This is a genomic window from Gluconobacter sp. Gdi (assembly GCF_014132155.1).
Classification (GTDB): domain Bacteria; phylum Pseudomonadota; class Alphaproteobacteria; order Acetobacterales; family Acetobacteraceae; genus Gluconobacter.
Map to the genome: position 1 here is coordinate 1 of NZ_BLJQ01000012.1, position 45,169 is coordinate 45,169.

The 45,169-nt window shown below is 60.8% G+C and carries 38 protein-coding genes, 1 tRNA gene and 2 pseudogenes; 32 read left to right on the plus strand and 9 right to left on the minus strand.

All coding sequences use genetic code 11. The features are described from left to right. Window positions 1-21 precede the first annotated feature (21 nt). Window positions 22-98: transfer RNA gene (locus tag JN414_RS13960), tRNA-Met, on the plus strand. Here JN414_RS13960 and JN414_RS13965 read toward each other — a convergent pair. Beyond that, window positions 55-1,779, minus strand: coding sequence for a recombinase family protein (locus tag JN414_RS13965; protein WP_202208484.1), 1,725 nt, complete (start codon window positions 1,777-1,779; stop codon window positions 55-57). The two genes, JN414_RS13960 and JN414_RS13965, sit on opposite strands and share 44 nt — an antisense overlap. Window positions 1,780-1,791: 12 nt before the next feature. Continuing rightward, the gene (locus JN414_RS13970) at window positions 1,792-1,968 is read right to left on the minus strand and encodes a hypothetical protein (RefSeq protein ID WP_166930416.1); all 177 of its coding nucleotides are present in this window, start codon (window positions 1,966-1,968) and stop codon (window positions 1,792-1,794) included. A gap of 470 nt (window positions 1,969-2,438) precedes the next feature. Here JN414_RS13970 and JN414_RS13975 point away from each other — a divergent pair, with 470 nt between their 5' ends. The 4 genes from JN414_RS13975 to JN414_RS13990 all read left to right on the plus strand — a co-directional run bounded on the left by JN414_RS13975 (window position 2,439) and on the right by JN414_RS13990 (window position 6,969). Further along, window positions 2,439-3,551: an iron-containing redox enzyme family protein gene (locus JN414_RS13975; protein ID WP_194265296.1), complete on the plus strand. Its 1,113-nt coding sequence runs from the start codon at window positions 2,439-2,441 to the stop codon at window positions 3,549-3,551. A 126-nt stretch (window positions 3,552-3,677) separates the two neighbouring features. Further along, window positions 3,678-4,334, plus strand: a complete 657-nt coding sequence (locus JN414_RS13980; protein ID WP_202208481.1) for a TetR/AcrR family transcriptional regulator — start codon at window positions 3,678-3,680, stop codon at window positions 4,332-4,334. Window positions 4,335-4,498: 164 nt separating this feature from the next. Beyond that, the gene (locus JN414_RS13985) at window positions 4,499-6,520 is read left to right on the plus strand and encodes a conjugal transfer protein TraG (RefSeq protein ID WP_194265294.1); all 2,022 of its coding nucleotides are present in this window, start codon (window positions 4,499-4,501) and stop codon (window positions 6,518-6,520) included. Continuing rightward, window positions 6,517-6,969 (plus strand): CopG family transcriptional regulator, encoded by a 453-nt coding sequence (locus JN414_RS13990; protein WP_194265293.1) that lies wholly within the window; start codon window positions 6,517-6,519, stop codon window positions 6,967-6,969. Before JN414_RS13985 ends, JN414_RS13990 begins: the two co-directional genes overlap by 4 nt. Before the next feature lie 27 nt (window positions 6,970-6,996). Here the strand turns inward: JN414_RS13990 and JN414_RS13995 are convergent, their stop codons facing one another. Further along, window positions 6,997-7,671, minus strand: a complete 675-nt coding sequence (locus tag JN414_RS13995; protein ID WP_194265292.1) for a MucR family transcriptional regulator — start codon at window positions 7,669-7,671, stop codon at window positions 6,997-6,999. 606 nt (window positions 7,672-8,277) lie between these two features. Between JN414_RS13995 and trbB the strand changes: the two genes are divergently transcribed. The 12 genes from trbB to JN414_RS14055 all read left to right on the plus strand — a co-directional run bounded on the left by trbB (window position 8,278) and on the right by JN414_RS14055 (window position 19,664). Beyond that, a complete protein-coding gene (trbB, locus tag JN414_RS14000) occupies window positions 8,278-9,300 on the plus strand; it encodes a P-type conjugative transfer ATPase TrbB (RefSeq protein ID WP_228120621.1) in 1,023 nt (340 codons plus the stop codon). Continuing rightward, window positions 9,300-9,653: a TrbC/VirB2 family protein gene (locus JN414_RS14005; RefSeq protein WP_194265291.1), complete on the plus strand. Its 354-nt coding sequence runs from the start codon at window positions 9,300-9,302 to the stop codon at window positions 9,651-9,653. The genes trbB and JN414_RS14005 overlap by 1 nt, the downstream gene beginning before the upstream one ends. Further along, entirely contained in the window at window positions 9,653-9,928 is a 276-nt protein-coding gene (locus JN414_RS14010) for a VirB3 family type IV secretion system protein (RefSeq protein WP_194265290.1), read from the plus strand. Before JN414_RS14005 ends, JN414_RS14010 begins: the two co-directional genes overlap by 1 nt. Window positions 9,929-9,941: 13 nt before the next feature. Further along, complete coding sequence (trbE, locus tag JN414_RS14015) at window positions 9,942-12,386, plus strand: conjugal transfer protein TrbE (protein WP_194265289.1); 2,445 nt, start codon at window positions 9,942-9,944, stop codon at window positions 12,384-12,386. Then, window positions 12,383-13,153 (plus strand): P-type conjugative transfer protein TrbJ, encoded by a 771-nt coding sequence (trbJ, locus tag JN414_RS14020; RefSeq protein WP_194265288.1) that lies wholly within the window; start codon window positions 12,383-12,385, stop codon window positions 13,151-13,153. Before trbE ends, trbJ begins: the two co-directional genes overlap by 4 nt. Before the next feature lie 3 nt (window positions 13,154-13,156). Beyond that, complete coding sequence (trbL, locus tag JN414_RS14025) at window positions 13,157-14,563, plus strand: P-type conjugative transfer protein TrbL (protein ID WP_194265287.1); 1,407 nt, start codon at window positions 13,157-13,159, stop codon at window positions 14,561-14,563. Beyond that, entirely contained in the window at window positions 14,563-15,246 is a 684-nt protein-coding gene (gene trbF / locus JN414_RS14030) for a conjugal transfer protein TrbF (RefSeq protein WP_089179469.1), read from the plus strand. Before trbL ends, trbF begins: the two co-directional genes overlap by 1 nt. Further along, window positions 15,243-16,250: a P-type conjugative transfer protein TrbG gene (trbG, locus tag JN414_RS14035; RefSeq protein WP_194265286.1), complete on the plus strand. Its 1,008-nt coding sequence runs from the start codon at window positions 15,243-15,245 to the stop codon at window positions 16,248-16,250. The genes trbF and trbG overlap by 4 nt, the downstream gene beginning before the upstream one ends. Beyond that, on the plus strand, window positions 16,247-17,482 hold the full coding sequence (locus tag JN414_RS14040; RefSeq protein ID WP_089179467.1) for a TrbI/VirB10 family protein: 1,236 nt from the start codon (window positions 16,247-16,249) through the stop codon (window positions 17,480-17,482). The genes trbG and JN414_RS14040 overlap by 4 nt, the downstream gene beginning before the upstream one ends. Next, on the plus strand, window positions 17,475-17,714 hold the full coding sequence (locus tag JN414_RS14045) for a DUF2274 domain-containing protein (RefSeq protein ID WP_035378714.1): 240 nt from the start codon (window positions 17,475-17,477) through the stop codon (window positions 17,712-17,714). Before JN414_RS14040 ends, JN414_RS14045 begins: the two co-directional genes overlap by 8 nt. A gap of 97 nt (window positions 17,715-17,811) precedes the next feature. Beyond that, complete coding sequence (locus JN414_RS14050; RefSeq protein ID WP_035378712.1) at window positions 17,812-18,702, plus strand: pyridoxamine 5'-phosphate oxidase family protein; 891 nt, start codon at window positions 17,812-17,814, stop codon at window positions 18,700-18,702. After that, complete coding sequence (locus JN414_RS14055) at window positions 18,699-19,664, plus strand: DMT family transporter (protein ID WP_035378710.1); 966 nt, start codon at window positions 18,699-18,701, stop codon at window positions 19,662-19,664. The genes JN414_RS14050 and JN414_RS14055 overlap by 4 nt, the downstream gene beginning before the upstream one ends. Window positions 19,665-19,793: 129 nt before the next feature. Here the strand turns inward: JN414_RS14055 and JN414_RS14060 are convergent. Both JN414_RS14060 and JN414_RS14065 read right to left on the minus strand, forming a co-directional pair. Next, window positions 19,794-20,451, minus strand: a pseudogene (locus JN414_RS14060) (SOS response-associated peptidase). Window positions 20,452-20,463: 12 nt separating this feature from the next. Beyond that, entirely contained in the window at window positions 20,464-22,566 is a 2,103-nt protein-coding gene (locus tag JN414_RS14065; protein ID WP_202208482.1) for an ATP-dependent helicase, read from the minus strand. A gap of 156 nt (window positions 22,567-22,722) precedes the next feature. Here JN414_RS14065 and JN414_RS14070 point away from each other — a divergent pair, with 156 nt between their 5' ends. From JN414_RS14070 to JN414_RS14115, 10 genes are all read left to right on the plus strand, one after another. Further along, window positions 22,723-23,538 carry an ImuA family protein gene (locus JN414_RS14070; RefSeq protein ID WP_228120624.1) on the plus strand — a complete coding sequence of 272 codons (816 nt, stop codon included), beginning with the start codon at window positions 22,723-22,725 and terminating at the stop codon, window positions 23,536-23,538. 7 nt (window positions 23,539-23,545) lie between these two features. After that, complete coding sequence (locus JN414_RS14075) at window positions 23,546-24,988, plus strand: DNA polymerase Y family protein (protein ID WP_255494198.1); 1,443 nt, start codon at window positions 23,546-23,548, stop codon at window positions 24,986-24,988. Continuing rightward, window positions 24,985-28,152, plus strand: coding sequence for an error-prone DNA polymerase (locus JN414_RS14080; protein ID WP_086898285.1), 3,168 nt, complete (start codon window positions 24,985-24,987; stop codon window positions 28,150-28,152). Before JN414_RS14075 ends, JN414_RS14080 begins: the two co-directional genes overlap by 4 nt. Before the next feature lie 367 nt (window positions 28,153-28,519). Continuing rightward, window positions 28,520-29,119 carry a glutathione S-transferase family protein gene (locus tag JN414_RS14085; RefSeq protein WP_035378701.1) on the plus strand — a complete coding sequence of 200 codons (600 nt, stop codon included), beginning with the start codon at window positions 28,520-28,522 and terminating at the stop codon, window positions 29,117-29,119. Between the two features lie 160 nt (window positions 29,120-29,279). Then, window positions 29,280-31,370 carry a ParB/RepB/Spo0J family partition protein gene (locus JN414_RS14090; RefSeq protein WP_194265284.1) on the plus strand — a complete coding sequence of 697 codons (2,091 nt, stop codon included), beginning with the start codon at window positions 29,280-29,282 and terminating at the stop codon, window positions 31,368-31,370. Between the two features lie 91 nt (window positions 31,371-31,461). Continuing rightward, the gene (locus JN414_RS14095) at window positions 31,462-31,962 is read left to right on the plus strand and encodes a DUF6878 family protein (protein ID WP_035378699.1); all 501 of its coding nucleotides are present in this window, start codon (window positions 31,462-31,464) and stop codon (window positions 31,960-31,962) included. Continuing rightward, window positions 31,952-32,314, plus strand: coding sequence for a DUF6915 family protein (locus JN414_RS14100; RefSeq protein WP_194265283.1), 363 nt, complete (start codon window positions 31,952-31,954; stop codon window positions 32,312-32,314). Before JN414_RS14095 ends, JN414_RS14100 begins: the two co-directional genes overlap by 11 nt. Window positions 32,315-32,463: 149 nt before the next feature. Beyond that, window positions 32,464-33,651, plus strand: a complete 1,188-nt coding sequence (locus tag JN414_RS14105) for a DUF932 domain-containing protein (RefSeq protein ID WP_035378694.1) — start codon at window positions 32,464-32,466, stop codon at window positions 33,649-33,651. An 80-nt stretch (window positions 33,652-33,731) separates the two neighbouring features. Then, window positions 33,732-34,142 carry a hypothetical protein gene (locus JN414_RS14110; protein ID WP_035378692.1) on the plus strand — a complete coding sequence of 137 codons (411 nt, stop codon included), beginning with the start codon at window positions 33,732-33,734 and terminating at the stop codon, window positions 34,140-34,142. Further along, a complete protein-coding gene (locus JN414_RS14115) occupies window positions 34,135-34,779 on the plus strand; it encodes a hypothetical protein (RefSeq protein ID WP_035378691.1) in 645 nt (214 codons plus the stop codon). Before JN414_RS14110 ends, JN414_RS14115 begins: the two co-directional genes overlap by 8 nt. 16 nt (window positions 34,780-34,795) lie before the next feature. Here JN414_RS14115 and JN414_RS14120 read toward each other — a convergent pair whose 3' ends face one another. From JN414_RS14120 to JN414_RS14135, 4 genes are all read right to left on the minus strand, one after another. After that, entirely contained in the window at window positions 34,796-35,584 is a 789-nt protein-coding gene (locus JN414_RS14120) for a hypothetical protein (protein WP_035378688.1), read from the minus strand. After that, window positions 35,553-36,536 carry a nucleotidyl transferase AbiEii/AbiGii toxin family protein gene (locus tag JN414_RS14125; protein WP_052051222.1) on the minus strand — a complete coding sequence of 328 codons (984 nt, stop codon included), beginning with the start codon at window positions 36,534-36,536 and terminating at the stop codon, window positions 35,553-35,555. Before JN414_RS14125 ends, JN414_RS14120 begins: the two co-directional genes overlap by 32 nt. Next, window positions 36,517-36,948: a hypothetical protein gene (locus JN414_RS14130; protein ID WP_035378686.1), complete on the minus strand. Its 432-nt coding sequence runs from the start codon at window positions 36,946-36,948 to the stop codon at window positions 36,517-36,519. The genes JN414_RS14125 and JN414_RS14130 overlap by 20 nt, the downstream gene beginning before the upstream one ends. A gap of 114 nt (window positions 36,949-37,062) precedes the next feature. Next, a complete protein-coding gene (locus JN414_RS14135; RefSeq protein WP_035378684.1) occupies window positions 37,063-37,338 on the minus strand; it encodes an HU family DNA-binding protein in 276 nt (91 codons plus the stop codon). Window positions 37,339-37,536: 198 nt separating this feature from the next. Here JN414_RS14135 and JN414_RS14140 point away from each other — a divergent pair, with 198 nt between their 5' ends. From JN414_RS14140 to JN414_RS14160, 5 genes and pseudogenes are all read left to right on the plus strand, one after another. Beyond that, a complete protein-coding gene (locus JN414_RS14140; RefSeq protein ID WP_194265282.1) occupies window positions 37,537-41,835 on the plus strand; it encodes a bifunctional class I SAM-dependent methyltransferase/DEAD/DEAH box helicase in 4,299 nt (1,432 codons plus the stop codon). Continuing rightward, window positions 41,835-42,896: a toprim domain-containing protein gene (locus JN414_RS14145; protein ID WP_035378747.1), complete on the plus strand. Its 1,062-nt coding sequence runs from the start codon at window positions 41,835-41,837 to the stop codon at window positions 42,894-42,896. Before JN414_RS14140 ends, JN414_RS14145 begins: the two co-directional genes overlap by 1 nt. Before the next feature lie 325 nt (window positions 42,897-43,221). Beyond that, window positions 43,222-44,157: a DUF2493 domain-containing protein gene (locus JN414_RS14150; protein ID WP_194265281.1), complete on the plus strand. Its 936-nt coding sequence runs from the start codon at window positions 43,222-43,224 to the stop codon at window positions 44,155-44,157. Next, window positions 44,154-44,600: a hypothetical protein gene (locus JN414_RS14155; RefSeq protein ID WP_035378678.1), complete on the plus strand. Its 447-nt coding sequence runs from the start codon at window positions 44,154-44,156 to the stop codon at window positions 44,598-44,600. The genes JN414_RS14150 and JN414_RS14155 overlap by 4 nt, the downstream gene beginning before the upstream one ends. 174 nt (window positions 44,601-44,774) lie before the next feature. Next, window positions 44,775-45,169, plus strand: a pseudogene (locus tag JN414_RS14160) (hypothetical protein); the annotation flags it as partial.

Sequence of the window (45,169 nt, forward strand, 5' to 3'; positions counted from 1 at the left end):
CACCAACATCACATACACCACCGCGGGGTGGAGCAGCCCGGTAGCTCGTCAGGCTCATAACCTGAAGGCCGCAGGTTCAAATCCTGCCCCCGCAACCAATGTAGCCTGCTCTTTACCGGCAGAGCGCAGTTTTCTTCGGTTGCAGGTCCCCGCAACCAATGTATCCTGTTCAATGAACGACTGAAGAACGTCGTGGTCCGGATGGACTGCGGCGCTTTTTTTGTTGGACGAGAAGTTCAGAATTGCAGCGAGGTCTCCTTCGAGGAAGATGGCAAGCTCGCCGTCCAGCGGAATCAGCTTGATCCGTGAGACCAGACCGCGCAGCCTCTCGATGGCCTCAAGGCTCGCATCCTCCTTCTGAAGGTTTTCGTAAAGGGCTTCGATGCGTTCCCTGTAGATCACAGCCATGTTTGGATGCAGCAAAGGAGGTGGCTGGGGTGCATCGGCGAGCAGAGCCGTCAGTTCTTCCTTGCGGGCCTCCAGCCGTCCGATCTTGTCCTTCAGCTTGACGCCGGGTACGCCGTCGAGAATGGCCTGGATCGCCTTGTCCAGTTCGCGATCAACGCGGGGTAGTTCCGCGCGCATCGCAGCGAGATCTGCGCCGCGCTCCATTCTCACGCGGTTAACCTCCCCAGTAAACTCATCACAGAACTCCTTGAACAGCGCGGGGTCCATGAGGCGCGTCCGTAGCCCGTTAAGTACAGACTTCTCGAGCATGTCCCGCCGGATGGTCATGCGATTGTCGCAAGTGCCTTTGTTGCGCGCAGTCGAGCAGCCAAGCAGGTTTTTCGAGATCATTGAAAAACCACCGCCACAGCAGCCGCAGCGTGTCATCGCAGTGAAGAGGTGACGAGGACGCTTGAGACTGTTCAGAGGATGGACGCCGTCACCACGTGTCTTTTGCGACCACGTTGTCGTTGCCTGACGGGCCTTGGTCGCTTCCCATAGGTCAGGCTCGACAATTCGAAGTTCAGGAACCTCCTGCAGAATCCATTCACTTTCTGGATTCAGGCGCGAGACGCGCTTGCCAGTTTCCGGATCCTTCAGATAGCGAAGGCGGTTCCAGATCAGTCGGCCAATATAAAGCTCGTTGTTGAGGATGCCGGTGCCGCGGTCACGGTTGCCGTGGATGGTGGATGGTCCCCAGGCACCTCCCAATGGTCCGACAATCCCTTCCGCATTCAGATCGAGCGCAATGGCCCTAGGCGCCTTGCCGTCTGCATATTCACGAAAGATGCGCCGCACGATCGCGGCTTCGCTGATGTTGATCGACCGCTCTCCGCGGACAGCTTCGCCGGCAGCGTCAAATTTTCGGACGACGTCATACCCATAGCACAGACCGCCGCCCGATTTACCGGCTTCAACGCGTCCCCGTATGCCGCGCCGCGTTTTGTCTGCCAGATCCTGCAGAAAGAGGGCATTCATGGTGCCCTTGAGCCCGACATGGAGTTGGGTGACGTCGCCTTCTGAAAGCGTGATGATCCGCACCCCGGCAAACTTCATTCGTTTAAACAGCCCGGCGATATCTTCCTGATCGCGCGAAAGACGGTCCATGGCTTCGGCGAGAATGATCGAAAACTTCCCGCGCTGTGCGTCCTGCATCAGTTCCTGAATACCAGGACGAAGCAGGGAGGCACCAGAGACGGCTCTGTCGCTGTAGCTGTCGACTACGTTCCAGTCCTGACGGGCAGCATATTCCCGACACAGCCTCAGTTGATCCTCAATGGAGGCATCGCGCTGGTTGTCAGAAGAATAGCGGGCGTAGAGCGCGACCTTCATGAAGACCTCCTGTTAGTCCTCCGATCGTGTACGGATCGGTCCGTTTTCATGTTCAATGTAATCCCGCGCCGCCTGCCGGGCGAGGGCTCGTATCAGCGCCCGCAGACCCTCACCGTTACCGTCTCCATGACCGGTAGGGTCGAGAATGACACGGGGCGATGTCGACACTGTAGCGTCTTTTGCGCGCATCGTCCTGCCTTTTCTTGAAGCTCAGATGTGTGCCATCGTGCCTCTCATCGGCACGCAGGAAAATAGAAAACCGCAATAAAACAATGTGGTAAGGAGTATCGTGGCGGGTCGGGGCGTGCCCCTGTCGGTCGTGGCGTGGCGTTTTACGCTCGAAACATTCACGTTCTTGTGAGATTTCCCGCTGACTGGATCAGGAACAGAACAGTCAGTGCGATTCGAAGTGCCGCGGCTTTACGCTGCCTCCGACCACGGGGGGCTGTAAAACTACCTAAAAACAACATACTGCGCGGATCGTACTTTCACAAAAGCATTATACCTGCGGCTAGGCCTTCGGTTCTGCCTCTGCAATTATGACGAATACGCGTCAGTACGGTCTTTTTTCTTGACTCAAAACGGACCGTTTCGTCACTGTGCAACATACAGGTCGCGAGCTGTTTCCAGATTGTACACACATTGCAAGGAACTGCTTTATGCTGACACATGCTGGCGGCGCTGCTTTTGCGCGACCGGAGATCAACATCGCTGACGATACACCGCAGGCACTGCGCCGTCTGGTGAATGATGCACTTTCCAACGACAACGCGGATACGTTCCTTGCCTCTCGCGGAGCCTCGGGTCAGTTGGAGGCGCTCGCGCATCGGTGCTGTGATATGGCGTTTGCACAGAGCGACCTTGCCGCACGGAAGACCGTTCATCGCGTGCTGCATGACCTGTATGGTTTGCATCTCTCCCGGCCCCACCCGGGCCTTACTGATAACCAGTACAGTATCGAACTGTTGCGAGCTCGCCGTGCGATCGAAGTTTCGTGGATGGAGTGGGAATTGAGCCAGGCCAGCCCAATCCCGGCCGATGTCGAGCCGGAAGCAATTGGCGACGCCATCAAGTCCCTCTGGAAGAGCCATTCCGGGTATAACCATGCGGTATTCGATTTCATGAAGACCGACGCGTCACGACCGCAGATCATCAAGTATTTTACGACCGATTACGCGCTGAATATGCGTTTTTATGACCTGATCGTGCTGTCTCTTGTCGGTATCGACGAAGATGTCCGGATGGAAGTCGCGCATAATTTCTGGGATGAGATGGGGCAGGGTAACCCAGCCCGCACGCATGTGCGTCTCTACCGCGACCTGCTCGACTATCTCAAGATTGAAGATAATCCGACCCAGTTTGTCGATGCGTTGGGTTGGGAGGGCCTCTCGGGGTATAATCTGCTGCTTTATTTCGCCTTCAACCGGCGGGAATATTTCCGCTCGATCGGTGCGCTCGCAATTACGGAACTCTCGGATCCCGAGCAATACGCCAAATTGCTCTCGGGTTGCCGTCGCGTCGGTATTGGCAACGATCAACCGTCGATTCTGGATTATTACAGCGAGCATGTCGAGGTCGATGCCCTGCATGGCGATGGCTGGATTGACAATGTCATTGTGCCTGTTCTTCGGCGGTATCCCGGTGAAGCGCGATCTGTGCTCGAGGGTGCGGCGATGCGCCTGAACTCCAGTGAAGCGTACTGGGACTGGCAACTGGCCGAAATGAAAGCCGTCAAACCAGTTCCGACCGCGGCCCTGGAGGCAGTCAACTGATCAGATAACGTCCCGTGTATGAACGACCGGTACATTTGATATCGCTTTATTAACTTGTGGAAAGGGAATTGCTGTGGCCTGATCTGTGCCTTGAACTTGTTGACGCACAAAACGTTCGGATTATGAATGAGACGGATTGATGCGAATTCCTGTGAGGTCATGGACGTGCCACAGCAAAAACTCCGCAGAAAGCGGAATGGTCCCGATAGTCGGGCTACTCTCTTGACGACAGCGGGCTCCCTCTTTGCCCGTTCGGGTTTCCACCAGGTCAGTGTCGATGACATCGCCGACACCGCGCAGGTCGCGAAGACGGCAATCTACTACCACTTTGGCAACAAAGAGGGGCTAGTGACCGACTACCTTGAAGGACATATTGAAACGTTGGAGGCCTCGCTGATCGAGGCTGTCAGCGCGCATGCGGAGCCGAGAGCCCGCCTGCGCGCCGTATTCGACTGGCATACATCCTGGTTTCGTCAGCCCGATTTTGCGGGATGTGTGTTCTCTCGCGCGACTGAGGAATACAAGGGAAAGCAGGATACTATCGCCGAGATTTCCCGACTACAGAAACGCAGCCTGCGGCACGCCATCCGGGCGCTTGTGGAGGCGAACGGCGTTCTGGAAGAGCGATCTGAACAACTTGCCCACTTTATGATCTACCTGCTTGATGGCGCGGTAGTCTCAGCCAATGTTCTGGACGAGAAGGATGCTGCGGATCAGGCGTGGGTCGCTGCGGAACGTCTGCTGGACGATGAAACCCACAGGCACCCACCCACAAAAAACTGACTCTTGCCGGGTCTGCCTGAAGCCAGAAGGCGTTTGGAAGTGCTACTTACGCCCGCGCCAGTTTGTTTACGCCTCCGCACGCCCGTGCCGTCAGTTGACTGGGAAAAGTCTTGAACTGAAGGGCGTGTCGCCATGCAGAATTCCTCCCAACTCGGGAGGAATTCATGTCTGGTTCTCGTATCCTGTGGGGGCAACTCGGCCTCTGTTTCCTGATTGTCATTATGGCCTGGTCGGCCGCAACGCAGTGGGTCGCGTGGCGGCTCGCATTCCAGCCAGAACTCGGTCCTCCGTGGACTGTGGTGGCCGGACGGTGGCCGCTCTATCCGCCATTTCTGTTTCCGTGGTGGTGGTACGAGTTCGACGCCTATGCACCACACATTTTCGTAGAAGGCGGATGGATCGCCGGATCTGGCGGAGTGCTCGCCTTCCTGACAGCAGTGGTCCTGTCCGTCAGGCGCGCGCGGGAGCATAAACGCACAGCCACCTATGGATCGGCCCGCTGGGCCGAACGCGACGATATCGAGCAGGCCGGACTTCTCGGCCAGGATGGCGTGGTGCTGGGGCGTTGGGAGCGCGACTACATCCGGCATGATGGCCCGGAGCATGTGCTCTGCTTCGCGCCGACGCGCTCGGGCAAGGGCGTAGGGCTGGTGATCCCGACGTTGCTGACCTGGCCCGGTTCAGCCATTGTCCATGATATCAAGGGCGAAAACTGGTCCATTACGGCCGGGTTCCGGGGCCGCTTCGGTAGGCTGATTCTGTTTGATCCCACCAATCTCGCGTCATGCGCCTACAATCCGCTGCTGGAAATCCGTCTCGGCGAGTGGGAAGTGCGCGATGCCCAGAACGTCGCCGACGTGCTGGTCGATCCCGAAGGCTCGCTGGAACGACGCAATCACTGGGAAAAAACCTCACATTCCCTGTTGGTGGGAGCCATTCTTCATGTCCTCTATGCGGAACCGGACAAAAGCTTGCGTGGTGTCGCCAGCCTGCTGTCCGATCCGAAACGCTCGATCGCGGCCACCCTCGTTGTGATGATGGGCACGCGCCATCTTGGCGAGCGTGGCGTCCATCCGGTGGTGGCGTCGGCTGCGCGTGAATTGCTCAACAAATCCCCCAACGAGCGCTCCGGTGTGCTGAGTACGGCCATGTCGTTCCTTGGTCTGTATCGTGACCCTGTCGTGGCCGAGGTGACGAGCCGCAGCACCTGGCGGATTGGCGATCTCGTCAATCCGGCCCGGCCGACGACGTTATACTTCGTTGTCCCGCCCTCGGACATCAGTCGCACCAAGCCGTTGATCCGGCTGATGCTTAACCAGATCGGGCGCAGGCTGACCGAGGATCTGTCCGGAGCAGAAGGGCGGCAGCGTCTTTTGCTGATGCTCGACGAGTTTCCCGCGCTCGGGCGGCTCGATTTCTTCGAAAGCGCGCTTGCTTTCATGGCTGGCTACCGGATCAAAGCGTTTCTGATCGCCCAGTCGCTCAACCAGATTGAAAAAGCCTACGGGCAGAACAACTCGATCATTGACAACTGCCATGTTCGCGTCAGCTTCGCGACCAACGATGAGCGGACAGCCAAACGTGTTTCCGATGCGCTTGGCACCGCAACCGAAATCCGCTCGCAGAAGAACTATGCCGGTCATCGGCTGTCGCCATGGCTCGGGCACCTCATGGTGTCCCGTCAGGAGAGTGCCCGACCACTGCTCACCGTCGGCGAGGTTCAGGAACTGCCAGCAACCGACGAACTGGTCCTGCTCTCGGGGATGTCGCCCGTTCGGGCAAAAAAGGCGCAATATTTTCGCGACAGCCGGTTTCGGGAACGGCTCTTGCCCGCGCCGGAGACGGGGACACGAGGATTACCGGTCGCACCCGACGACTGGACCTCGCGTCCGCAGCCATCAAAGCCTGAGGTCAAGCCCGACACACCAGAGGATGCGGTCAAGGAGGCGGGTGAGGAAGAAGATCCTGTCGGCACCGAGGCGCGCCGTCAGCCGGAAATGGACGTTTCCGAGGAGCCCGACCTGCCACCGCAGGGCGACGAGGACCCCGCGCGTGATGCGCCTATGCGCGAGCGTGAACGCGATCCGATGGAAGAGGAAGACCTTCATGCCGTGCTGACGGCGGATTTGGCCCGCAAAGCCCGTCAGGCGGCTCTTGATCCCGGCAATGATCTGGGGCTGTCATGAGCGGCGCGCGCCAGAAGAAGAAGCGGCTTTCGGTCTATCTCGAGCCGCATCTGTGGAAGGGGCTGCGGACGCAGGCCGCCCGACGGTCGATGTCGGACTCCCTGCTGGCCGAAGCCGCGATTGCGGCGTGGCTCGACCCGGAAGGCGCTGGTGGCGATCCCAAAGCGTCGCTGGAAGCCGCCGTGCAGCGGCTCGATCGTCGTCAGGCGCGGATCGAGCGCGACCTGTCGATCTCGGTCGAGACGCTCGCGCTGTTCATCCGGCTCTGGTTCACCAGTATGCCGGGTCTTTCGGACAGCATGGCCGCAGCGGCCCGTGCCCAGGGGGCGGAGCGCTACGACCGTTTCGTCGAGATGCTGGGGCGACGGCTGGCCAGCGACAGGCGGTTCCGGACAGACATTGAGCGTGAGGCGAATGAAAGCAGCGACGCCGCTGTTAAAAAGGACTGACAAATCAACCTAACGCGTCACCCCGGATCATCGAGAGAACGCGTTGGCCAGTCGATGTTCATCGGCTTTTCCGGCTGACCGTTCCTTTAGGCCACCCTTGGCCTTGTTTCGTGTAGGTGATGGTGTTCCCGGGGCCGACCGCGCAGACGCATCGGTGCCGTCCGTTTTGTCGTCACTCTGGGAAGCACGCTTTCCAAGGCCGATCTTTTGTGCCACCTGACGCCGCATTTCCGTATAATTCGGCGCGACGGTCGGATATTCTTCAGGCAGCCCCCATTTGGCCTTGTAATCCTCAATGGTCATGTCGAAGGCAGCCGCGAGGTGCCGTTTGAGCGATTTCAGCTGTTTCCCATCTTCCAGGCAGATGATGTAGTCGGGAAAGACAGATTCCTTGATCGGGACGGCTGGCTGCTGCTGTTTCTCGACGGCCAGAATTGTGGGCGACGTCGCCTCCGCCGGTGTCTCGTCGAGAGTCACGGACGGTTCTGTCTTTTCAGCAGGCGAGGGAACATTGCTGGTTGTCCGGGCTGCTGCCAATCCTGCCGTGTTCGGCACAGGCTGTTCCTCTGAAAGCGACGCATAAAGCCGACGTACGAGTTCCGGAAGCTGGTCGGTCTCCACTTTCGTCGTTGCAAGATGCGCCGTTACGATCTGCGTCATCGCATTCAGACGACCGAGAATGATGTCCTTGTCGCTGCTCAATAGGGTAGTCCTCAATATAGGGTGTGAATCGTTATAAGCTTCGGAACGCAGGCATTTCATCATTAAGAGCACGCCGTGTCGATTCAAGCACGGGTCACACCTTCGGAGCAACTTTTTGACGGTGTGTGACTTCGATATTTAGCGCAACGACAATATTGTCAATCCGCCGTCTTCGTCGATGTAAAGTGTGTCGGGTCCAATCATGCGTTGGTTTGTAGTTCCAAACACAGTAAAAACTTGCCTCATCCAAGTATCGTATTGTGCGCATTGCCGTTGATGAGCGGGGCCTGACACTCGCGTCCATAACTTAATATTTGGCCCGGCTCAAAAGTTTCACGCTCGCGAAGTCAGTCATCGCCATCGTTGCCATCGGTTTCTTCGGATCACCGCAATTCCTGACAACGTCGGATTAAAAGTTTCAAGCCTAATGCACTGATAATACGCCAAATTTTTAGCCGTCTACGCCTCTGCCAGTTTGTATACGCTTTCGTACGCCCCGGTACGATGATGGCCGAATTTCTTGTTGCGATCTGGAAACGCGTGCCTCCTCTATTTGTCCCCGTTGCGGTCCGGAATGGCCGGACCCGCTCGACAACGGGAATGACAATGTTCAGCCATGTGACAACGAACGACGCGGCGGCACGTGGTTTTTCCATGCTGCGTACGGCTTTGGGAGCGGCCATCACAAGACATCTCGCCGATCCGGCTGTTGTCGAGGTGATGCTCAACCCTGATGGACGCCTCTGGATCGACCGCCTGTCAGAGGGGCTGTCCGACACCGGGGACACGGTCGGCCCCGCCGATGCCGAACGCATCGTGCGTCTGGTCGCGCACCATGTCGGCGCGGAGGTTCATGAGGCCGCGCCCCGGATCTCGGCCGAACTCCCGACAGGCGAGCGTTTCGAGGGATTGCTGCCGCCGGTCGTGACAGCGCCCAGTTTCGCGATCCGCAAGCCCGCTGTCGCGGTGTTCACGCTGAACGATTATATCGACGCCGGGATCATCACCGTCGCACAGGCGGCCTATCTCCGCGAGGCCGTCGTCCAGCGCAGGAATATCCTGGTTGCGGGCGGCACGTCTACCGGTAAGACGACGCTGGTCAACGCCCTGCTGGCCGAGGTGGCGAAGACCAGGGACCGCGTGATCCTCATCGAGGATACACGGGAATTGCAGTGCACGGCGCCCAATCTCGTCGCCCTGCGGACCCGGGAAGGGATCATCACGCTTTCTGACCTCGTTCGGTCCAGCCTCCGTCTACGTCCTGACCGCATTCCCATCGGAGAGGTGCGCGGCGCCGAAGCGCTTGATCTGCTCAAGGCGTGGGGCACCGGTCATCCCGGCGGTATCGGCACGCTGCACGCCGGCTCAGCGCTCGCAGCCCTGCTCCGTCTGGAACAACTGATCCAGGAGGCCGTGGTGACGGTGCCGCGCGGCATGATCGCGGAAACCATCGATGTGATCGCGGTGCTGTCCGGACGCGGTACTGCCCGGCGGCTGACGGAACTCGCAACGGTGGACGGACTGGATCCGGCAACAGGCCTTTACCGCATGACCTCGCTGGATTTCCCGATCGGCGAAGCACGGCGTCCACATTCCTTCAACCTCTCCAGCATTGAGGACACACTCTGATGTCGCAGACCCTGTCCGCGCGCGTCATGACGCGCGCCCATACCAATCGCCTGTCCCGTCTGACCAGCATGGCGGGTATCGCGCTGTTTGCCGCAACTTCCTCCGCCTGGGCGTCCGGCTCCGGAATGCCGTGGGAGGAGCCGCTCAACCAGATCCTGGAATCCATTCAGGGACCCGTCGCGCGCATCGTGTCGGTGATCATCATCACCGTCACCGGCCTGACCCTTGCGTTCGGTGAAACTTCGGGAGGCTTTCGTCGCCTGATTCAGATCGTCTTCGGTCTGTCCATCGCTTTTGCGGCGTCCAGTTTCTTCCTGTCCTTCTTCTCCTTCTCCGGGGGAGCATTGATCTGATGGTGGGATATGACGACGACGCGGTGCCGGGCTTTCATGTCCCCGTGCATCGCTCCCTGACCGATCCGATCCTGCTCGGCGGCGCCCCACGGACGCTGGCGATCGCCAACGGCACGCTGGGCGCGGCGATCTCGCTGGGTCTGCGGCTCTGGCTGGTCGGCGCGGTGTTCTGGATCGTAGGCCACAGCCTCGCGGTCTGGGGTGCAAAACGCGATCCGCTGTTTGTCGAAGTGGGGCGGCGGCATCTCCGCTATCCCGCTTGGTTCCGGGCATGAGGAGGGCAGGGCGATGATGTCCCTTGGCGAATATCGCAATCGTGCAGCACTTCTCTCGGATTACCTCCCTTGGGCAGCGCTGGTCGAAAAAGGTATTGTCCTGAACAAGGATGGCTCCTTTCAGCGCACCGCGCGCATTCGTGGTCCGGATCTGGATTCCGCCACGCCGGCCGAACTTGTCGGCGTGACTGGCCGGTTGAACAACGCCCTGCGGCGTCTCGGTTCCGGCTGGGCCGTGTTCGTGGAAGCGCAGCGAACACCTGCCACGCTCTATCCCGAGAGTGATTTTCCCGATGCCGCCAGCCAGATGGTGGATCTGGAGCGCCGGGAACAGTTCGAGGATGAGGGCGCGCATTTCGAGAGCCGGTATTTCCTGACCGTGGTATGGCTACCACCGGCGGAATCATCAGGTCGTGCCGAGCGTTTTCTCTATGAGGGTCGGGAACACGACGGACCGGACCCGCATGGCATACTGAATTCTTTCATTGATCGCAGCGACCGTCTTCTGGCATTGCTCGATGGATTCATGCCCGAGGCCGCGTGGCTCAATGACGGCGGGACGCTGACCTACCTGCACAGTACCATTTCGACCCGCAATCAGCGGGTCAGGGTACCGGAAATCCCGATGCATCTGGATGCGCTGCTGGTGGATCAGCCGTTGTCAGGGGGGCTGGAGCCGAAACTTGGTGATGCGTACCTGAAGACCCTGACCATCACGGGTTTTCCCAGCCGGACCTTCCCCGGAATTCTGGACGATCTCAATCGGTTGGCCATGCCCTATCGCTGGTCAACGCGCGCGATCCTGCTCGACAAGACCGACGCGACCAAGGTTCTGACGAAGATCCGGCGTCAGTGGTTCGCAAAACGCAAAAGCATCGCGGCCATTGTTCGCGAAGTCATGACCAACGAAGCATCCGTGTTGGTGGACAATGATGCCGCCAACAAGGCGGCCGATGCCGATCTGGCGTTGCAGTCCCTCGGGGCGGATGATGTGGGGCAGGCCTACATCACTGCGACCATCACGGTCTGGGATGGCAGCGCCAGCATCGCCTCTGAAAAACTCCGCCTTGTGGAAAAAATCATTCAGGGTCGCGACTTTACCTGTATGACCGAGACTCTGAACGCGGTCGAAGCATGGCTCGGCAGCCTGCCTGGGCACGTCTACGCCAATGTGCGCCAGCCCCCGCTTTCGACGCTGAATCTGGCGCACATGATCCCGTTCTCCGCCGTCTGGGCCGGGCCGGAGCAGGATGTCCATTTCAAGGCGCCGCCGCTCTTCTACGGCAGGACCGCCGGGGCCACGCCGTTCCGGTTTTCTCTCCATGCCAGCGATGTAGGTCATACGCTGATCGCGGGACCGACGGGAGCGGGGAAGTCTGTGCTGCTGGCGCTCATAGCGCTTCAGTTCCGGCGCTATGTGGGGTCGCAGATCTTCGCCTTCGATTTCGGTGGCTCCATGCGCGCCGCAACGCTCGGCATGGGCGGCGACTGGCATGATCTCGGTGGTGGCCTGACGGACGAGAACGGGTTGGGCGTGGACGGCTTTCCCGGTGTTTCACTCCAGCCTCTGGCTCAGATTGACGATCCGGACGAGCGCAAATGGGCCAGCGAATGGCTGGGCCAGATTTTTGTCGGTGAAGGGATCGCGCTGACGCCGGAGGTGAAATCCTATCTCTGGTCGGCCCTGAATTCCCTCGCGTCCTCGCCGGAGGAGGAGCGCACCCTGTCGGGCCTGGTCGCTCTTCTTCAGTCCAACGCACTGAAACAGGCGCTCGCACCCTACTGTCTCGGCGGTCCCTACGGTCGCCTGCTTGATGCTGACACCGAGCATCTGGGTGATGCCGATGTGGTGGTGTTCGAAACCGAAGGACTGATTGGCTCTGGTGCCGCCTCGTCCGTGCTGTCCTATCTGTTCCATCGCATTGAAGGACGGCTGGACGGACGACCCACCTTGCTGGTGATCGACGAAGGCTGGCTCGTTCTGGATGACGGGAATTTCTCCGGTCAGTTGCGTGAATGGCTGAAAACCCTGCGCAAGAAGAACGCCAGCGTCATCTTTGCCACGCAGTCTCTGTCGGACATCGCGAACTCTCCTATTGCGCCTGCGGTGGTAGAAAGCTGCCCGACACGGATATTCCTGCCCAACGAGCGCGCCATCGAACCGCAGATCATGGCCCTCTACCGGGATTTCGGCCTCAACGACCGACAGACCGCCATCATCGCCCGCGCTGCGTCGAAACGGGAATATTACTGCCAGACCCAGCGCGGGAACCGCCTGTTCGAACTGGGGCTCGGGCCGGTCGCGCTCGCGCTGTGTGCGGCGTCGGGGAAAGACGATCATCGGCTGATTGACGCCGTGCTGGGGGAGCATGGGCGGGAGGGTTTTCTGCCCGCGTGGTTTGAGGCGCGTGGTGTGACGTGGGTCGCGGACCTTCTGCGTCACGGAGGCGTGCCATGACGGAAAGATCTTTTCGTATTCGGGCAAAATATTTCCGTAGCGGTTATGCCGCAGCTGTGGGCGCCGTTCTGCTTTTTCTCATGCCAGTCAAACCTGCCTGTGCGCAGTGGGCGGTCTATGACGGAGCCAATCACGTACAGAGCGTCCTGATTGCAGCACGCGAACTCCAGCAGATCGACAACCAGATCACATCGCTCGCCAACCAGGCGCAGATGCTGGTCAATCAGGGTCGCAATCTCGCGACGCTCCCGCTCTCGACATTGTCGACGCTGCAATCGACGGTTTCCCAGACCACCGCCCTTCTGGCCCAGGCGCAGAACATTGCCTACAGCGTCCAGTCCGTCGAGCAGCAGTATCAGCAGGCGTACACATCCGTCTCGTCCGGCATGTCTGACAGCACCCTTTTCAGTCAGGCACAGACGCGGTGGCAGAATTCCGTCGGTGGGTTCGAGGATGCCCTGAAACTGCAGGCCCGGGTGGTCGGCAACATCCCAACCGACAGTTCGGCCGTGACGCAACTGGTCTCGGCCAGCCAGAACTCTGCGGGTGCGTTGCAGGCGGCGCAGGCCGGAAACCAGCTTATGGCCCTGCAATCCCGTCAGTTATCTGACATTCAGGCGGAACTCGCCGCCAACGGTCGGGCTGCTGAACTGGAACGTGCCCGACAGGCTGCGAACGAAGCCGGGGCCGAGGCACAATACCAGCATTTCGCGCAGTACGACGCCTATGTTCCCGAGACTGTCTCCGTTCCCGGTTCGGGAGACTGATCGATGGACGCCAGTAATGTCGGGATTATTGACGGGTTCCTCAACACCTTCGAGACCACCATCGATTCCGGTTTTGGATTGCTGCGGGGCAGCGTCGTGTCCCTCGCCGGATCGCTCTCCGTCCTTGATATGCTGCTGGCCGGGCTGTTCTGGGCCTGGGCGGTGGACGAGGACATTGTCCAGCGTCTGGTCAAAAAGACGCTTTATGTCGGCTTCTTTGCCTTCGTCATCAACCATTTCAGCCATCTCTCGAGCGTCGTTTTCAACAGCTTCGCCGCGCTCGGTCTTAAAGCGGGTGGGGGAACGCTGACACTTGCCGATTTCATGCATCCGGGACGGCTGGCCGCGACCGGCCTCTCCGCCGCACAACCGCTGCTTGATGCGGCCAGCAAACTGGCGTTTTCCTTCGGCGCAATTGCCAGCATCGTACAGATCCTCGTGCTGCTTCTGTGCTGGTTCATTGTGCTGGCGGCCTTCTTCATCCTCGCGGTGCAGCTTTTCGTCGCGATTGTCGAATTCAAGCTCACCAGCCTCGCCGGGTTCGTGTTGATCCCGTTCGCCCTGTTCAACCGGACGGCCTTTCTGGCCGAGAAGGTTCTCGGGAACGTCGTTTCGTCCGGTGTGAAGATCATGGTGCTGGCCGTCATTTCCGCCGTCGCCTCCGGCCTCTTCAAACAGTTCACGACCTCCTACGGGAACAGTTCGCCCACCATCGGACAGGCGCTGTCCGTGGTTCTGGCCTCCCTGTGCATGGTCGGGCTTGCGATTTTCGGCGGTTCACTGGCCAACGGCCTGATCTCCGGCGCCCCACAACTTGGCGCGGGTGCTGCTGTCGGCACCGGTATGGCGGTCGGCGCCATGGGAGCGGCGGCTGTCGCCGCCCCTGCCGCCATCGCCTCCGGTGGTGGCGCGGCTCTGGCCGCCACGGCAGCAGCCGCTCGTGGCGGGGCCGCTGCGGCGGGGGCGGCCTCAAGCGCCTATTCCATGGGAGCCATGAGCGCCGCGGGTGGGAGCGCGGGCGCGCGCATGGCCGCCGGGCTTGGTGGTGTCGCCCGCGCACCAGGTGCCGCAGCCATGAACGCAGCAAAGAGCAGGGCGTCCGGGGCCGCAGCGTCCATGAAACAGAGTTACGGCGCCGGTGCTCGTGGCGCCTTCACCGCAACAGGGGGGCGCTTTACCGGCGGAGCCGCTTCCGAGGCGGGTGGCGGGAATTCTGCCGGCCCGTCAGACAGCGCCGGCAAAGGTCAAGGCGGCGGCGCCGGCTCTGCTCCCGACAGCAAGCCCCCACGCTGGGCACAAAAAATGAAGCGTCGCAATGCCGCGACCCACGCGGCCGAAGCGGCCCATGTCATCCGCTCCGCCGATGGCGGCGGTGGATCGGCAGCCATCGATCTTTCGGAGAAACAATGATGTTCCGTCGCTCTACCACACGCTACGGGATCACACCCGAACCCGTGACACCCTATCAACACGCAGCCCAGATCTGGGATGACCGGATCGGCTCCGCCCGTGTGCAGGCCCGTAACTGGCGGCTGATGGCTTTTGGCAGTCTGTTCCTCTCGGCAGCACTCGGGATCGGCCTGGTCTGGCAGTCCGCGCGTGGCACCATCGTCCCCTGGGTCGTGCAGGTCGACAAACTCGGCCAGACACAGGTGATCGGCCCAGCGACCTCGGCCTATGTTCCGACCGATCCGCAGGTGTCGTGGTATCTGGCGCGCTTCATCGAAGATGTGCGTGGCCTGTCCGCCGATCCTGTCGTTGTGCGGCAGAACTGGCTGCAGGCCTACGAGTTCACCATGATTTCCGGCGCACAGGCGCTGAACGACTATGCCCGCCTCAACGACCCGTTCTCACGGGTCGGCCACGAACAGGTCGAGGTCGATGTGTCGTCGGTCATCCGGGCATCGCCCGGCAGTTTCCGCGTGGCCTGGACCGAACGGCATTACCGCGACGGCGCCTTCACGGGAACCGAACGCTGGACCGCTATTCTCACGGTCATGATCGTCACCCCACGCACGGCCGATCGCCTGCGGAAAAACCCGCTTGGCATCTATGTCACCGCCATCAACTGGTCGAAGGAACTCGGACAATGATCCGCATGGTCTTGCGCGCCCTGCCGCTGGTGCTGCTCACCCTGTCCGCCTGTGCCGGACAGTATCATCCGCCCGCCATTCGCTATGATGATGCGGCGCGGGCTACACGCCTGCCCGATCCACCCAAACCGGTGCAGGTGGTGGAAATCGCCAGACCTTTGCCGCTGCCGGGCCAACTGAAACGCCTGCCGTCGCGCAGCGTCCAGGCCCGGCGAGGTGCGCCGGAGGTTGCCGATCCGACCGTGCGTGTGATTCAGGCGAACGTCGCCGCCCGGATCCAGCCGACGCGGGCGGGATTTATCAATGCCGTGCAGGTTTATCCCTACAGTCCCGGCGCGCTCTATCAGGTCTACGCGTCGCCCGGTGACATTACCGACATCATGCTCCAGCCCGGCGAAAAGCTGGTCGGAAGCGGGCCGGTTGCCGCTGGTGACACCGTCCGGTGGGTGATCGGGGATACATCGAGCGGCAGTGGTACTGCCAAGCGTGTCCATATCCTGGTCAAGCCGACCCGTCCCGATCTCACGACCAATCTGATCGTCAATACCGACCGCCGGACCTACCTGGCGGAACTGCGTTCCACACCGGCGACCTACATGGCGTCCGTGTCGTGGGACTATCCCGAGGACGATCTGATCGCGCTGCACCGTCAGAATGACGACGCCGAAGAAGAGGCTCCTGTGGATGCGGGGCTGAATCTCGACGATCTGCATTTTCGCTACGCCATACAGCCAGCAAAAGGCGGGGTGCCCCCGTGGCTGCCCTCGCGGGCTTTCGATGACGGACGCAAAGTCTATATCGCTTTCCCGAGCGGGATCGGGCAGGGGGATCTGCCACCTCTTTTCGTGCTGGGGCCGGACGGGAACCCGGCTTTGGTCAATTACCGGGTCCGCCAGAACTGGATGATCGTTGACCGCTTGTTCGCCGCGGCCGAGCTGCGTCTCGGCGACAAGACCAGCGAGCAGCGCGTGCGCATCGTGCGCACTGACGGGCGGCCGTCATGAGCGAGGACAGAGAAGAGGGGGCAGGGCAGGACACCGCTCCACGCCCTGATCAGAATGCCCCGCCCAATGGGGGAAACCCGGCCCCACCGGCGACGCCTCCCGATCTGCGCCTCCGTGCCGAGCGTCCACGCGTCGTGCGTCTGTCGCGGACGGTGATCTGGTCACTCGGGGGGATCGGCGTCATCGTCGTGGCGTTCGCCCTCGGATATGCGTTGGAAGCCAGCCATCGAGCGCCGTCAGCATCAGTCGGTCCGGACAATGCGTCCCCACCATCTGCGGCAGGTCTGGACAACCTCCCGAAAGATTATTCCAATGTGCCCAGGCTCGGACCCGCGCTTCCCGGTGATCTGGGCAGGCCAATCCTCAACGCGCAGCGGCAGGGCAAATCAATCCCTGCCAATGCGATCGGCAACGAGGATGCGCGTCGGGCTCAGCAGGAAATTGATGCCGCCATTGGCAGCAAACTGTTTGCCTCAGTCGATGTGCGTGATCAGCATGACGTGCAGCCGGCTTCATCTGCGACCTCAGCGTCCCCTGGCCAGGGTGCAGGAACGACCAGCACCGGACCACAGGCAGAGAACCGGGCCTTTCTCGCGGGTCAACCTGACCGGCAGACCATCAGCCCCGATCGGATTTTGCCGCTCCTCTCCCCTTACGTGCTTCAGGCCGGAACGGTCATTGCGGGCGCGCTGAACACGAAGATCAGTTCCGATCTTCCGGGCCAGATCGTCGGGCACGTCACCCAGAACGTCTATGACAGCCCGACAGGGCGCTATCTCCTGATCCCGCAGGGCAGTACGCTGTTCGGTGCCTATAACAGCGGCATTTCCTTCGGGCAGCAACGCACCCAGATCATCTGGACCCGGCTGATTTTCCCGGACGGCGAAAGCCTCGTGCTGGAGAAACTGCCCGGCGCCGACGCGATCGGCCAGTCCGGCCTGTCGGACGAGGTGAACAACCACTGGGGCCAGTTGTTCAAAGCCGCACTGGTGACCACGCTGCTCAGCGTCGGGTCGGAAGCTGGCACGAGCCAGAGCGAGAACAATCTCGCCCAGGCCATTCGCAGTGGCGCCAGCAACGGGTTCTCTCAGGTGGGATACCGGCTGGTCGACCGCTCACTCGATATTCAGCCAACCCTCACCGACCGTCCCGGTCTGCCGTTCACGCTTCTGCTGGGGCGCGACCTGATACTCAAACCTTATGTTGCGAAAGGAGAACATCGCAATGGATAAGCTTCGTATCACCGCAATTCCCGACAGTCGTCCTGTCCGGATGACGATTGCCTTTCCCGCGGACATTCATCGTGACCTTCTTCTGTATGCCCGTTTTCTCGCGGAGGAGAATGGCGACGACACCAATGTCGGCAAGAACCCGGCCCGTCTGGTTCCAATTATGGTGGCCCGGTTCATCGAACGTGATCGTGTGTTCCTCAAGAAACGGAAGGAGGAAGGCGAAAAACCCTGAAAGTGAATAGCCAATAAACGGACCGTTCTGTATTGTTGCTCGGAGATGCTACGTGGCATGTTTGCCTCATTCAGTTCCGACATGACGGATCACGACGATGGATAACACGGCGACCGCATTTCACGAGGGCGAACGGCGTGCGCAGGCACTGGCTGGCGTGGCCGCACCTTCGAGCACTTTCATTCGCTCCTTCATGACAGAGCAGCATCGCACGTTCTTTGCATCGCTGCCTTATGTCGTGCTGGGTGCCCTTTCTCCCGACGGCTGGCCGGTTGCAACGCTTGCTACCGGCGTGCCCGGCTTTCTCTCAAGTCCTGACGAGATAACACTTCATCTCGCCTGGCATCCCCTATCAGGAGATCCTGTGGCTGAAGCGCTGGCGCCGGAACGCCCGATCGCGATCCTCGGGATCGAGTTTGCGACACGCCGACGCAACCGCGCCAACGGCACCGTTCTGGCGAACGACGCGGACGGCATCCGGATGCGCGTTCTGCAGAGTTTCGGAAACTGTCCAAAATATATCCGCCCACGTGAGCCACGATCGCTGCTTCGATTACCCGGTGCCGTGGAGAGATATCCGGCACCAGACGCTGAGGCGCGCGACGTCATCATGACCGCCAGCACATTCTTCATCGCCTCCTGCGCATCGTCTGTCGTCCACGGCGGCATGGATGTCTCGCATCGCGGCGGACCATCAGGTTTTGTGCAGCTCAACGGTGATGTCCTGACTGTTCCGGATTACCCAGGTAATCGTTATTTCAACACGTTTGGAAACTTTCTGGAAAATCCTCGGGCTGGTCTTCTCTTCATCAATTTCGACAACGGTGATCTTCTGCATCTGACGGGTGAGGCGTCTGTTTCGTGGAGCGGTGCAGGGCGTTCGTTTGATGTGCGTATTCGAGAGGTGATCCGACGCAGGAAGGCTCTGTCGCTCGGTTGGGTGGAGGGACCTGATATTGGGATCGTATCGTCGAGCCACGACGTATGACCGCAAACCGCATTCGTACTCCACGCATCGTAGAGCGTGTTATGGCGTATGCGTCACTTGGATTGCCACCGCTGTTCTGGGCCGGAAATTTTATCGTCAGCCGTGCGGTTCGCGATCTGACCGCACCCCTGACCCTGTTGACCGTCCGCTGGGTCGTTGCTTTTGTCTGCCTGTCGCCGTTTGCGCTCCCTATCATGCGCCGTGATGCTCCTCGTTATTGGCAGCATCGCTGGCTTATGCTCGGGACGGCGCTTACAGGGATCGTCGGCTTCAATGCCCTGATCTATGTTGGTGTACGAACGACCACGGCGAGCAACGCCCTTCTGATGAACGCGCTGATACCACTCATGATTGTTTTCTTCGGTGCGATCTTTTACCGGCAGCGACTTACACTCGCTCAGGGCGCTGGTCTGATACTTTCGTTGTTGGGCGTGTTCACGCTGGTTCTGCACGGCCAATGGTCACAATGGAGCGCCCTCGCGCTCGTGCCGGGAGATGCTGTTGTCCTTGCTGCGATGGCTTGCTTTGCGTTTTACACGCTCTGGATCCGTCGCCTGCCGGCAGACCTCGACCGGTTGGGTGTGCTGGGTGCTCATATCACGATCGGCGTCTGCCTCCTGTTGCCGCTCTGGTTCATCGCTCCGATAAGTGCGACATCTGCTCATTGGACGATTTCATTTGCCGCAGCTGCCTTATATGTGGGCATTTTTCCGTCCGTTCTGGCCTATTTACTCTACATGCGCGCTGTCAGATTTTTTGGTGCGGAACGTGCAGGCCTGAGCATTCATCTGATCCCGGCCTTTGGAGTCATACTCTCGACGTTGTTTCTTCACGAACGTCTGCATCTCTGGCACGCTACAGGCATTGTAGCGATTGCTTTGGGTCTGGTGTGTTCGTCTTTCCGGCAGGCCTCTGCACCGCCGACCAATGGCGGCGATGTCTCGCACGTTCGGGAAGTATGAGCCCAACGATATGGAGATCACCACACGATTAACTCTGATTGATGAGAGATCAGCATACTTGGGATTTTTGTTGCACTCGTCTTTTCTACTTATATCCGGGATGAAAAATGCAAGAAGTATGATCCCATTTTAGCTTCCATTTTCCACGAGGTAGGGTGGTTCACGACGGGCCAAATGCCCATCTGACAGAGGCCGTTGAAGCCCCAGCGCCTCCTCTGCTGGCGCATTCATCCACACATCCAGCTCATCCGGCTGCGTCAGAATCACCGGCATGGCTTTCGGATGGATGGCTCCAACTTCCCGGTTTGCCTCGGTGGTCAGAAATCCAAACAGGTCATCCGTTGTCTCTCCATCAGCCAGTTTCCGCACGGATGTCCATCGGCACCAGATACCGGCAAAGAAAGCCAGCGGCTCTCCGTCGCTGCGGGCAAACCACACAGGCTGTGATTTCCCATCAGGCAAACGCTCGGGTTCCGAGAACGCTGTCAGCGGCACCAAACAGCGGTGCTCCACCCCTTCCCAGCGCTTCCACCATGCAGATCCCGGATTGCGGATATTGGTCACACCGCGATCCACCTTATGGCCTTTCAGGTAACCGGGGGGGAGTCGGCATACCCCAGCGGGCCATGAGCAGTTCACGACCGCCTTCCCCGTTCCTCACAATCGGCGCCATCGTATTCGGGTAGATCTCCGGCAGCGGCTGGAGATTGCCCGTGCGATCCTCAAGAACTTTCGCGATCTCGCGGATCGCCTGCGGGTTGGAAGTCATGGAATAGAGATTGCACATCCGCCTGCTCCCTTACGACCACATGCCGCGTAATCTGGCTGCCATATCGATCCGCACCGACTTCACCGCCTCCTGCCTTGCCTGCTCTTCCGGTTTCACGACAGGCCATGACACGGCTTCGAACAAAGGCAGCATGTCCCGGTCGATGAAGCGTGTACGTGAAGCATAGACATGTCGGTCGCCCCGGCTGTGCTGGCCATGCACATAGAAACGCTGCGGCACCATGATATCGAGACTGTCTTTCGCCCTCGTCATGGCCACATAGAGCAGGCGGCGTTCCTCCTCGATATCGTCCTGCTCGCCCGTCGCCAGATCAGACGGAATGCAGCCATCGACTACGTTCATGAGGAACACATTCTTCCACTCCTGCCCCTTGGCGGAATGAATGGTCGAGAGGATCAGATAGTCTTCATCCAGCAACGGCACGCCAGCCTGATCGGACGTGGCATCCGGCGGGTCCAGCGTCAGTTCGGTCAGGAATTTCTCGCGTGACGGGTACCCTCCGGCAATCTGCTCAAGCTGCACCAGATCGGCCAGACGGGTGGAGGCGTCCTCGTGCAGCCGCTCCAGATGTGGCTCATACCAGTACCGCGCGGCTGCAATCTCGCCCGGCCAGCCGACCTGATGGCTGCCGAGAGCGGTCAGCATATTCACGAAACCCGCCCAGACCTCACCACTCCGCTGTGGCGCTTTGACATCCTTCAACGCCTCGAAGGGATGGGCATTCTCGCCCATCGTATCCAGCACGCGCCGGGCTGAACCCGGCCCCACGCCCGGCAGAAGCTGCAATACCCGAAAGCCCGCGATGCGGTCGCGTGGGTTCTGGGCAAAACGCAATAGCGCCAGCATATCTTTCACATGCGCACTGTCGAGAAACTTCAGGCCACCGAATTTCACGAACGGAATATTGAGCCGGGTCAGTTCCACCTCCAGCGTGCCGCTATGGTGCGAAGCCCGGAACAGCACAGCCTGCTGCTTCATTGGTGTTCCGGCCTCACGCTCTTCCAGCACTCGATCGGCAATGTAGTTGGCCTGCGCCGTGTCATCCCAGATAGTGACCAGTCGTGGCTTTTCCTCCGAAGCCCGCTCGGTCCACAGATCCTTGGTGAACCGCTCCGTCGCCTCGCCGATCACCGCATTGGCGGCATCCAGAATGGGTTTCGTGGAACGATAGTTCCTATCCAACGTCACGATGCGCGCCGGGGAATCGAAAGACACTGGAAAATCCAGAATGTTGCGCACGGTCGCCGCCCGGAAGGCATAGATGCTCTGCGCGTCATCACCCACCACCGTCAGGCCTCGGCCATCGGGCTTCATGCCCAGCAGCATCTCCGCCTGCAGCCGGTTGGTGTCCTGATACTCATCGACCAGCACATGATCCCATTTGCCGCCGATATCTGCGGCCAGAACCGGGTTGCTGACCATTTGCGCCCAGCACAGCAGCAGATCGTCATAATCCAGCACGCTCTGCTCCTGTTTCGCCGTGACATAACCGGCGAAAAGCTGTTTCAACTGGGCTTCCCAGCCCGCGCACCACGGATAGTGCTTCAGCAATACATCGGCGAGCGGCGCGCCTGAATTCACCACACGGGAATAGATGGCAAGGCACGTGCCCTTGCCGGGGAACCGCTTCTCGGTTTTGGAAAATTCCAGATCATGGCGGATCAGATTCATCAGGTCAGCGGAATCTTCGCGGTCATGGATCGAAAACGCCGGATCCATGCCGATCTGCTGGGCATACTCCCGCAGCAGCCGCGCACCGATGGAGTGGAACGTCCCAGACCAGGCCAGCGCGTCAGCGAGAGGTCCGGCCTTGTCGCCCAGCACGGTTTTGCAGATGCGTTCTACCCGCCGCGTCATCTCCACACTGGCGCGGCGCGAGAAGGTCAGCAACAGGATGCGGCGCGGATCAGCCCCTGAGGCGATCAGATGCGCGACCCGATGGGCCAGTGTGTTGGTCTTGCCCGAACCAGCCCCGGCGATGACCTGCAGCGGGGATGAATCCGCCCCGCCTGTCGAGACTCCGGTCCCGTGCGTGACAGCCTGTCGCTGGGCCTCATTCAGACGGGACAGATAATCATCGCTGCCCGAAGCAGGAGAAGGTTCTGGATTCAATTCCTTAGCGCACTTTCATCAACGATACTGATCGAACATCGCTAACCAGCATGCCGGATACAGAGCGAATTTGCATTGACTTGCGTAGCATGATTGGAACAAATCAGGAACATATAATCAGGAAATTTGCCTGCATAAGGGACGCCGAGCCGTGACATGACTGCTGAAACCCATAAAAAACCCGGTCTGGAGACGCTGCGGGCCGCGATCAGTCGTCTCGAAGGACAGACCAGTCGCAAGCGTGCCACACTGCCCTTTGGGTTAGCGGAGATCGACCGGAGACTTCCCGGTGGAGGGCTGACTCTCGGAGCCCTGCATGAGATCGCTGGAGGCGGCAACGACGCCCTCAACGCCGCTGCCGCCGCCCGTTTTGCTGCCGGTATCGCCGCACGTACACAAGGTCAGGTGTTATGGATTGTGACAGTTGCCGATCTGTTTACTCCCGCACTTCAGCAGGTTGGCCTTCCACCCTCGCGGGTGCTTTTTGTCGAGAGTGGCACCGATCGTGACGTGCTGGCCTGTTTCGAGGAAGGACTGCGTCATCCGGGCCTGGGCGCGGTGGTCGCCGAAGTCGGTCGCCTGACCATGACGGCTTCGCGCCGGTTGCAACTCGCGGCTGAAAGCGGTGGCGGCATCGGTCTCGCCCTCCGACGGTGGAGACGACAGAGGGATGCCGCTGATTTCGGGCAGCCGACGGCGAGCACCACACGCTGGCGGGTCTCGCTTCTGCCATCGGCGCCGCTGCCGGTTCAGGGGGTAGGGGAGAGCCGCTGGTTGCTGGAACTGATCCGGACACGATCCGGCGAAAGCGCCGACTTCGAGGTGGAGGTACGAAATGGACAGGCAGGATTGCGGATTGCCGGAAGTCCGGACAAAACAGCAGGAGCCGAGGCGAACCACGGTGATCTGGCTTCCGTTCTGGGCCACCGACCGGCTCCGCCGCGAACGGGGCGACGGCGCGCCTCCGCCTGAACAGCCACTGGTCCTCGCGGGGCGCGAGGGCAGTCGTCGCGTCGTGCTGGCCGCCGACCGCGCTGCCCGTAAAAGCGGGGTGGTGATCGGAATGCCAGTTGCCAAAGCGCAGGCGCTGATTCCGGGCCTGGTGGTTCAGGACGGTCAGCCCGAAGCGGACCGTGCGGCGCTGGAACGGCTGGCGCTGTGGCTGCAGCAGCGGGTCAGTCCCATCGTGGCGGTCGATGCGTCCGGCAAGTCGGCGGACGGGCTGGTTCTCGACACCACCGGAGCCGATCATCTCCTGGGCGGTGAGGCCACAATGTTACGTGACATTGTTCGTCGCCTGAACGGATCCGGTATCACGGCGAGAGCCGCCGTCGCTGATACGCTCGGAGCAGCCTATGCTGTCACGCGCACCACGCCGGGCACGGCGATTGTCGTTCCACCCGGAGAGCACGTCGCTACTCTGGCGGATATGCCGATCGCTGCTCTCCGCCTCCCGACCAACGTCGTTGCCGGAATGGCCGACCTCGGCCTGACTCGGGTCCGCGATCTCGAGAACGCACCTCGCGCCCCGCTGGTGCTGCGCTTCGGTCCGGAAATCACACGAAGGCTGGATCAGGCCTATGGCAGGGTGGAGGAACCCATCCTGCCGATCCGTCCGGTCGATCCCGTCGCGGTGTCGCGCAACTTCGCCGAGCCAATTGCCGCCGCCGAAACCATCGCGCGCTATATAGGCAAACTGGTGCCGCCGCTCTGCATCGGCCTCGAAGAACGCGGCCTCGGTGCACGGCGACTGGATCTCCTGCTGCATCGTGTCGACAACGCCGTGCAGGCGGTGCGTCTCGCGCTGGCTCGGCCCGTCCGCGATCCGAAGCATCTGCTGCGTCTTCTGTCTGACCAGATTGAGACCATCGAACCCGGGTTTGGCATCGAGCGTATGGAACTGATTGCCATGCTGGCCGAACCAGTGGAGCGGCGCCAGCAGGTCTCATCCCTGATTGAAGAACCGGAGGCCGATCTGTCCGGACTGGTCGATACACTGGCCAACCGGCTGGGCAGCGGGGCGCTTTACCGCGTTGTGCCAGTGGAAAGCGATGTTCCCGAGCGTTCAGTTCAGCGAGTACCGCCGCTTGCGCCAATTCAGGATACGACCTGGCCCGAAGGCTGGCCGCGACCGACCCGTCTGTTGCCGCGACCCGAGCCGATCGAGACCATGGCCATGCTACCCGACCATCCTCCGGTATTTTTCGTCTGGCGAGGCCTGCGCCACAAGGTGAAATGCGCAGACGGGCCGGAGAGAATATTCGGAGAATGGTGGAAAGGTGATGCGGAGCTGACCACGGCGCGGGATTATTTCCGCGTCGAGGATACGTCTGGCGAGCGATTCTGGCTGTTCCGCGCCGGTGACGGCGAACACGGCGAGACCGGATCGCAACGTTGGTTCCTGCATGGGCTCTTCGCATGAGCGCTTCGGCACCGCGCTACGCCGAACTTCAGGTCACGAGCTATTTCTCCTTTCTGCGCGGCGCGTCGTCGCCCGGTGAACTGTTCGGGCAGGCGAAGGCGCTCGGGATCACGGCCCTCGGTGTTACCGACAGGAACACGCTTGCCGGCATCGTTCAGGCGCATCTTGCCGCAAAGGAATTCGGGGTGCGCCTGGTTGTCGGCTGTCGCCTCGATTTGGAGGACGCGCCGCCCGTGCTGGTCTATCCGACCGACCGGGTCGCGTATGGCAAGCTGTGCCGCCTGCTGACGCTCGGCAAGGCCCGGGCGGGGAAGGGGAAGTGCCGCCTGCTCTGGCGTGATCTGGTGGAATGGGGCGAAGGACTGCTCGCCGTGCTGGTGCCGGATGTCGCCGACGAGGAGTGTGCGGCGCATCTGCGGCGGTTGCGGGAGGCGTTCGGTGACCGCGCCTATATGGCGCTCACCCTGCGCCGCCGCCCCAACGACCAGATGCGGCTTTACGACCTGGCCAATCTCGCCCACGCCCAGCGCGTGAAGACTGTCGTCACCAACGACGTGCTGTTCCATACCCATGATCGCCGCATCCTGCAGGACGTCGTCACCTGCATCAGGCACAACACCACCATCGAGCACGCAGGCTTTGCCCGGGAGCGTCACGCCGACCGTTACCTGAAACCACCGCCGGAGATGGCGCGGCTGTTTGCGCGGTATCCTGAGGCGATCGACCGCACGATGGAGATCGTCGAACGTTGCCGGTTCTCTCTGGACGATCTGGCCTATCAGTATCCCGACGAGATCGAGATTCCGGGCCAGACCCCGCAACAGGCGCTGGAGGACCTGACATGGCAGGGGGCGCGGGAGACCTATGGCGGCATAATCCCGCCGGACGTCGAGACGATTTTGCGCCATGAACTCACGCTCATCGGGCGCATGCAATACGCGCCGTATTTCCTGACGGTGCATTCCATCGTTCGTGAAGCGCGGCGACGGGACATTCTCTGCCAGGGACGGGGCTCGGCGGCCAATTCCGCCGTGTGCTTCGTGCTCGGCATCACCGCCATCGACCCATCGCGCACCACGCTCCTGTTCGAGCGGTTCATTTCCGAGGAACGGGGCGAACCACCGGATATCGACGTGGATTTCGAGCATGCTCGACGCGAGGAGATCATCCAGTGGGTCTACGATCATTACGGTCGCGACCGCGCGGCGCTGACCGCCGTGGTGATCCGCTACCGCGCCAAGGGCGCGTTGCGCGACGTCGGCAAGGTGATGGGGCTACCGGAGGACGTGATTGCTCTGTTGAGCAAACAGATCTGGGGCTGGTCGCGGCATGTCGAAGCAGAGAAATTTGCCGAGACCGGGATCGATCTGACCGACCGGTGCATCCGCCTGACGCTGGACCTCGCGCGCTGTCTGATCGGTGTACCGCGCCATCTCTCGCAGCATCCCGGCGGGTTCGTGCTGACCCGCGACCGGCTGGACGAGCTGGTGCCCATCGAGCCGGCGGCGATGGATCAGCGCCAGATCATTGAATGGGACAAGGATGATATCGACGCCCTGAAATTCATGAAGGTCGATATCCTGGCGCTCGGCATGCTGACCTGCATGAAAAAAGGGCTGGACCTGCTCGCTGCGCACAAGGGCCAGCATTTCACGCTTCAGACCATCCCGGCCGAAGACCCCCGGACCTACGCCATGATCCGCAAGGCGGACACCATCGGCGTGTTCCAGATCGAATCCCGCGCGCAGATGTCGATGCTGCCGCGCCTCAAGCCGCGTACCTATTATGATCTGGTGATCGAGGTCGCAATCGTGAGACCCGGCCCGATACAAGGAGATATGGTCCATCCGTATCTACGGCGCAGGGAGGGGCTGGAAGAGCCGGATTATCCGACACCGGAACTGGAGGAGGTGCTCAAGCGCACACTCGGCGTACCGCTGTTTCAGGAGCAGGTGATGCAGGTCGCCATGGTCTGCGCGGACTTCACCGCCGCCGAGGCGGACGGGCTGCGTCGGGCAATGGCGACGTTCAAGAACACCGGCACCGTGTCCCATTTCCAGACCCGTCTGCTCGAAGGCATGACGCGCAAGGGCTATCCGGAAGAGTTCGCGCAGCGCATTTACCAGCAGCTCGAAGGTTTCGGCTCCTACGGTTTTCCGGAAAGCCATGCGGCCAGTTTCGCCATTCTCGCCTATTCGTCGTCCTGGATGAAATGCACCCATCCGGACGTGTTTCTGGCCTCGCTTCTGAATTCCCAGCCGATGGGTTTCTACGCGCCCGCGCAACTGGTGCGCGATGCCCGGGACCACGGCATTGAGGTCAGACCGGTCTGTATAAATTCTTCCCGCTGGGACAGCACTCTTGAAGGCGAGGATGACGATCGCGGCTGTTTCGCGGTGCGGCTGGGGATGAGCCTGGTCAAGGGGCTGGCCAACGCCCATGCGGCGGCGCTCGTGGCGGCGCGGCTACGGCGGCCGTTCGCCTCGATCGACGATCTGTGGCGTCGGGCCGGGGTGCCGCAGGAAGCGCTGGTGCGTCTGGCAGAGGCCGACGCTTTCCGGCCGGCGTTCGGGCTGGCACGGCGCGAGGCGCTGTGGGCGATCAAGGGCCTGCATGACGAACCGCTGCCGCTCTTCGCCGCGGCTGCGCAGTCCCGCGAAACCGACGAGCCGGCGATGGCGCTGGTCCCGATGACCGACGGCGCCGAGGTGGTGGGCGATTACAACCATCTTGGGCTGAGTTTGCGCGCCCACCCCGTGTCGTTCCTGCGGGAGGATCTGCGGCAACGCCGGATCGTGCCCTGCGGCACGGCCATGGTGCTGCGTGACGGTAAACGGGTCGAAGCGGCCGGACTGGTGCTGGTGCGCCAGCGGCCCGGATCCGGCGAGGGGGTGTGTTTCATCACGCTGGAGGACGAGACCGGCATCGCCAATCTGGTCATCTGGCCCGACATCTTCGAGAAATACCGATCGATCATCCTCTCGGCCAGCATGGTGGCCGCCAGGGGGCGCGTCCAGCGCGAGGGGGATGTCGTGCATCTGGTGACGCTGGAACTCACCGATCTGTCCGGATTGCTCCGTCAGGTCGGAGCGCGGGGAGGGGACGACGATCCGGCCAGTTCGGGTCTCGACAGGCTCAGTTTCAGGTCACGGAATTTCCATTAGAAGCACCTTCAGGCTTTTCCTTGACACCCATTTTGGCTACCGTGGTCAGTGGCGTGTGGAAACGCTTTTTGCACTGGGCGGCCTCCTATGTCGGGTGGCCTGCCAAATAGAACACCTGGACCTATGGTCTCGCGGTGAACGGCTTCGGTTGTCCACTGTAGGGAAATAGGCAGGAGGTGGATACGCCCAGCGCAAAACACCTTTCCAACCGCCCGACGCCAGGGAATGGCGGGGTGAATTGCGCGTTAACAGAATTGTACCGACCGGTCACTCCTTGCGTCGATCATTGATTTCGTTTTGTCTCCAAACTTGATGCGCCGGGGACAGGTGATCTGCTCCGGCGGAAGAAACCAAGGAACGACCGGTTATGACATTACCAATACTCTACAACTGTCCCCCATCGGGAAACTGCTACAAGGTTCGGCTGTTCGCAGCGCTGACGGGCATTGAACTTGACATTCAGGATGTCGACCTTGTGGCAGGAGCACATAAAACAGCCGCGTTCACCGCCCTCAACCCCTGGCAGCAGGTACCGGTCCTGCAGGACGGAGAGACCGTGATCTGGGATTCTCAGGCCATTCTCGTCTATCTGGCGGAAAAATACGGCAAGACAGACTGGTGGCCGGCAGATCCGGCAACCCGGGCAGCCGTCATCGAGTGGCTGTCGGTGAGCGTCAATGAAATCCAGCATGGTCCGGCAGACGCACGGCTTGTGAAATTGTTCGACTATCCCCTGCGTTACGACGATGCCGTACGTAACAGCCAGCGAACGCTCAAGGTCATTGACCAGCATCTGAGCACCCAGAAATGGCTGTCAGCAGACCGACCCACTATCGCGGATTGTGCCGCCTATCCGTATCTCGCACTGGCGCCGGAGGGCGACATCGCCCTTGATCCTTACCCGTCATTACGGCGCTGGATCGATAACATGGAAAAGCTGCCGGGCTATGTTCCCGTTGATCACTAAGCGATTTTACGCATGGCTACATCCGTGCCCGTTCTTTCCTCATGGGGAAAGCCGTGCACCTCGAAGCGGCTATGAAGAGGGAAAGTGAAGTTGGGAATTCCGTGACGGGTTGAGAGGGTAGGAGAGAGTCTCCTGTCCGCCCGTCATGGAGTTTTTCGCCATGGCAACCGCCGTTTCCAAAATCGCGCTCAGTTCCTCGCGTGACATTCCGTTCAACAAGCTGGTCCTGTCCCAAGCCAATGTCCGGCGTGTGAAGTCCGGTCTTTCGATCGATGAACTGGCCAAGGATATCGAGCGCCGCGGGCTGTTGCAGAGCCTGAATGTCCGCCCCGTCCTCGACGACAGCGGGGCCGAGACCGGCACCTACGAAGTCCCGGCTGGCGGGCGACGTTTTCGCGCGCTCGAACTGCTGGTGAAGCAGAAGAAGCTGAACAAGACCGCCCCGGTGCCCTGCGTCGTGCGCGAGGCAGGATCGTCCATACTCGCCGAGGATGATTCTCTCGCCGAAAACGTCCAGCGCGTGGCCCTGCATCCGCTGGATCAGTTCCGGGCCTTCCGCGACATGCTCGAAAAAGGCATGTCCGAGGAGGAAATCGCGGCGGCGTTCTTCGTGCCGGTCACGGTCGTCAAGCAGCGTCTACGCCTGATGAGCGTCTCCGAAAAGTTGCTGGACGTCTACGAACAGGATGGCATGCGGCTTGAGCAACTCATGGCGTTTTCCATCAGCGATGATGCGGCGCGTCAGGAGCAGGTCTGGGAAATCGTCGCCCAGAGCCATAATCGCGAACCTTACGTCATCCGGCGGATGCTGACCGAAAAGACCGTCCGGGCGTCGGATGCCCGTGCGCGGTTTGTTGGTCTGGACGCCTATGTCGCGGCAGGCGGCCATGTCATGCGCGATCTGTTCGAGGACGATGATGGGGGCTGGCTGCAGGATCCCGCTATCCTCGATCGTCTCGTGATAGAGAAACTACAGGCAGCCGCCGAGGAGGTCAGGGCCGAAGGCTGGAAATGGGTCGAGACAGCCCTGTCGTTCCCCTGGGGGCACACCCGCCATCTGGTCGAGATCGACGGGACGCCGGCGCTGCTGTCCGAGGACGAGGCCGCGCGTCTGGCCGCCCTGCGTGCGGAGCAGGAAACCATAGAAGCGGAATACGCCGAGGCCGACGAACTGCCCGACGAAATCGATCATCGCCTTGGCGAGATTGAACAGGCCATCGAAGCCCTTGAAACCCGTCCTGCAATTTTCGATCCGGGCGACATCGTGCGGGGAGGAGCCTTCGTCAGCCTCGACAGCGACGGCACCCTGCTGATCGAGCGCGGGTTTGCCCATCCGGAAGACCTTGAAGATGAAAACCTCTCCGACGCGCACGATCCTGCGGCAGCCCTGGAAGACGGCGCCACTTCCGAGGACCATGCTGACGACACGACTGCCGGCACGACGGGACAGCACACTGCGCCCGACGACGCCGAAGACGAGGATGATCTCCGCCGCCCCATCCCGGATCGCCTGCTCTCCGAACTGACGGCGTGGCGGACACTGGCCCTTCGTGATGCGTTTGCCAGCAACCCCGATGTGGCGCTGACCGAATTCCTGCATACGCTCTGCCTCAGCCTGTTCCGCGACGATCGCAGCGGTGCCTGCCTCGAAGCCGGGGTGCGCGTTGTCGGGTTCCCGATCCAGGCGCCCGATCTGGGCAGCAGTCTGGCGGCCCATGCCCTGCGCGCGCGGCACGAAGGATGGAAGCAGGATCTCCCGCAGGACGAGGACGAACTCTGGGCGTGGCTGGATCGGCTGGATGAGACCAGTCGTTCGGCCCTTCTCGCGCACTGCCTCTCTTTCGGGGTGAATGCCCTGTTCGAGAAGGTCAATCCGCACGGGTCAGTTTCTCCGCGCGCGATTGAGCGCCGACTGGCCCGCAGCAACCGGCTGGCATCGGCCCTGCGCCTTGATCCGGTCGAGGCGGGCTGGCAGCCGACGGTCGAAAACTATCTCGGTCGCGTGACCAAGCCGCATATTCTGGACGCCGTGCGCGAAGCACGCGGTGAACAGGCGGCGGGGCTGATCGCGCATCTCAAGAAAGCGGATATGGCCCGTGAGGCGGAACGGCTGCTCGAAGGTTTCGGCTGGTTGCCCGAAGCACTGCGTGCGGGGCTGCCTGAGCATGCCGCGCCTGACGAGGAACAGAACCACACAGCGGAAGACGTGGAACTGCCGGCCTTCCTGAACGCCGAGATCGCCGCTGAATAACCATTTCCCAACCACTCAGGGCCGTGATCCCGAGGTTCGCGGAGTCACGGCCCGCCCTTTCTTCCAACTGTATGATCCGATGGAGCTTGTCATGTCAGAAACATCAGGCGTCCCCGCCACCCCTGAAGCTGCCCCGGTTGACTATACGCTGCGCTGGCAACGTCACGAAGCAGCGCAGAGAGATGCGGCGGTGCAGAACCGGCGGATTGTATTCGCCACACTCGCCCTTCACGGCATCACCCAGGTCAAGGTCTCCTTTAATGGCGAGGGGGACAGCGGCCAAATAGAGGATATCACTGTCACGCCCGAAGACCAGGCCGACATTCTTCAGCGCGAAATTGCCATGAAGACCACGTCATGGCCCGATGCTGACGTTACCCAGGTGTCCGGCTCCCTCAACGATGCGATCGAGAATGTCTGTTACGACGCCCTTGCACAGACGCATGGCGGCTGGGAAAATAATGATGGCGCATATGGCGATATCATTTTTGACGTGCCTGAGCGAACCGTCACGCTTGAATTCAACGAGCGCTATACGTCCTCGGAATATTACGAACATAGCTGGACAGAGGAGGCCGACCATGGCGCATAGTTATCATCATGCCCTCTCTTCCGTGCGGCAGTGGGGTGGAACGGTAGACGATTTCCTGCCAATTCATGACTTCTTCGACGAGTCCAAGCGGATATCGGCAGACTTCCGTCACAGGGCCTTGCGGCATCATGCTGAAGGGATCTACCTCGCGGAGCGGATATTTGGTGTCACCCTTACGCTTTCAACGGGCAGGGTCGTGCCCGTCCGGCTGATCGGTGAGCAGCATATGCGCGAAGATTTCGGCTTTATCCCGAGTTTTGTAGACTGGCTGAAGGAAATCCGGCCGCAACCGTGGATGGGACGGGCGAAGTCTCCGCATCAGATGCTGGAGACCGACCTCGACAACTCATGATAACGTTCTGAACACTCTATTATTCTCTATGGTCATGACGCGGCTTTCGGTCTCCGGAAGCCGCATTTTTTCATGTTGGTCATGCCCTGAAGAGGGAGAGGGCGGCTTCGCCTTTTGTGCCGAATATCCGGCGCAAGAGGAGAGTTTCCATGACCATGACCGTTCTTCCTTCAGCCCGTCCCGCCAGCGGGTTTCGTATTGATCCTTCCCGTGGCCGGGTTGACCACCGTGTGGCGTCCGAGTGGTATTCCCGGCCCGATGACGAGCGTTATCTCTCACTCGCTGATCTGCACGCGGCGACCCTGAGCCGTGCGGAACGGGCGACAGCGCGCACGGTGGAGAGCCGCGCCATCCGCGTGGACGCGTCACGCGACAACGCCGAGCGGCTGACCCTGTCTGTCCCCGGCCAGAGTGCGCCGGTTGCGCCGACCCATTGGTCTTTCGGGCAACTGTGCAGCCTTGTTAGCGCGCCGTCGTCTTACCTGCGTAATCTTCCGGCTCCGCTAGCCGCGATCAACTTACAGCATGGGTTGCTGTCCCATCGGGCGGAACTGGTCAAGACGCTGGAGACCGGCGACGGCCGTGTCGAATTGCGGGCCGTGACCGGGCCGGATTACGGCCGGATCTGGGACCACGAGCTTGTGGGTGCGGTGCGAAAAATTGCCGGTAATGGAACAGGGGATACGAACTGGAAAGTACCGGGTGTCATTGACTGGGCGACCATGACCCATAATCCGCATGTGGACATCACGAAGGAAACCACAACCCTGTATGCCTCGGACAGGGACGTTTTCCTGTTTCTCGTCGATGATACGCATCCGATCGAGGCGGGACGGCTGCCAAATGGCGATCCTGATCTTTTCTTCAGGGGGTTTTACGCATGGAATTCCGAAGTCGGTAGCAAAAGCCTCGGTATTGCCTCTTTCTACTTGCGCGGTGTGTGCCAGAACCGGTTGATCTGGGGGCAGGAAAATCTGCAGCAGATCACGATCCGGCACAGCAAGTTTGCGGCCTCCCGCTTTGTCCAACAGGCTGCACCTGCGCTGCGGAATTTCGCAAACGCCAGCACAGCATCGTTCGTTTCCGGAATTCAGGAATCACGCAAGCAGATCGTAGCCCGTGACGAGGACGACCGCGAGCGTTTTCTGCGCCGACAGGGCTTCTCGAAACCCGAGACGGCGAAAATCATCGAGACGGTCCTGCATGAGGAAGGCCGGCCACCGGAAAGCGTGTTCGATTTCGTGCAGGGTATTACGGCCTTTGCCCGCACAAAGAGCAATCAGGACACGCGGCTCGATCTGGAAGGCAAGGCCCGCAAGCTCATGGAGCGGGTCTGATCTTCCAGCTGCATTTTTCATCGTTGCCTTTGCGAAAGCCCGGATTTGTTCCGGGCTTTTTCTGTATGGAGGGTCCGAAAATGGCCGATTATTTTACGCATTTCTCCTGCCTTCTCGACGTAAGAACACATGAAAACGCGCTCAAAGCGCTGGAACTCTATCGGAACGAGACGGAGGATGAAGATGGTTTTTGTCTCTCTGACGGGTTCTCCCTTCTGCTGTCTAGGGAAGGCTCTTCTGAATTGTGGATCCATGATGAGTCTGGCGGCGACCCGGAATGCGTCATCGCATTCGTGCTGAAATGCGCGGAAGCGTTTTCACTCTCCGGTTTGTGGGGAATGGAGTATGCAAATACCTGTTCGCGTCCCCGTCTCGACGCTTTCGGGGGTGGCGCGCATCTCATTGATCTTGGGGCGGGTAAATCCGTCGGCTGGACCAGCACCAACGAGTGGCTGGCCGGTGCTCTCGAAGGAGATGATCCTGATGCCTGAGATCCTCTCCGTCACCGTTTATCAGATCGATGAACTGTCCGCTGCCGCTCGCGAAAAAGCCCGTTGCTGGTATCGGGATACTCTGGACGCTTTTCCCTGGTGGGATGCTGTCTATGAGGACTTTCTGCGCATATGCGCCGTAATCGGGGTGGACGTTGCGACGGTATCACGGCGTTCGACAGGCCCGTCCAGCGTATGCGATCCCTGCATCTATTTCCGGGGGTTTTCCAGTCAGGGGGACGGCGCCTCGTTCGAGGGTGTCTACAAATATGCGCCGCGTGCGTCCCATAAAATCCGTCAGTACGCGCCGCAGGACGAGGCGCTTCATGCCATTGCAGACCAGCTAACTGCGCTCCAGAGGTGGAATTTCTACCAGCTGACCGCGCGGATTACCCAACGCGGCCTCTATTACCATGAATATACGATGCGGATCGACGTCAGTCGCGACAGCCCGTCGGATCAGGATATGACGGCTGACGCGGAGGAAGGGGTTACCGAGGCCCTGCGCGATCTGGCACGCTGGCTGTATCGTTCTCTTGAACGCGAATGGGACTATCAAACCACCGATGGGGTGATTGATGACGCCATCCGCGCCAATCGATATACGTTTACCGTAGGAGGAGACCGGTTTTCATGATTGGCAAAGATGCAAGCTAGATACGTGGAGACAATAAATGCGCGAGACTGGAGAGCATGTGCCAAAAATGTATCCCGGATATTTTAGCCGAAAAATATCCCACCCCCCACACAGTAAGAGCGGCACGTAACAAAATAATAAAAGCGCATAGCAGAGGAGGAAATCCCTCCATAGATTTTGATGTAGTAAGTAAGCACAAGAATAAATAGAACTGAGATCCTAGGTATTTTATAAATCCAGAGAATGAGGAATATGTGTTGGACCACGCATTAAAATTAATGCCTCGGGCAAATATTTCTTGGCGTCGTATACGTCCTTTTTCCCACTGATTTTCTGTCGTTAATAGAAACTCGCGCGCGATAGCTGAAAGCGCATGGGCGAAGAAAAACATGTCCATGCCCATGATGATCATATTACCTGATATGGAAGACCATTCCTGCGGCTGCGCAATATGAGGCAAGCAAAGGTAGAGCGCGATCGTGGTCAGGCCGCTCGTCAAGATGCCCCTGAAGAAGGGGCGGATAAATTCAGGCCCCCCTCTGACGAGACCGTACCAGGTTCCGGCTGCAGCTACGGAGGCGACATAGACCCAGATCGGAAACTGGCCGCAATCCGGATGTTTGTCAGTCCACAGGAATGCCATAAGTGTAAGGACGGCGGGTGCGGTGACAGTTTCATCAACGGTTTCAGACCGCTTGCCAATGCGGAGCAGCCAACGGACGATCCTGCCGGTTTTTCCTTTGGAAAAGTGATAATCTTTATCGTCGTTGTCTTTATTTCGGTCGTTTTCTATTTGGTTCGACATCGTTCTTTTCATCTACATGATTTTCGGTTTCTTTAATGGCGGCATAGAGACTCTGTACTGACGCCATTGCCGTGTCGTAGGTGAAATGTTCGCCGTAAACCATGGATGCCTGAAACCGATCGAAGGAATCACGACATTCTGAATTCGTCATAAGATAGGCTAACGCCTGTTCGGTGCCTGCCTCCGGGTCTGCGGCATACGCAGGGAACCACCTCTTAAACTGCTCTGCGTCACTGACCATGATCTGTCTGGCAAGTGTCGAGACGCGAGGCAGATCGAGATGGGGTAGGATGCAATGCAGGTCGTAGACGTGCCGGATCAGGAAGCGGTCATAAGCGTCTGTTTTCCGTCCTTCCAGATAACCTGCTGTCCGACGGGTCAGGGCCACGAATTTCTCTGCAGCGGTCTCGTCCACGGAAATGCAGGTGATCTGCTGTATCTCTGGTTCGCAATTCGTCGCCTCGCTGACGAACGACCGGACCGATCTTTCGACGGTCGGGAGAGCGGCGGGGGCATATGTCAGTTCGACGAGAAGGTGCGGGCGCAGTTCGACGTCTTCGCCCGTGCTGTCCGCATAGCTCAGCTCGGCGCAGATATAGTGGTTTTCATTTTTCGCGGAAATGACCGGATCGGGAAACCCGAGGTCTGCGGTGATTTTTCTGATGGTCTCCTTCAGGGCGCCCAGAATTTTCCGGGCCGCATTCTTACTCGACGGCAGCGGTGTAATCGCGATCTTCAGATCCACGTCTTCCGACATTCTGGCGACCAGCCGATGAGCACGAGCAAGGCACGTGCCGCCAGCAAAAACCAGACTTATCCCTTGAGGGAGGTCCGTATGCTGAAGTGCTGCCAGCACCTCGACAACGCGGTAGTCCTTTTCCACGAGAGATGCTGATGACAGGTCAAGCGCATCGGCAACCTCAGCGAGCAGATCAGGCGTAAGGCTTTTCAAACCGCGCCTCGAGGTTTCGGTAGCGCAGTTTCCGGTTGAACCGGCTCTGGACTTCGAAGACCGGATTGGCCTGAACCTGTGTCGTGCGTCCGTTATTGTACTGTTGGACCGCATCGGACTCCCGCCAGTTGACCTTCAGTTTGCTGAGAGTCTGACGTACGGCTCCATCAAAGCCGCCGCGGACGGCAAGCATCGGGCGACCAGTCAGGCCGTTCGTTTTCACGCGGGCGTAGACCCCGTAGCCCAGACGCGCGATCTCGCCTTCGACAATGAGCTGTCGAAGGGCTCTTTTGACACTGTCATATTCGCCAAGGTCGGCGAAGTCACGCGGCACGAAGACGTCGCTGCGTGCGCGGCGAATGCGTGTCTTCAGCCGATCTTTCAGTGTTCTGGTGCGACGTGGCTGGGTCATGATGACCTCAATGGACCTCCCTGATGCTCCTGCACAGTAACAGAAACAGGACATTCCGATCCACAAAAATAGGACATCCTGCTGTTTGTCAGGACCATCGGAGAGGGCGCGTTTTCAGTCGTTCAACGCGTCTTTCAGGGCCTTGGCGGGCGTAAACGTCAGCTTGCGGGAGGCAGCGATCTGGATCTTGTCACCGGTCGCCGGATTGCGTCCTTCCCGGGCCGGCACGTCCTTGACCTTGAATTTGCCGAAGTCGGGCAGGGAGATCTCCTCGCCTTTTTTGGCTGCGGCGGTCATCGCCTCCACGAGCGCATCGAGCACCTTGCGGGTGTCGGTCTTGCTGGCGTCGGTTGTCTCGGCGATCTGATCGACCAGTTCGGAAATTTTCATGTGCAATGCCTTCTGTAGGAATGGTTCAGGCGTAAGCCTCGCAAAACCGTTACGAAGAGATTGTGGCGGCTTCAAGCCCCGCGTGCCCCGGATGTGCGGCAGCGGAGAGGGAAAGGGTGGTTCTGAACCGGGTGGTTCCGGTGCGGGAGAGGGAGGCGTGCCGGGACCGTCCGTCTTTTTTCCCCGGAGACTTCCGTCATGGATTGGCCTGTAACCCCTATCGGTGAGACGAGCGGTCACGCCGCCGCACGACTGCTTCTCGCCCATCTCGAACGCGGTGAGAAACTGGACGCCAGCCGGTTGCGCCAGGCGATGGAGAGCGCCTTCAAGGCCCCTGATGCGACAGGCGCGTGGGACTGGAAAATGGCTTATGACGCTGCCGAAGCCGCGTCCGTCCTGTTCCTGCGCCGCTATGGACCGGCCCTGATGGCCCGCGCCTCGGGCGATGCGGATCTCCTCACCAGCATTGCACGGCTTGCGTCCCTTATGCCCTCGCAGACGCGTCGGTCGGACGACAGCCAGACCTGGCAGCAGTTCTCAACGCCTCTGCCACTGGCGTTCTGCCTGATGCGGGCGGCGGGTCTCGCGCGCGGCGAGCACGTACTCGAACCGTCCGCCGGGACCGGTCTTCTGGCCATCTTCGCCGAACTGGCCGGTGCCTCGTTGACCCTCAATGAATTGGCGCCGGGCCGTGCTGACCTGCTGGCAGCGCTCTTTCCGGCAGCCCGCCTGTTCCGGCATGACGCCGCACAGATCCACGACTATCTGCCGCAGACCATCCAGCCGGATGTGGTCATTATGAATCCGCCCTTCTCGGCGACGGTGCATGTGGCCGGTCGCGCACCTGACACGACCTTCCGGCACATCGCCTCAGCACTGGACCGGTTGCGGCCCGGTGGTCGGTTGGTCGCCCTGACCAGTCTGTCCTTCTGCCCTGATAACCCGCGCTGGACCGATGGTTTCTCCACTCTTCAGGCCAAAGCCCGTCTGGTGTTTTCGGCGGGTGTCGCGGGGCAACTCTATCGGCAGCATGGCACGAGCGTTGAAACGCGGCTTCTGGTGTTCGATCGCACACCTGCTTCCGAGCCATCGCACTTCGTTGCGGCCCACGGCACGGCCCCGGATGTTTCGACCCTGCTGGGCTGGATCGCCGGTGATCTGCCGTCCCGTCAGCCGCAGACCCGCCAATCGTCGCCAGTGTCACGCTCTGCTGCTCTTTCCTTGTCCCGCACTGTGCGCGGCTATCTCGGGCGCAAGGCCGCCGCGGGTCACAGGACGGTCTCTGAGATGCAGGGCGCACTTTTGTCGTATGACATCCTGCCGCCGGATAAGCATGAAACTGCGGCGACACGTCTATCTGATACTCTTTATGAGGATTATCGTCTCCAGACCATCGCAATTCCCGGCGCCCGGTCGCATCCCACTAAACTGGTCCAGTCGGCCGCCATGGCCTCGGTGCGCCCGCCCGGGCCTTCCCACAAGCCAACCCTCCCTGACGCCGTCATCCATGACGGCCTGCTCTCCGACGCTCAACTGGAATCCGTCATCTATGCTGGCCAGGCCCATGATCGCTTTCTGGCAGGTCGGTGGAAAGCCGATCAGACATGGGACATCCTCACCCGTGTCGGTGAGGACGATCCCGATGGTGTCCGGTTCCGCCGCGGCTGGTTCCTTGGCGATGGCACCGGCACCGGAAAGGGCCGCCAGGTCGCGGGTATCATTCTCGACAACTGGCTTAACGGCCGCAGGCGCGCGGTCTGGGTGTCGAAGTCGGACAAACTCCTCGAAGACGCGCAGCGCGACTGGTCGGCATTGAGAATGGAACGGCTGCTGGTCACACCCCAGTCGCGTTTTTCGCAGGGCATCGCTATCCGTCTGACCGAGGGCATCCTGTTCACCACCTATGCCACGCTCCGGACCGAAGAGCGCGGCGCGAAAGCCTCCCGCGTCCAGCAGATCGTCGAGTGGCTCGGGGCTGATTTCGACGGGGTCATCATCTTCGATGAAGCGCATTCCATGCAGAACGCCGCTGGCAGCAAGGGAGAGCGGGGCGATCAGGAAGCCTCCTTGCAGGGGCGTGCCGGACTGCGCCTGCAACATGCCCTGCCGGATGCGCGGGTGGTCTATGTCTCCGCCACGGGTGCGACCTCGGTCCATAATCTGGCCTATGCCCAGCGTCTGGGCCTCTGGGGCGGGGAGGATTTCCCCTTCGTCACACGGGCCGATTTCATTGCCGCCATCGAGGCCGGCGGTGTGGCGGCCATGGAGGTCCTGGCGCGCGACCTCAAGGCCATGGGACTCTATACCGCCCGGTCGCTCTCCTATGATGGCGTCGAATATGAACTGGTCGAGCATCAGCTTACGCCAGAACAGATCCGCATCTATGACGCCTTCGCCCAGGCGTTTATGGTCATCCACAACAATCTCGACGCCGCCATGCAGGCGGCCAACATCACCGGAACGGACGGCACGCTGAACCGGCAGGCCAAGGCTGCCGCCCGCTCGGCCTTCGAGAGCACGAAACAGCGGTTTTTCAACCATCTGATCACGGCCATGAAAACCGTGACCCTGATCCGCGCAATCGAGCGCGATCTGGACGAGGGCCATGCGGCCGTCATCCAGCTTGTCTCCACGGGGGAGGCCCTGACCGAACGGCGGCTGGCCGAGATCTCGCCGGAAGACTGGAATGACCTGCGGATCGATGTGACGCCGCGCGAATACGTTCTTGGGTATCTGGAACATTCTTTCCCGGTCCAGCTTTATGAACCCTATAGCGACGGGTCGGATCATGTGTATTCACGGCCGGTCTTTCACGACGGCAGGCCTGTCCTGAGCCGTGAGGCCGTGGCCCGGCGGGATGCGATGATCGAACAGCTTGCAGCGCTCCCGGCACTGCCTGGCGCGCTCGATCAGATCATCCAGCATTTTGGCACCGATGCCGTTGCCGAGGTGACCGGCCGCTCGCGGCGCGTGGTGCGCAAGGGGGATCGGCTTGCCGTGGAAAGCCGACCCGCCGCCGCCAGCCTGATCGAGACGCAGGCGTTTATGGATGATGCCAAGCGCATTCTGGTCTTCTCGGATGCCGGAGGTACCGGCCGGTCCTATCACGCCGAGCTTTCCGCTGCGAACCGCCGTTTGCGGGTGCATTACCTGCTGGAACCCGGCTGGAAGGCGGACGCCGCCATTCAGGGGCTGGGTCGCACCAACCGGACCAATCAGGCGCAGCCGCCTCTGTTCCGGCCGATTGCCACGGACGTGAAGGCGGAAAAACGCTTTCTCTCCACCATCGCCCGCCGGCTGGACACGCTGGGCGCCATGACCCGGGGCCAGCGTCAGACGGGCGGGCAGGGGCTGTTCCGCCCGGAAGACAACCTCGAAAGTCCTTATGCGCGCGATGCGCTGCGGCAGTTCTACCGTCTTCTCGCCCGGGAGAAGGTCGAAGGCTGCACACTGGCGCAATTCGAGGATGCGACGGGTCTGTCTCTGGTCGATGATACGGGCCTGAAAGACAAGCTTCCACCGATTTCCACGTTCCTCAACCGGATGCTCGCCCTGCCGGTGGCGTTGCAGAACCTGCTGTTCGCGACATTCGAGGATCTGCTGGCTGGACGTGTCGAGGCGGCGGTGGCGGCTGGTGTTTATGATGCGGGGCTGGAAACCCTGCGTGCGGACAGTTTCACCATTCTCGCGCGCCAGACCATCCACACCCATGCCGAAACCGGTGCGGACACGGAATTGCTGACCATCCGGGAACGTCGGCGCTCGGAACCCGTTACGCTCTCGCAAGCACTGGCTCTGGGACGGGAGCGGGAGTCCGGTCTTGTGCGCAATACCCAGTCGGGGCGGGTCGCGGTGCGTGTTCCGGCACCCGGCCTGGTGACCGAAGACGGGGAATTCGAATGGCGCGTCCGCCTGGTCAGGTCCATGGACACGCAGATCCTCTCGCGTGACGCCTTCGCGGCGAGCCACTGGAAGGCTGTGGATGAGGCCACTTTCGCGGCTTTGTGGGAGGCGGATCTGCGTACGGTCGATGAATTCGTCGAGACCGAGTTCCATATGGTGACGGGGCTGCTGTTGCCGGTCTGGAAACGTCTGCCGACAGATCATGCACGGGTCTATCGGCTGCAGACCGGTGACGGCGAACGCGTGCTCGGCCGGCGCGTACCTGTGGCATGGGCCACCAGTGCCGGAGTGACCGGCAGTCTGTCGCTATCCGGGCAGGACGCACGCAGGGCTATGCTGGACGATGGAACGGTCCTGCATCTGGCCGAACGCATGCAGGTGCGGCGGGTGCGGGTGATGGGACGGGCGCGGATCGAACTGACCGGCTTTACCGAAGGGATGCGGGAACGTTTGCGGGCTTATGGCCTGTTTTCGGAAATCATCTCGTGGACATTGCGGTTTTTCGTGCCGGTCGATGAGGCGGGCGATAAGGTTCTGGAACGGCTCTTCGAAACCTGGCCGATTGAGCGCGTGACGGAAAGGGAGGCGGCATGATGGCGGAGCATGATGCACGGGACCTGTCACGCCGTCTGGCGGAGAACGCCGAGGCGGTGTGCCGTCATTACCTCTCGGCCGGGCGACGGCATGGCAATTACTGGCTGGTCGGCGATGTTCGTAACACCCCCGGCCGCTCGCTTTATGTCCGCCTGCATGGCCCTTCGGAAGGGCGCGGGGCCGCCGGGCGCTGGACGGATGCCAGCACCGGTGCGTTCGGCGATCTGCTCGACCTGATCCGTGATTGCCTCGGTCTGATCGAATTCCGCGACGTTGCTGACGAGGCGCGCAGCTTTCTGGCGCTGCCTCAGCCTGAACCTGACCGGGCGGCGGATCGCCCGCGAACGTCCCCGTCGCACCGGCCCGGGACGGGAGGCAGCAGCACGGACGCCGCACGCCGCCTGTGGGATGCCAGCCGGCCCCTGTCCGGTGTCGCGGCTGTCTATCTGCGGGGACGCGATCTGACGCGCTGTTCCCCTTTGGCTGCCCTGCGTTTTCACCCCGACTGCTACTATCGCGCTGATGCCGACAGTCCGCCCGAGACCTGGCCCGCGATGATCGCCGCCGTCACCGATCTCGGAGGTCGCGTCACCGGCGTTCATCGCACCTGGCTGGCGTGCGATGGACGCGGCAAGGCGCCTGTCGCCATACCCCGTCGGGCGATGGGCGATCTGCTCGGCCATGCCGTGCGTTTTGGCGCAGCCTCTGACGCTCTGGCGGCAGGCGAGGGGATCGAAACGGTGCTGTCGCTCCGCGAGGTCATGCCCGATCTGCCACTGGCCGCCTGCCTGTCCTCGGCGCATCTCGCCGCCATGGCGTTTCCGCCTGCCCTGCGCCGCCTCTACGTGCTGCGCGATGACGACCCGGCCGGCGACCATGCGGTGACGACCCTGCTCGCCCGGACGCAGGAGGCCGGGATCGAGTGCCTTGTGCTGTCACCGCGTCTGGCGGATTTCAACGATGATCTGCGCTATCTCGGGCGCGGGGCGATGCGGGCGATCCTGCATCCCCAGCTTGCCCCGCAGGACGTGGCGCGGTTCCTGCAACCCGTCGCGCACTGAGGCGGGCCGGGAAGGGGGTGTGGGGGCATCGTTTTTCCTTGTCGTGCGGGGCTGTCCTGCCTTGCTTCCGGGTGGGGCACGCCCGCGGGCCTTTTAAGAGGGGGAGCGGGCGTCAGCCAGGCCGGGCCTGCAATGGCGGAGCCGGCTATTTTCCGCCGCGCGGGACTGCGTCCGCGCTTTGCATCGCGAAACAAAATAGCCGTCTCCCTGCCATCCTTCACTGCGTTCCGGCCGCGCGTTGCGCGGTTCCGGCCCGGCCTTCGTCTGCCGCTATCCGCCCCCGGAAAGGCCGCGAGTGGCGCGGCCAGAACCGGAGGACAGACCCATGACCCGCACACAGGACGATTTCGAACCCGCCCACGCCACCTCTTCAACCGCCCATGTGCTGGCGGAACTCCAGCTTTACGGCCACCGTCCCTTCGAGGATGAGCCGGACCCGCGGCCATTGCCCGAAGCACCCCGCATCGGTGGCGCGGTCGCCGACATCTTCGATGCCCTGTCAGCCACGCTGACCGACACAAGGCTGGAACCCGATCTCGAACCGCTGCTCTGGTCCACGGTCAACGTCTTTCACCGCATGGTCGGGCAGGTCGAACGGGATCTCGATCGCAACGAGGCAGCGCAGAAGCGCAGCCAGCAGGAACAGGATGGCAGCGAGATCCGCTCGGTGGAACTGGAACGTCTCATCGCCGAGGGCCTGACCCTGCTGGAGCGACGCAACGCCTACGAGATCTTCCGCGCCCTCGCCTGCGACCAGTTCGAACGCCTGACCATGTCGCCCTGGCGACCGCGCTCCGGTTCGCTGGTCAGCCGCAGCACCCTGACGGCATCCATGATCGACAGCCGCGATTTCCTCAACGCCCGCCGCAAGGCCGAAACCGAACTGCTCGTGCCTCCCGGACCCAAGGTCGCGGTCACTGGCGGGCTCGATTACGAGGACCATCACCTGATCTGGAACCGGCTGGACAAGGTGCGGGAGAAGCATCCCGACATGGTGCTGCTGCACGGCGGTTCACCGAAGGGGGCGGAATTCATCGCCTCCCGGTGGGCCGATCATCGGCAGGTGGCGCAGATCGCCTTCAAACCGGACTGGAACCGGCACGGCAAGGCCGCCCCGTTCCGGCGTAACGACGCTCTGCTGAAAGTCCTGCCAATCGGGGTCATGGTATTCCCCGGATCGGGCATTCAGGACAATCTGGCCGACAAGGCCAAACAGATGGGTATCCCGGTCTGGCGGTTCCGCAAGGACAGTGGCGCGTGAGCGCCATCGTTCTCCAAGAAGGGTATATCAACATCCGTGGTGAGAAGAGTTTATTCTTTCGATATGCTTTTATAAATGCAGGAGATGCTCTGAACGCCGCTATAGGCACCGTCGATATGAAATGGTTTCCCCTCTTCGCAAAGAAGACGCCGATAATAGTCGCCATCTCCCGATACTCGACCCGTGCCTATTTCGGGAACTGGCTGAATTTTTTTGATTTCAATCCGATGTCCGGAATAGCAGGTATGTGCCTTGAATTCTTTGTCCAGATCCTCCGCGCTCCTGTTCTTTCCGATCTCGTTTACAGCATCGACAGAACAGGACGATACGCTCTGAGCACTCGCCGCAGATATATTGGCCAGCATAAATCCAGAAAAAATGGGAAGAACGAAAAGACCGGCCTTCATGATAACGAGTTCCTCTTTTCTATACGAAAGCATTGAGTCGATCGCACAATGTAGAAATGCAAAATAGAGATATATCAACATATGACTTCGATAAAGTGCGCCTTCGCAACCTGTTTCCACACTGAAGGAGATTAAGCCGGACTGCCCCACCCCTCACGCCGGACTGGAGGAGGGAAGAACTTTTCCCCGTTCCGGCTGCGGGGACGATGGATGAGGGAGGCGGTGGTCCCCTTCCGCGTCGGTGAACAGGTCGAAACTGCAGTGGCGAAGCAGGGATCGTCCAGCGGACAACTGGCTGCCCAGCCTTCGTTGAAACGACGGGTCCATAGAATGCGGCTCGAACCGTTTGTAGCAGGGACGCGGCAGATAGGGGCGGGTGTCTCTAGCCGCGATCCGCGCCAACAGCAGGTAAGACGGTCGCACCGGGCGAGCGCGATATCCTCCTATGTCGCACGTTCCCCACCTGTCGGACCGGTCATGCCGGCATCGTCTCTCCATGGGGCTGGCGGGTCCGCACACCATGGCCTCTGTCGGATGGCTGATCTAGCCGAAGACCGGCTGCGCCTCGATCGGCTGGCCGCAACGGCGTTCCAGAACTTTCTTCC

Coding starts and splice junctions, on each gene's coding strand:
- JN414_RS13965 (WP_202208484.1), bottom strand. CDS start 1,779: ATGAAGGTCGCGCTCTACGCCCGCTATTCTTCTGACAACCAGCGCGAT.
- JN414_RS13970 (WP_166930416.1), bottom strand. CDS start 1,968: ATGCGCGCAAAAGACGCTACAGTGTCGACATCGCCCCGTGTCATTCTC.
- JN414_RS13975 (WP_194265296.1), top strand. CDS start 2,439: ATGCTGACACATGCTGGCGGCGCTGCTTTTGCGCGACCGGAGATCAAC.
- JN414_RS13980 (WP_202208481.1), top strand. CDS start 3,678: ATGAGACGGATTGATGCGAATTCCTGTGAGGTCATGGACGTGCCACAG.
- JN414_RS13985 (WP_194265294.1), top strand. CDS start 4,499: ATGTCTGGTTCTCGTATCCTGTGGGGGCAACTCGGCCTCTGTTTCCTG.
- JN414_RS13990 (WP_194265293.1), top strand. CDS start 6,517: ATGAGCGGCGCGCGCCAGAAGAAGAAGCGGCTTTCGGTCTATCTCGAG.
- trbB (WP_228120621.1), top strand. CDS start 8,278: ATGTTCAGCCATGTGACAACGAACGACGCGGCGGCACGTGGTTTTTCC.
- JN414_RS14005 (WP_194265291.1), top strand. CDS start 9,300: ATGTCGCAGACCCTGTCCGCGCGCGTCATGACGCGCGCCCATACCAAT.
- JN414_RS14010 (WP_194265290.1), top strand. CDS start 9,653: ATGGTGGGATATGACGACGACGCGGTGCCGGGCTTTCATGTCCCCGTG.
- trbE (WP_194265289.1), top strand. CDS start 9,942: ATGATGTCCCTTGGCGAATATCGCAATCGTGCAGCACTTCTCTCGGAT.
- trbJ (WP_194265288.1), top strand. CDS start 12,383: ATGACGGAAAGATCTTTTCGTATTCGGGCAAAATATTTCCGTAGCGGT.
- trbL (WP_194265287.1), top strand. CDS start 13,157: ATGGACGCCAGTAATGTCGGGATTATTGACGGGTTCCTCAACACCTTC.
- trbF (WP_089179469.1), top strand. CDS start 14,563: ATGTTCCGTCGCTCTACCACACGCTACGGGATCACACCCGAACCCGTG.
- trbG (WP_194265286.1), top strand. CDS start 15,243: ATGATCCGCATGGTCTTGCGCGCCCTGCCGCTGGTGCTGCTCACCCTG.
- JN414_RS14040 (WP_089179467.1), top strand. CDS start 16,247: ATGAGCGAGGACAGAGAAGAGGGGGCAGGGCAGGACACCGCTCCACGC.
- JN414_RS14045 (WP_035378714.1), top strand. CDS start 17,475: ATGGATAAGCTTCGTATCACCGCAATTCCCGACAGTCGTCCTGTCCGG.
- JN414_RS14050 (WP_035378712.1), top strand. CDS start 17,812: ATGGATAACACGGCGACCGCATTTCACGAGGGCGAACGGCGTGCGCAG.
- JN414_RS14055 (WP_035378710.1), top strand. CDS start 18,699: ATGACCGCAAACCGCATTCGTACTCCACGCATCGTAGAGCGTGTTATG.
- JN414_RS14070 (WP_228120624.1), top strand. CDS start 22,723: ATGACTGCTGAAACCCATAAAAAACCCGGTCTGGAGACGCTGCGGGCC.
- JN414_RS14080 (WP_086898285.1), top strand. CDS start 24,985: ATGAGCGCTTCGGCACCGCGCTACGCCGAACTTCAGGTCACGAGCTAT.
- JN414_RS14085 (WP_035378701.1), top strand. CDS start 28,520: ATGACATTACCAATACTCTACAACTGTCCCCCATCGGGAAACTGCTAC.
- JN414_RS14090 (WP_194265284.1), top strand. CDS start 29,280: ATGGCAACCGCCGTTTCCAAAATCGCGCTCAGTTCCTCGCGTGACATT.
- JN414_RS14095 (WP_035378699.1), top strand. CDS start 31,462: ATGTCAGAAACATCAGGCGTCCCCGCCACCCCTGAAGCTGCCCCGGTT.
- JN414_RS14100 (WP_194265283.1), top strand. CDS start 31,952: ATGGCGCATAGTTATCATCATGCCCTCTCTTCCGTGCGGCAGTGGGGT.
- JN414_RS14105 (WP_035378694.1), top strand. CDS start 32,464: ATGACCATGACCGTTCTTCCTTCAGCCCGTCCCGCCAGCGGGTTTCGT.
- JN414_RS14110 (WP_035378692.1), top strand. CDS start 33,732: ATGGCCGATTATTTTACGCATTTCTCCTGCCTTCTCGACGTAAGAACA.
- JN414_RS14115 (WP_035378691.1), top strand. CDS start 34,135: ATGCCTGAGATCCTCTCCGTCACCGTTTATCAGATCGATGAACTGTCC.
- JN414_RS14120 (WP_035378688.1), bottom strand. CDS start 35,584: ATGTCGAACCAAATAGAAAACGACCGAAATAAAGACAACGACGATAAA.
- JN414_RS14130 (WP_035378686.1), bottom strand. CDS start 36,948: ATGACCCAGCCACGTCGCACCAGAACACTGAAAGATCGGCTGAAGACA.
- JN414_RS14135 (WP_035378684.1), bottom strand. CDS start 37,338: ATGAAAATTTCCGAACTGGTCGATCAGATCGCCGAGACAACCGACGCC.
- JN414_RS14140 (WP_194265282.1), top strand. CDS start 37,537: ATGGATTGGCCTGTAACCCCTATCGGTGAGACGAGCGGTCACGCCGCC.
- JN414_RS14145 (WP_035378747.1), top strand. CDS start 41,835: ATGGCGGAGCATGATGCACGGGACCTGTCACGCCGTCTGGCGGAGAAC.
- JN414_RS14150 (WP_194265281.1), top strand. CDS start 43,222: ATGACCCGCACACAGGACGATTTCGAACCCGCCCACGCCACCTCTTCA.